Source organism: Ancylobacter sp. Lp-2, assembly GCF_020523795.1.
Classification (GTDB): domain Bacteria; phylum Pseudomonadota; class Alphaproteobacteria; order Rhizobiales; family Xanthobacteraceae; genus Ancylobacter.
Genome location: NZ_JAJALI010000004.1, coordinates 170349 through 225158 on the forward strand (window position 1 = coordinate 170349; position 54810 = coordinate 225158).

Consider the following 54810-nt stretch of genomic DNA (forward strand, 5'->3'; position numbering starts at 1 on the left):
ACACATGGAAGTCGCCGGTGGCGATGAACGAGAACGCACCGAACAGAGCGAGGTCGACGAAGCCCAGCGCCCAGTTCAGCAGGATGGTGAACAGCACCCACCACCAATATTCCGAACGCGGCGCCCGCCCCTCGAAGGTGGCGTATTTGCCCAGCACGCTGGAGATCGCCTGCGTGAAGCCCATGGAATCCTCCCTGCCCTCAGGTCTGTAGACGGACGGAAGACCCGTCGCATCGTCAAGTCCTTGATGGATCGCAATCCACCCGCCATCGCGAGGATCGAGTGCGGCGCGCCATCCCCCAGCACCTGCCGCTTCAGAATTGGCCAAGCGGATCCGGCCCGAAGCGGTTCGGCCCCTCGGTCCCCTTGAACATGAACCAGACGAGGACGACGAACGCACCGATGCCGGTGAAGATGAGCAATTGCCACCAGCCGGTGCGGTTCATGTCGTGGAACCGCCGCGCGCCCACGGCGAAGGACGGGATCAACAACGCCAGCTGGGCAAGGCTGTAGAGCGGCGACAACGCCTGCGTCTCGCCATGCTGGACGAAATAGACCCCATGGAACAGCACCAGGTCCAGAAGGCCGGCGATCCACGGCGCCAGCACGCCGAACAGCGTGAACCACCAGAGCTCCGAGCGCGGCGCGCGCCCATGAAAGGTCGCGTATTTGCCGAGCACGCTCGACACCGCCTGAAAGAAGGTCATTTTGCCAGCCCTTTGAAGAGCTCCCCTCCCCTCAAGGAAGGCGAGCTCGGCATGGCTGTCATACCCCGCCACCGTCACCGCTTCGGCGCGCGTCGGCCGCCCTTGCGATAGCCCTTCGTCATCGGATCTGGACGCTCCGGGCGGGTCCAGTCGCTGGCGCTCAGCGGCTCGGTGCGGTCGGTGCCCGGCCCCATATCGTCGAGCGAGGGCCGGACCACCCGCGAACTCGGCGGCGGATCGCCGGCATCGTAGCCCGCCTGCGCCTCGTCCGCCCGCGCCTGATGGCCGGACGAAACATGGCCGGGCGAGGAGCGCGAACCGCCCTTGCCGCCCGCCTTGCCGCCCCTGCCCTTCGTCTCCGGCAGATTGGCGGCGCGGCCATATTTGCGCTCGCCGCGATAGCCGCCGGTGCGGTCGTCGATGGCGTCCTGCCGCGCCAGCGGATCGTCGGAGATCGCCAGCTCGGTGGCCTGCAGCCGCTTGACCTCGTCGCGCAGCCGCGCCGCCTGCTCGAAATCGAGGTCGGCCGCCGCCGCGCGCATGCGCTTCTCCAGGTCGGCGATGACGGCGGCGAGGTTGTTGCCATAGGCGGCCGGCGCCTCGGCGAGACCACTGTCCACCGTGACGTGGTCGCGCTCATAGACACTGTTGAGGATGTCGCCGATCGCCTTCTTCACGCTTTCCGGCGTGATGCCGTGCTCGACATTCCACGCCACCTGCTTGGTGCGGCGGCGCTCGGTCTCCGCCATCGCCCGCTCCATCGAGCCGGTGATGTTGTCGGCATAGAGCACCACCCGCCCGTCGACGTTGCGCGCGGCGCGGCCGATGGTCTGGATCAGCGAGGTCTCCGAGCGCAGGAAGCCCTCCTTGTCGGCATCGAGAATGGCGACCAGCCCGCATTCCGGGATGTCGAGGCCCTCGCGCAGCAGGTTGATGCCGATCAGCACGTCGAAGGCGCCGAGGCGGAGGTCGCGCAGGATCTCGATGCGCTCGATGGTATCGATGTCCGAGTGCATGTAGCGCACCCGGATGCCGTTCTCGTGCAGATATTCGGTCAGGTCCTCCGCCATTCGCTTGGTGAGCGTCGTCACCAGCGTGCGGTAGCCCTTGGCGGACACCTGCCGCACCTCGCCCAGCAGGTCGTCGACCTGCGTGCGCGCCGGGCGCACCTCGACCGGCGGGTCGACGAGGCCGGTCGGGCGGATCACCTGCTCGACGAACACGCCGCCGGTGCGCTCCATCTCCCACGGGCCGGGGGTGGCGGACACATGCACGGTCTGCGGCCGCATCGCCTCCCATTCCTCGAAGCGCAGCGGCCTGTTGTCCATGCAGCTCGGCAGGCGGAAGCCATATTCCGCCAGCGTCGCCTTGCGGCGGAAGTCGCCGCGATACATGGCGCCGATTTGCGGAATCGTCACATGGCTCTCGTCGCAGAAGATCAGCGCGTTGTCGGGGACATATTCGAACAGCGTCGGCGGCGGCTCGCCGGGGCGGCGGCCGGTAAGCCAGCGGGAATAGTTCTCGATGCCGGCGCAGCTTCCCGTCGCCTCCATCATTTCGAGGTCGAAGGTGCAGCGCTGATCGAGCCGCTGCGCCTCGAGATAGCGGCCCATGGCGTTGAGCTCGTCGAGCCGCATCTTCAGCTCGGCCTTGATGCCCTGGATCGCCTGGATCAGCGTCGGACGCGGCGTCACGTAATGCGAATTCGCATAGACCTTCACGAATTTCAGGTCCTGCGACTTGTTGCCGGTGAGTGGGTCGAACTCCTGAATCGACTCCACCTCGTCGCCGAACAGCGACACCCGCCACGCGCGATCCTCGTAATGCGCCGGGAAGATCTCGATCACATCGCCGCGCACCCGGAAGGTGCCGCGCGCGAAGTCGCCCTGGATGCGCTTGTACTGCAGCGCCACGAGGTCGGCGAGGATGCCGCGCTGGTCGATGCGGTCGCCCACCTCGATCTTGAAGGTCATCGAGGCATAGGTCTCGACCGAGCCGATACCGTAGATGCAGGACACCGAGGCGACGATGATGACGTCGTCGCGCTCCAGCAGCGAGCGGGTGGCCGAGTGGCGCATGCGGTCGATCTGCTCGTTGATCGACGATTCCTTCTCGATGAAGGTGTCGGTGCGCGGCACATAAGCTTCCGGCTGGTAGTAGTCGTAATAGGAGACGAAATACTCCACCGCATTGTCGGGGAAGAAGCTCTTGAACTCGCCATAGAGCTGCGCCGCCAACGTCTTGTTCGGGGCGAGCACCAGCGCCGGGCGCTGCACGCGCTCGATAACGTTGGCCATGGTGAAGGTCTTGCCCGAGCCGGTGACGCCGAGCAGCACCTGGTCGCGCTCGCCCTGATTGGCGGCATCCACCAACTCGGCGATCGCCTGCGGCTGGTCGCCATTCGGCGTGTAGTCGGACTGGATGACGAATTTTACGCCACCTTCCGACTTCTCCGGCCGCGGCGGCCGGTGCGGCACCCACACCTGCCCGTCGACCTCCGGGCGGCCGGTCTCGATCAGCGCGGAGAGCGCCGCCACGGTGGCGGAGGCGCCCGAGGTCGGCGCCACGCCGAGCTTCTCGGCGAGGACGGGATCGAGCGTGGCGGGTTGCGCGGGTTCGAAGGCGCGTTGGGAGCGCTCACCGAATCCGCCGGGACGTGCAGCTTTGGCCATGGGCCGGAATATGGGGCCTCGCCCCCTCTGTGGAAAGGGCTACGGGCACCGCCGCTCAGAAGAACGGATAGGGACCGGGGAAGTGGCCGATCGGCACGTAATGCGTCACCAGCCCGCTCCCCGGCGTCCAGCGATGCAGCAGCATCGCCGGCGGCTCCACGAAGGAGGCCGGCTCGGCGTCGGGGCGCAGGCGCAGCGCGATGGCGGTGGTGGTGCTCGGCGCGGTGACCAGCATGGTTCCGCCGAAGCGCGCCTGCATGAAGCGGTGGATGTGCCCGCACAGCACCCGCTCGACCTGCGGATGACGCGAGAGGACCGCGGCGAGACGCTCCCCGCCCCGGCAATTATAGTCGTCGATATAGGGGATGCCGCTGAGAATGGGCGGCTGGTGCATCATCACCAGCGTTGGTCGGTCCGGCTCGGCCGCCAGCACGGAATCCAGCCAGCAACTGGCCTCATCGTCCACCTCACCGTAATGCTCGCCGGGCACGGTGACGTCCAGCCCGACGACCCGCACCGGCCCGAGATGCCCCACCGCGAAGTGCAGCGGCCCGGTCTTCGGCAGGTGCGGATGCCCGGCGAAGCAGGCGCGAAACGCCTCCCGCTCGTCGTGATTGCCGGGGATCGCCAGCAGCGGCACGCCGATGCCGGCCAACCTCTCGGCGGCCAGCTTATATTCGGCCGGCATGCCTTCATCGACGACATCGCCGGTAAGCAGCATCGCATCCGGACGTGGATCGAGCCGGGCAAGCGCGTCGAGCGCCGCGACGAACATGGCGTTTGAATCGACAAGCCCTTGATAGAGCTGGCCTTCCGGCCGCAGATGCGGATCGGACAGATGAGCGAGAAGCATGCTGTGGCCTCGATGGTGACGCGTGGCAGTCGAGCATCCCGTCAACGCGCCGGCAATGGGCATCGCCGCACGGCCGCCGCCCGCGGGTGCGGCAGAAGCCAAAAATGCACACAAAATGACCAAATATGTATTCACCATCTGAATGATCGTAAAATTGCACACTCGTTAAATTTCAATAGGTTACACAAATATAAGCCTAATTTTTAGCCATGGCACACTTAATGCATACATTTACGTATGCAACCGGCGACGGCTTCGATCCGTCTGGCGTCGCCGCGTCCCCGACATACCGAGAACGGAGAAGCCGATGCCTGTCCTCGCTGCCGAACCGACGCCGCTGCCATTCGATCCCGCCCGCGCGGCGCTGGTCATTATCGACATGCAGCGTGACTTTCTCGAACCCGGCGGCTTCGGCGAGACGCTGGGCAACGACGTTTCGCTCCTGCAAGCAGCTCTCGGACCTTGCAAAAATGCCCTCGCCGCCGCCCGCGCCGTCGGCATGCTGGTGATCCACACCCGCGAGGGGCATCGCCCCGACATGGCCGACGCTCCGCCCGCCAAGGTCGAGCGCGGCGAGCCGACCGCCCGCATTGGCTGCGCCGGCCCGATGGGCCGCATCCTGATCCGCGGCGAGGCCGGCCACGACATCATCGCCGAACTCTACCCCGCCGAGAGCGAGGTCGTGCTCGACAAGCCCGGCAAGGGCGCCTTCTACCAGACCGACCTCGAACTCATCCTGAAGAACCGCGGCATCGACACGCTGCTGGTCTGCGGCGTCACCACCGAGGTCTGCGTCCACACCACCATCCGCGAAGGCAACGACCGCGGCTATCGCTGCGTCGCGCTGGCGGATTGCTGCGCTTCCTACTTCCCCGAATTCCACCGCGTCGGCCTCGAGATGATCAAGGCCCAGGGCGGCATCTTCGGCTGGGTGTCGGACAGCACCGCCTTCATCGCCGCCCTCGGCGCCGACGCCGCCGGCAGCGCTGCCGCAGCCGCCTGACCCCAGTGCCTTCCGCCGGCCCGGCCGGCCCCAGCCTGCGCATGCGCCTCTCCGCCACGCCCCTTCGAGGAGCCCCGAGCATGTCTGCGACGTCGATGTCCCCGCTTTCGCCCATGCGCACCGGCATGCGGCCAACCCTTTGGACCAAGGGCGACTGGAACGCCCTGTTCGGCTTCGGCACCAACATCCTGGTCAACATGCTGGTGCTCACCGGCCTGTTGCAATTCGTGCTGAAGATGCCGTCCGAGATCGTGTTCGGCCGCATCCTGCCGGCGGTCGGGCTGATGATGTTCCTGTCCACCGCCTACTACGCCTATCTCGGCTACCAGCTCGCCAAGAAGACTGGCCGCGACGACGTCTGCGCCCTGCCCTCGGGCATCTCGGTGCCGCACATGTTCGTCGTCGTCTTCGTCATCATGCTGCCGATCGGCGCCGCCTCGGGCGACCCGGTGCAGGGCTGGGAGGCCGGCCTGGTCTGGGTGTTCTTCCAGAGCTTCATCCTGATGATTGGCGGCTTCGTCGCGCCCTATATCCGCAAGATCACCCCGCGGGCGGCACTGCTCGGCACGCTCGCCGGCGTCTCGGTGGCCTTCATCTCGATGCGCCCGGCCTTCGAGATCTTCACGACCCCGGTGATCGGGCTGACCTGCTTCGCGGTCATCATGGTCAGCTGGTTCGGCGGGGTGAAGTACCCGAAGGGCATCCCCGCCGGCCTCATCGCCATCGCCGTGGGCATGATCATCGCCTGGGGCTCGAACCTGTTCGGCCTCAACTATGGCGGCATGAGCGTCGCCAAGGTCGGCGACGCCTTCGCCAATTTCGGCTTCTCGATCCCGCTGCCCGCCTTCGACCACGTGTTCCACGGCTTCAACTATCTCGGCGTCATCCTCGTCACCGCCATCCCCTTCGGCATCTACGACCTCGTCGAGGCGATGGACAATGTGGAGAGCGCCGAGGCGGCGGGCGACCACTACCCCACCACCCGCGTGCTCACCGCCGACGGCGTGATCAGCCTGATCGGCTGCCTGATGGGCAACCCCTTCATCAACGCCGTCTATATCGGCCACCCCGGCTGGAAATCGATGGGCGGGCGCATCGGCTACTCCGCCGCCACCGGGCTGATGGTGATCGTGCTCTCCTGGTTCGGCATCATCGCGCTGCTGCTGGCGCTGATCCCGGTCGTCGCCATCTCGCCGATCCTGCTCTACATCGGCATGCTGATCGGCGCGCAGGCGTTCCAGACCACGCCCTCGCGCCATGCCCCGGCGGTGATCCTGGCGCTGACGCCGCATCTCGCCGCCTGGGCGAAGCTGCTCATCGACAACTCGCTCGGCATGGCCGGCACCTCGGCCCACGCCATCGGCATGGATAAGCTGGGCGCGGTCGGCGTGCTCTATCATGGCCTCGAGGTCATGGGTGGCGGCGCTATCCTGGTCGGACTGGTGCTCGGTGCCATCGCCGTCTTCGTCATCGACCGCAAGTTCACCCAGGCCGCCGCCTTCGCCCTTGCCGGCGCCGTGCTCACCTTCTTCGGCTTCATGCATGGCGAGACGGTCGGCATCGCCGTCACGCCCGGCGTATCGCTGGCCTATGTGGTGGTGGCGGGCTTCCTCTTGGTCTGCGCCCGCTATGCCGAGGTGGAGGCCCTGCCGCCGGCCGAGATCGAGGCCGAGCCGGCACCGGCCGAATAAGCGGGTTCCGTCCCGCACCGGCGGCGGGGGGCGGATAGCCGGCGGTCCTGGAGACGGAAAGCGTCGGGCGTGCGATTTCGGTCGCGCGCCCGACGTTTTTGCCTTGGCCGTCATGATTCATACCGTAAAGTCCTCGCTTGGGGGTATGTGGACGCCGATGCACCGGCGGAATGGCGGGCGCGTCCAGCAAGGAGGAACTAGCCGTGTCGATCTTGAAAAAGGGACTTGCCGGTACTCCGGTCAAAATCCTGCAGGAAAAGCTTGGCGTCCCCGCGGACGGCCAGTTCGGCTCGAAAACCGAGGAAGCGCTGAAGGCCTATCAGAAGGAGCACGGGCTGTCGGCCGACGGCATCGCCGGCCCCGATACCTTCGCGGCGCTCGGCCTTTACGAACTCATTCTTCTGAAGGTCGGCACCTCCGGCGAGACCGTCAAGAAACTGCAGACGGCCCTCAGCCTCGACGCGGACGGCAAGTTCGGCGCCGGCACCAAGAAGGCCGTCCAGGACTATCAGGCGAAGAACGGCCTCGAGGCGGACGGCTTTGCCGGCCCGGCGACGCTGGCCAAGCTCAGCCTGTTCGCCCAGATCACCCCGGACGTCGTCTCCAAGTCGCAGATCGCGCCGGGCAGCGCGCCGGTGGAGGCTTCCGCCGCCGGCGAGGCCCCGCCCAAGAGCATCTGGGCGACGATCAAGGGCTTCTTCAGCTAGGATCGAGAGCCGCGCGCCGATGGTGGCGCGCGGCTTCTTCCATCACGGATTGCCGATGTCCTTTCTTTTGCCTTTCGACCTCGCCGACCTCGGCACGCCGGAAGAGACCGCGCCGCTGCCCGAGCGCCTCGTCGCCGGTGACCCGCGCCACCGCACCTGGAACCTCGAGACCCTGCCCGACGGCGCACTGTTCGCCGGGGTGTGGGAATCGACGCCGGGTTCCTGGCGCGTCGACTATGAGGAGTGGGAATTCTGCTCGCTGCTCGAAGGCGTCTCGATTCTGCATGAGGACGGCAAGGAGCCGGTTCGCCTCTCCGCCGGCGACAGCTTCGTGCTGCGCCCCGGCTTCAAGGGCGTGTGGGAAGTGGTGGAGACAACGCGTAAGCTCTATGTGATCCGCCTCATCTGAGCGGTGGCGCGCTTCGCGCCGAAAAGGGAGGGTGCCCACATGTTGCATGCCCGCATCCCTGGTGCCTCCAAGCCTTGCGCTTCCAAGCCTTGTGCCTCCAAGCTCTCCGCTCGCGCCGTCCGGCACAGCGCCGCGACGCTTACCCTGCTCCTAGCCGCCGGCGGCAGCGCGGTGGCCGACTGCAAATGCCGCGCTGGCGGGCGCGACTACCAGCACGGCGCGCGCGTCTGCCTTTCCGGCTCCACCGGCCCGCGCACTGCCGTGTGCGGGATGGACCAGAACGTGGCGAGCTGGATCTTCCTCGACGAGCCCTGTGCCGTCTCCGCTCGCCCATCGGCCCTGCGCGTCGCCACCAATCTGCCGCCGCTGCGCTGAACGGTCGGGTCGCGGTATCTGCGACGTGGATTTTGCCCGATGTGTTGCATGCCCGTCCTTGACCGGTATCGGGACGGGATGCATCGTCGCGCCAACGCATTGGAGAGAATTGACATGGTCAAGGATCGTAGCCGGAAGGTGGGCGTCGTGGCGCGCCGCGCAATAGGGTTGCTGGCGGGAGCAGCCCTGTGCGTCGCCTCTGCCGGCGCCGGCCAGGCCGCCAGCTTCCTCGAGAAGAACTTCTGGCTTTCCGGCCCGAACTACAGCGGCCAGGTGCCGGCCTGCGACACGCCGGAGGCGCTGTCGCGCATCCAGAAGCATTTCGCGGAAACCCAGAGCACTTACTGGGACTCGAAGGCCACCATCGACGGCTTCGAGAAGATCCATGAGGTCGCCTTCCGTCCCTGGGGACCGGAATACCAGCCGCGCCGCTACTGCGCGGCGGAGGCCTTCGTCTCCGGCGCCCCGGCGACCGCCCAGCACGTCTATGCCGGTGGCCAGTATGTCGGCGGCAAGGTTGGCGCGGTGAAGGCCGTGCCGGCCGGCGCCACCCGCCACACGGTCTATTACTCGATCATCGAGGATGGCGGCTTCATCGGCTTCTCCTGGGGTGTCGAATGGTGCGTGCAGGGCTTCGACCGCTCCTGGACCTACGCGCCGAATTGCCGGATGGCGCTGCCGTGAGCCTTCGCGCGGCGGCGCGGCTTGCCCGTGCCGCCCTGACCTTCGTGGCGGCGGCTTCAGCCAGCCTCCTGCTGGCCGCCGCTCCCGCGTCGGCGCAGCAGGCCGCCACGCCCGGCCGGTTCGACCATTACGTGCTGTCGCTTTCCTGGTCGCCGACCTATTGTGAGAGCGCCGGCAACAAGGCCGACCCCGCCCAGTGCCGGACCGGCCGCCCCTTCGCCTTCGTGGTGCATGGCCTGTGGCCGCAGAACGCGTCCGGCTGGCCGGAGGACTGCCAGAAGCCGGCCCCCTTCGTGCCCGAACCGGTGGTACGCTCCATGCTCGACCTGATGCCGAGCCGCCGTCTGGTCATCCATGAATGGCGCAAGCACGGTACCTGTTCCGGCCTCGACGCCACCGCCTATTTCGACACGGTGCGCAAGGCCCGTGCCGCCGTCACCATCCCGACGGCCTACCGCCAGCTCGACAACTACACGATGGTATCCCCGAACGAGGTCGAGGCCGCCTTCCTCGCAGCCAATCCCGGACTCGATGCCGGCATGATCGCCGTCACCTGCGATTCCCGCCGGCTGCGCGAGGTGCGCGTCTGCCTCGACAAGTCGCTCGGCTTCACCTCCTGCGCCGAGGTCGACAAGCGCGCCTGCCGCACGCCGCGGGTGGTGATGCCGCCGATGCGCGGCGGCTGAACCGGACCGTCTCGATGAACTACCGCCACGCCTTCCACGCCGGCAATTTCGCCGATGTCGTCAAGCACGTCGTATTGGCGCGCATCCTCGCCTATCTCGGCCAGAAGGACGCCGCCTTCCGCGTGCTCGACACCCATGCCGGCGCCGGGTTCTACGACCTCGCCGGCAACGAGGCGCAGCGCACCGGCGAGTGGGAAAGCGGCGTCGGCGCGGTGCTGCGCGCGCGGTTCCGGCCCGAGGTGGAGGCGCTGCTCGCTCCCTGGCGGCAAATCATCGCCGACCTCAATCCCGGCCTCGACGCAGATCCGGCAGCGCTGCGCCACTATCCCGGCTCGCCGCTGGTCGCACTCGCGCTCTCCCGCCCGCAGGACCGGCTGCTGTTCTGCGAGACCGAGCCGGGCGTGCGTGCCGCGCTCGACGACGTGGTGCTCGACCATCGCGCGAAGGTGCTGCCGACCGATGGCTGGCAGGCCCTCGCCGCCTATCTGCCGCCGAAGGAGCGGCGCGGCCTGGTGCTCGTCGACCCTCCCTTCGAGGAAGCCGGCGAGTTCCATCGCCTCGCCACCACGCTTGCCGAGGCGCACAAACGCTGGGCAACCGGCATCTTTGCCCTGTGGTACCCGATCAAGGATGTGCGGGCGGTCGACGCCTTCCAGCGTGAGATCGCCCGCGCCGGCATTCCCAAGACCCTGCGCATCGAATTTGACACACGCGCCGTGCGTCAGGCCGGCGTGCTGTCCGGCTGCGGGCTGATTGTGGTCAACCCACCCTTCACCCTCGCCGATGAAATCCGCACCGTGCTCGCCGCCTTGGCGCCGGTGATGGCGAGCGACGGCGTCGGCCGCGCCCGTGTCGGCTGGCTGATTCCCGAACGCTGACCCACTCGGCCCGGCACTACCCGTCCTACCTCCCCCGTATCACGTCGCGGCATCGGTCTTGCTTTAGCATTTGCATGCGTAAGACCCGGCGGCAGGCGAGCGAGGCCGGCGGAGGCAAGGAGCAGGCGCGATGGCAACGACGGGTACCGTCAAATTCTTCAACACGGAAAAAGGCTACGGCTTCATCCGTCCGGACGATGGCGGGCGCGATGTGTTCGTGCATGTCTCGGCGGTCACCCGCTCGGGCCTGGGAGCGCTCGCCGAGGGCCAGCGCGTGAGCTTCGAGGTCGAGCCCGACAAGCGCGGCAAGGGCCCCAAGGCCATCGACCTGCAAGCTCTCGACTGATAGGTCTTCGCCGAAGCGGCGGCATGGCGCCGTCGCCGGATGCCGCGACGCTCGTCCGGCCCCGAATGGGCCGGCGAGGGTTGTCGCATGCCCCGAAGGCCCGAAGCCCGCGATGATCCTCCGCTCGTCCAAACCCTCCCCCTTCGGCCGTAAGGTCAAGATCGGCGCCGTCCTGTGCGGTGTCCATCTCGACATCGAGTGGGCCGACACCACCGATCCGACCGATTCCGTGCGCCGGCAGAACCCGCTCGGCAAGATTCCGGTGCTGCTTCCGGATGCCAATGCCGCTCCGATCTATGATTCGCCGGTCATCCTGGAATATCTCGACATGCAGGCCGGTGGCGGCGTCATCCTCCCGGCTTCCGGTCCCGGCCGCATCGCCGCGCTGGTCGGCCAGGCGCTGGCGGACGGCGTGATGGATGCGGCGCTGCTGCAGGTTTACGAGGTACGCTTCCGCGCCGAGGATCTGCGCAGCCCGGCCTGGATCGACAACCAGGCCGGCAAGGTAGCTCGCGCTCTCAAGGTACTGGAGGCCAGCCCGCCGGCCCGGGCGACGACCTCTTCCGGCACCGACGTCGCCGAGATCGCCACCGCCTGCGCGCTCGGCTATCTCGACCTGCGCTTCGACGGTTCCTGGCGAGCCGATCACCCCGCTTTGGTCGACTGGCTCGACGCCTTCGCCGCGCGTGTGCCCGCTTTCGAGGCAACCCGCGCCTGAGCCGAGCGCTGCCAGCACGGGCAGCACCCGAGGGCAGTTGCGTATGAAAAAGGCCCCGGAATCGCTTCCGGGGCCTCAATCACGCGTGACGAACGCCCGAAGGCGCCGGCCGAGATCAGAACTTGTAGTTCAGACCAACGCGGGCGATGTTCAGGTTGGTACCCGCGGTCGCGCCGAGGTTGTCGTAGTAGTCGTCGCCGAGGTCGACATAGAGATATTCGGCCTTGACGGTCCAGTTCGGCAGGAAGGCGTATTCCACGCCGGCACCGATGGTCCAGCCGGTCTGGGTCGAGCTCTCGCTCCAGTTCAGCAGCTGGTCGGTGACCTTGGTCTTGCCATAGGCGAAACCGCCGGTGACGTAGGGCAGCACGGTGTCGAAGGCATAGCCGACGCGGGCGCGCACGGTGCCGAAGTAGTCGAGCTTCGACTCGTAGCCGTAGGCGGTGTCCTTGATGCTGCCGCCCTGGAGGTCGGTCTCGATACCGATCACGACGTTGTTGCCGAGCTGGTAGTTGAAGCCGATCTGGCCGCCGCCGAACCAACCCGACGGATCGATGCCGAGGTTGTCGATGTCGCCGTTGCTGCTGCCCCAGGCGTAGCCGGTGTTGCCGCCGAGATAGAAGCCGGTCCACGAGAACACCGGAACGGGAGCGACGACCGGAGCCTTCGTCGGGTAGGGCTGCGCCATGTCGGCAGCGAAGGCCGGGGCCGCGACCAGGAGGGCGGCGAGGGCAACGCCCGAGGTTAGGATCTTCTTCATAATGTACTCTCCGAGCAAAACTGCTGAACACAAGGCAGTTGATGGTGAGATAGAAGCGCAGCTTGTCAGGTCGAGGGCCGGAATGCGGCGAAAACCGAAACAGCCTGGTATCTGCTTGCTGCGGCGATTGGGGTGAATGCCTCTCGAACCCCTGCGAATATTGAGTTTCGGGAGGCAGCGGCACGCCCAGCGCGCGGGCGGGCCCGGCTACATTTTCGCCACGATTGCGCAGCGATTGATCTGCGGCGTAGCAAAAATGCAACAAAAACGACCGTCGGGGACGGCGAACGCAAACGGCGGCCCCGGGATGGAGCCGCCGCGCGCAGGATTCGGATGCCGGAAGCCCGGCGCGCCGGATCAGAACTTGTAGTTCACGCCCAGGCGCACGATGTTGGCGGTGGTGCCGATATCGAGCGGCCCGGCGACGGTGGCGTAGGTCTCGGTGCCGAGGTCGACATAGAGATATTCGGCCTTCACGCTCCAGTTCGGCGAGAAGGCGTATTCGCCGCCCGCGCCGATCGTCCAGCCGGTGTTGGTCTGCTTGTTGGTGAGGCCGGCCAGCTCGTAGTCGCCACGTCCATAGGCGAAGCCGCCGGTGCCGTAGATCAGGAACTGGTCGACCGCGAAGCCGAGGCGGGCGCGCACCGTGCCGAAATAGTCGAGCGAGAAGGTCGGGCTCTCGATATTGGTGGCCTGGATGTCGGTCTCGATACCGACGACGATCGGGCTGCCGGCGAACTGCCAGTTATAGCCGGCCTGGATGCCGCCGAGGAAACCGTCGGTGTCGTCGGAGAAATCCGCCGAGCCCCAGCCATAGCCAGCATTGGCGCCGATATAGAAGCCGGTCCAGGTGAACACCGGCACCGGCGGGGCATAGGCCGCCGGCGCGCGATAGGCGAGGTCGGCGGCGGAGGCCGGCACGGCGATCGCCGCTGCGAGGGCCAGGCCCGCGAGAATAGCTTTCATCATCGTCTCCCAGTCGTCCGGGCACAGGGCACCCGGGTTCAATTCGATAGGGTCGACGGTCCCATAAGATTATGAGCAAATTCTTATGGCATTTCGTAACCTGATATTATCATTAACAATGCGTATACAAGTGATACCGATGTAACCGCGGCGGATATTCATGGATATGACGGCGTATTTCCATGCCCGCCGCGTCGATCATGGTTAACGATCCGTTGACGCCATGCCTTCCGAACGGTGACCAACGGTGTTCGTCGGGTTGGACACAGACCTCCCGCCGGTTCATGAAGAGACATGACCTCTCCCGCGCCGCTTTCATCTGCCGCCCCGCGACCGCTCGCCCTCGTTACCGGCGGCGCGGTCCGTATCGGCCGCGCCATTTCCCTCGCCCTGGCTACTGCTGGTTACGATCTCGTCGTCCATACCCGCCGCCCCGGACCGGAAGCCGACGCGGTCCAGGCCGAGATCGAGGCGCGCGGCGCCCGCGCCCATCTCGTCCACGCCGAACTCGCCGATGCCGAGGCGGTCGCCGGGCTGCTGCCGGCCTGCACCGGCCTAGGCACGATCCGGCTGCTTGTGAACAACGCCTCGGAATTCCACCCCGATGAGGTCGGCTCGCTAGCCCCGGCGCTGTGGGACCGGCATTTCGCCGTCAATCTGCGTGCCCCGGTGTTCCTCGCCGAGTCTCTCGCGGCGCAACTGCCGGCGCACATGACCGGCGCGGTGATCAACCTGATCGACCAGCGGGTCCTCAAGCCGACGCCTCACTATCTGTCCTACAGCCTCACCAAGCAGGGCTTGTGGGCGGCGACCCGCCTGCTGGCCCAGAGCCTTGCCCCGCAGGTGCGCGTCAACGCGGTCGCGCCAGGCCCCACCCTCGCCAATATCCGCCAGAGCGCCGACGACTTCGCCCGGCAGGGCGCGGCGGTGCCGCTCGGCCGCGGGCCGCGCCCGGAGGAGATCGCCGAGACGGTGCTGTTCCTGGCGCGGGCGGAGAGCGTCACCGGCCAGATGCTCACCGTCGATGGCGGCCAGCATCTCGGCTGGCAGACCCCGGATACCGAGGTGCCCGACTAGCGAGCAGCCCCGGACCGCCTAGCCTCGCCGGTCGCTGAGAGTGAACCAGCCGACGCTCGCCATCACCAGCACTGCGCCGGCGAATTCCAGCGGGCTCGCGGTTTCGCCGAGCACGAAGAAGGCGAGCACCATCGTCGCCACCGGGCTGACGGTGGAGATCATCGAATTGGCCTGCGCCGAGATGCGCTTCAGTGCCGCGTTCATCAGGAAGGTCGGCACCACCGTGGCGCCGATGGCGATCAGCACCGACAGCATCAGCACGCGCGGCGACACCATCAGCCCCGCCAGCGGGCGGACCAGCGCGAACTGGCCGATAGCCATCACCGAGGCGGAGATCATCGCCACGCAGGTGAACAAGGCCGAGCCGATGCTGTTCAGGAGCTTGCGGGCCAGCAGTTGGTAGAGCGCGAAGCTGACCGCCGCCATGCCGACGAACATCGCGCCCCGCGCCACGTCGGTGCCGACCGTCGCCAGCCCCTCCATGAAGATCAGCGCCAGGCCGCCATAGGCGATGAGGAAGGTCCACAGCGCCTTGAGCCGGATCGGCTGGCCGAACAGCAGCGCGCCGAACAGCACAACGAACAGCGGGTAGGTGAACAGGATCAGCCGCTCGAACGAGGCCGAAATATATTGCAGGCCGAGGAAGTCGACATAGCTGGAGAACCAGTAGCCGAGCGCGCCGACGCCCGCCGACTGCGCGAGGATCTTCAGGCTGGGCATCGCTTCGCCGCGCCGCTGCATGGCCTTCAGCGCAATGGCGCCGATCACCAGGTAGAACGGCAGCGAGAACGCCATGCGCAGCGCCAGCAGGGTCTCCGGGTCCACGCCCTCGCCATAGGCGAGCTTGATGATGATGCCCTTGGAGGCGAACAGAATGGCTCCCGCCGCGCCATAGGCATAGCCGGCGAGCGGAACGACGGGTTTCGCGGGGACTTCGGAGACGGAGGACATGATGGCTCCCCTTACTCCGATTGCGCGAACGGCACAGCCATGAAATTGCGCATGGCAGCCCCGCCACAGCCGCTTTCTTGCGCGGCGGGGTTCCGTCCCTCGCCTGTCCACCGGGAAGAGCGCGGGCGAGACGGCCCGACGCCAGCTTCCCGACATCGCCCCCTGTTCGCGGCGGGTGCGAATCCATACTTTAGGCATCCATGATCGCCCGTACTCCCCATGACACCGCCAAGGACGCGCCCGAGCCGGACATCGACGATGTCGAGATGGCGGAGGTCGAGGACGAGGCCCTGCTGCTGCTCGACGACGCCGACGAGGCCGCGCCCGGCGCCGGATCGCTCGCCTCCGGCCGCGCGGCGATCCTGCGGGCGGTGAAGCACGCGCCGACCAGCGCCGGCGTCTACCGCATGCTCGATGCGGAAGGCGCGGTGCTCTATGTCGGCAAGGCGAAGAGCATCCGGAAGCGCATCGTCGCCTATACCCGCCCGACCGGGCTGACCAACCGCATCTTCCGCATGGTCGCCGCCACCGCCGAGATGGAGTTCATCTCGACCGGCACCGAGACCGAGGCGCTGCTGCTCGAAGCGAACCTCATCAAGCAGTTGCGCCCGCGCTTCAATGTGCTGCTGCGCGACGACAAGTCGTTTCCCTATATCCTGATCACCCGCGACCACGTCTCACCGCAGATCACCAAGCATCGCGGCGCGCGCTCGAAGCCGGGCGACTATTACGGCCCCTTCGCCTCGGTCTGGGCGGTGAACCGCACCATCAACGCGCTGCAGAAGGCGTTCCTGGTCCGCTCCTGCACCGACAGCTATTACGAGGCGCGCACCCGCCCCTGCCTCTTGTTCCAGATCAAGCGCTGTTCCGGCCCCTGCACCGGCGAGGTCAGCCACGGCGACTATGCTGAATATGTCCGCGAGGCGCGCGATTTCCTGTCCGGCAAGAGCCGCACGGTGAAGGACCAGCTCGCCCACGAGATGCAGGCGGCCTCCGAGGCGCTGGAGTTCGAGCGCGCCGCCGCGCTGCGCGACCGCATCGCCGCGCTTTCGGCGGTGCAGGGCTCGCAGGGCATCAACCCGCGCTCGGTGGAAGAGGCCGACGTGTTCGCCATCCATCAGGAGGGCGGCGCCACCTGTGTGCAGGTGTTCTTCTTCCGCACCGGGCAGAACTGGGGCAACCACGCGCTCTATCCGCGCGCCGACCGCACGCTGGAGCCGGGCGAGGTGCTCGGCGCCTTCCTGGCGCAGTTCTACGAGGACAAGCCCTCGCCGCGCCTCATCCTGCTCAGCCATGCGGCGGAGGATAGCGACCTGCTCGCCGAGGCACTGTCCGAGCGCAGCGGCCACAAGGTGGAGATCGCGGTGCCGCAGCGCGGCGAGAAGCGCGAGCTGGTCGAGCACGCCATGCAGAATGCCCGCGAGGCGCTCGGCCGCAAGCTCGCCGAAAGCGCCAGCCAGCAGCGGCTGCTCGACGAGCTCGCCCGCGCCTTCGCCCTGCCGGCCTCGCCCCGCCGCATCGAGGTCTACGACAACAGCCACATCATGGGCTCGAACGCGGTCGGCGGCATGATCGTCGCCGGACCGGAAGGCTTCGCCAAGAGCCAGTACCGCAAGTTCAACATCAAGAACGTCGACCTCACGCCGGGCGACGACTACGGCATGATGCGCGAGGTGCTGAGCCGGCGGTTCTCCCGCCTGCTGCGCGAATCGCCACGGGCCGGCGACAAGGCGTCCGCTCCGCTCCCCGACATTTCCCTGCCTCTCCCCGAGGGGGAGAGGTCGACGGCGCAGCCGTCGGGTGAGGGGGACGCGACGCTCCCCATCGCCCGTGTGCTTCCTCCCTCCCCCCAACCCTCTCTCCTCCGGGAAGAGGGAGAAGAAGGGGTAGACGCCGAGCCCCTGAGCCAGACCCCGGAAGGCTGGCCAGACCTCGTGCTGATCGACGGCGGCGCCGGCCAGCTGGAGGCGGCGGCGGAGACGCTGGCCGAGCTCGGCGTCACCGACGTACCGCTCGTCGGCGTCGCCAAGGGGCCGGACCGCGATGCCGGCCGCGAAAGTTTCTTCATTCCCGGCCGCGAGCCGTTCCGGCTGGAGCCGCGCGATCCTGTGCTATATTTCGTGCAGCGCCTGCGCGACGAGGCCCACCGCTTCGCCATCGGCTCGCACCGCGCCCGGCGCTCGAAGGACATCGCCCAGGGCGGCCTGCAGGAGATTCCCGGCATCGGCCCGACCCGCAAACGCGCGCTGCTGCATCATTTCGGCACGCTGAAAGCCATCGAGCGCGCCTCGCTCGCCGATCTGGAAGCGGTGCCGGGAGTGAATGCCGCCACCGCGCGGGCGGTCTATGATTTCTTCCACGCCGGGCCGCACTGACGCGGCCGCAGCGAAGCCGTCACGGCCGGTCGTTACTTTGCCGTGAAGTGCCTGCAGTAGATTGACGTGCGCCCGAGGGGTGGTTACGTCCCTTGCGAGGAACCGGACACAGCCATGGTCGACGTCGCGCCCGCCCGGAATACGGTGACCGAACCTGCGCAGGCGGGAACGCGGCCACGCAGGCGTGCCCATACCTATGCACTGCCCAACCTACTCACCTATGCGCGCTGCGTCGCGGTGCCGTTGCTTGTCGGCTGCCTGTTCTGGGCCGACATCCTCGCCGGCGGCCTGTGGCTGCGCTGGGTCGCGCTCGGCGTCTATGTCACCGCCGCGATCACCGACTTTTTCGACGGCTACCTCGCCCGCATCTGGTCGCAGCAATCGGCGATCGGCCGCATGCTCGATCCCATCGCCGACAAGCTCTTGGTCGCCGCCTCGCTGCTGATGATGGCATCGGACGGCACGATTCGCGGCTGGTCGCTGTGGGCGGCGGCGGTGATCCTGTGCCGCGAAATCCTGGTGTCCGGCCTGCGCGAATTCCTCGCCGAGCTGCGGGTCAGCGTCCCCGTCACCCGGCTCGCCAAATGGAAGACGGCGACGCAATTGGTCGCGGTCGGCGTGTTGTTGGCGGGTCCGGCGGCGGATCAACTGCTTCCCGGCATCACGCTGGCGGGCATCGTGCTCTTGTGGATCTCGGCGCTGCTCACACTTTATACCGGGTGGGACTATTTCCGGGCCGGTGCCCGCCACCTGATCGAGGACGACGCGTGAAGATCCTCTATTTCGCCTGGGTGCGCGAACGCATCGGGCGCGAGGCCGAGGAGATCGAGGCCCCCGGCGGCGTGCGCACCGTCGCCGAGTTGGCTGCCTTCCTCGCCGCCCGCGGCGACGGTTATGCCGAAGCGTTCAAGGAACCGAAGGTGGTGCGCGCCGCCATCGACCGCCGCCACGCCCGGCCCGACGCGCCGATCGCCGGCGCCCGCGAGATCGCCTTCTTCCCGCCGATGACCGGGGGCTGAGGCCATGCCGGATGGGCATTCCCCGGGCGATCATCCTGCGGACGGGCGTTTCACCGTCCGTATCCAGAGCGAGGACTTCGACACCGCCGCCGAGATCGCCGCCCTGTCGGCCGGTCGCGCGGATGTCGGCGCGGTCGTCACCTTCTCCGGCCTGTGCCGCGCCGACGACACGGCGAGCGAGGGGCGCCTCGTCGCGCTGACCCTCGAACATTATCCCGGCATGGCGGAAGAGGAGATCGGCCGCCTCGTCGAGGAAGCCCGGGCGCGCTGGCCGCTCATCGGCGCCACGGTGATCCACCGCCATGGCCGGCTGGTGCCGGGCGAGAACATCGTGCTGGTGGTCACCGCCTCGCCGCATCGCGGCGCCGCCTTCGAGGCCGCCGCGTTCCTCATGGACTGGCTGAAGACCAACGCCCCGTTCTGGAAGCTGGAAGAGCGCGAGACGGTGAAGAACTGGGTCGCGGCCAAGGAGGCCGACGACGCCGCGGCGGAGCGGTGGCGCTGACGGCCGCACCGGAGCCGCTAATCCGTCTCGTCCGCCATCGCCATGGCGAGTCTGGCCAGCAAGCTGGCAAGTTGTTCGCGCTCCTCCCTGGTCAGCACGGTTAGCAGCCGCGCCTCCGCCGCCATGTCGGCACGGAAGGCCGCCTCCGCCCGCGCCCTGCCCTCGTCCGTCAGTTCCACGAGCAGGCTGCGCGCATCGCTCTCGCTCGGCCGCCGCACCACGAGGCCTGCCTTCTCCAGTCGCGCCAGCCGATCGGTCAGCCCGCCGGAGGAGATCATCAGCGACTGGAACAGTTCAGTCGGCCGGAGCCGATAGGGCGGACCGGCGCGCCGCAATGTCGACAGCACATCGAATTCGCCGGCGTCGAGCCCGTGAGCGGCGAATACCGCCTCAATCGGCGAGCGGACCTTCAGGGTAATCCAGCGCGCCCGGCCGAGCACCGCCATGCCCTGCGTATCCACATCCGGCAGCTCCCGCGCCCATTGCCGCCGCCGTGCCTCGACATGGTCGACAGCTTCCGAAGCCACTTGTCTTGACATCAAGATATCTCCATTTATCTTTATATCGAGATAAATCATCCACAGCGTCAATCAAGCGCTTTCGAGGACGGGCACCATGCGGGCCATTGGAATCGATCATGTCGTGCTGCGGGTCAGCGACCTCGACATCGCCACGCACTTTTATGGAACCGTGCTCGGCTGCCGGCTCGAACGGCGACAGAATGACATCGGCATGGTGCAGTTGCGGGCTGGCGGGGCGCTGCTCGACCTCGTCGCCATCGATGGCCCGCTCGGCCGGCGCGGCGGCCCCGCCCCCGCCCCCGCCGGGTGCAACATGGACCATCTATGCCTGCGCATCGCCGGCTTCGAACCGGAGCAGGCACGCTCGGAACTCGCCGCCCACGGGATAGCCGCTGATGCCGCCGCGATCCGCTACGGTGCCGCTGGCGACGGCCTGTCCATCTATCTGCGCGCCCCCGACGGCAACGGCGTCGAACTGCGCGGCTGAACCTGGATTCGGAGACATCTCCATGCCCGCCTCACTGATGATCCCGATCGGCTACACGCTCACCGGTCTGTTCGCCGCCTTCATGCTCCTCGCCTCGATCGCCCCCAAGCTGGTCGGCGCCAGCGTGGCAACCGACTCCATGACGGCTCTCGGCTGGCCGCCCGGGCACACGCTGGCGATCGGCCTCGCCGAACTCGGCTGCCTGGTGCTGTATCTCGTCCCGCGCACCACGCTCCTCGGCGCGGTGCTGATGACCGGCCTGCTCGGCGGGGCGATGGCGACACAGATCCGCGTCGGCAACCCGCTGTTCAGCCATGCGCTGTTCAGCGTCTATCTCGGATTGTTCATGTGGGGCGGGCTGTGGTTGCGCGCACCATGGCTGCGCGCCCTGTTCCCGCTCGTCGCGCCCGGCCGCTAAGCGCAAACGAAAATGCCGGCCCGAAGGCCGGCATTTCATTTATGTCCGAAGATCGGCGACGGTGTCGGCCGCTTACGCGGCCGCCTTCTTCTTCGGCTGCACCTCGGCGGTGTAGTCGTCGAACAGTGTCTTGGTCACCGGGCCGGGCTGGAAGTGGGTACCGGCGATCTCCGACACCGGCGTCACCTCGGCGGCGGTGCCGGTGATGAAGCACTCGTCGAAGCTCGACAGTTCCTCCGGCATGATCGCCCGCTCATTCACCTCGATGCCGCGGCGCTTGGCCAGCGCGATCACCGTCTGGCGGGTGATGCCGTTGAGGAACGCATCCGCCTCCGGCGTGTGGATCACGCCGTCCTTGACGAAGAAGACGTTGGCGCCCGTGCACTCGGCGACGCGGCCGCGCCAGTCGAGCATCAGCGCGTCGGCATAACCCTCGCGCTCGGCGGCGTGCTTGGAGATGGTGCAGATCATGTAGAGGCCGGCCGCCTTCGAGGTCGAGGGCGCGGTCAGCGGGTCGGGACGGCGATACTTCGCCATGCCGATACGAATGCCCTTCAGCCGCTCCGCCGGGTCGAAATAGCTCGGCCACTCCCACGCCGCGATGGCGAGGTGGATCTGGTTGTGCTGCGCCGAGACGCCCATCATGTCGGAGCCACGCCAGGCGACGGGGCGCAGATAGGCGTCGGCGAGGTTCTGCTTCACCAGGATCTCGCGACAGGCGGCGTTGATCTCCGCCTCACTGTAGGGAATCTCGAAGTCGAGCAGGCGCGCGCTCTCCTTCAGGCGGACGGTGTGCTCGTCCAGCTTGAAAATCTCGCCGCCATAGGCGCGCTCGCCCTCGAATACACAGCTGCCATAGTGCAGGCCGTGCGTCAGAACATGGACCTTGGCATCCGACCACGGCACGAAAGCGCCGTCATACCAGATCCAGCCACTGCGTTTGTCGAAGGGTTCGCTTGCCATGGTATTGTCTCCCGAACGGGGCCCGCCGCCCGCCATGATCCGGCGGCGTTGCCCATCTTGTCCTTAAAGCCTGTCCTACTCGGTCGCGTGCGTGTTTTCAGCGCATATTTTGCTTCGCAGGCCAAGTACATCTATCGTGAACGCCGTCGAGGGAACTGCCATCCGGCACCACCGACGCGCTGGCTGACGCAAAGTCGTTTCGAGGGCACCTCGAACGATCCTTTCGTCAAACAGGGCTTCTTGGTAACGATCATAACGAAAAAAGTCAACATGGCTGACATAAATGTCTCGCAACCGCCCCACGCCAATGCGGCGGATCCCGATCCCGCGGCAGCGGGTGCCGCTGTGCCACGCCCTCAGACCGACCTGATCGAGCTCTTGTTCTTCGCCTATCGCAATTTCGTCAGCGATCCGGACAAGGTGCTGCAGGGCTTCGGCTTCGGGCGGGCGCATCACCGGGTGCTGCATTTCGTCAACCGCCACCCCGGCATGCGGGTGACGGACCTGCTCGACATATTGCGCATCACCAAGCAGAGCCTCGGCCGCGTGCTGCGCGAGCTGGTCGACGGCGGCTTCGTCGACAGCCGCGCCGGCTCCTCCGACCGGCGCCAGCGGCTCCTCTACCTCACGCCCAAGGGCGCGACGCTGGCGCGCGATTTCGTCGCCATCCAGTCGCAGCGTATCGAGCGGGCGCTCGCCGCCTGCTCACCGGACGCGCGCGAGGACGTCCGCCGCTTTCTTGTCGCCATGATCGACCCCGAAGATCAGGCGGCGGCCGAGAAGCTGATCGCCCGTGCCGACCAGGCCGCCCTGTCCGGCGGGCTGCGGCCCGGCAAGGCGCCCGCCCGGCCCCGCTAGGAGACCCCGATGCTCGACGCCGCTAATCCTGCCCCCGTCGCCGCCCGTCCGCGCATGGCGACGCCGGCCGACGACGCCGTCCACCTGCTCATCGTCGACGACGACCGCCGCATCCGCGACCTGCTCTCGCGCTTCCTGTCCGAGCATGGCTACCGGGTGACGACGGCCGAATCGGCGGACGACGCCCGCGGCCGCCTCGCCGGCCTCACCTTCGACCTGCTCATCCTCGACGTGATGATGCCCGGTATGAACGGGCTCGACCTCGCCCGGCTGGTGCGCACCGAATCCGGCGTGCCGATCCTCATGCTCACCGCCCGTTCGGAGACCGAGGACCGCATCAAGGGGCTGGAGATCGGCGCCGACGACTACCTCGCCAAGCCGTTCGAGCCGCGCGAGCTGCTGCTGCGCATCAACAACATCCTGAAGCGCGCCTCGGTGCCGCCGGCGCAGGCCATCGAATCGCTGCGCTTCGGGCCGTTCGTGTTCCATCTGGAGCGCGGCGAGCTGAGCCGCGACGGCGAGCTCGTCCGCCTCACCGACCGCGAGCGCGACATGCTGCGCGTGCTCGGCGAGCGGCCCGGCGAGACGGTGCCGCGCCAGGCGCTGGTGGCGCCGGGCATCTCCGCCGGCGACCGCGCCGTCGACGTGCAGGTCAACCGCCTGCGCCGCAAGATCGAGCGCGACCCGGCCAATCCCGCCTATCTGCAAACGGTGCGCGGCCTCGGCTACCGGCTGGTCGTGGCGCCTTGAGCCTGCTCGACGGTCAGCGGCTCGGCGCCGCCCGGCACTTCCTGCGCGATCTCGGCGCGCGCCTGCGGGAGAACAACGCGCGCCTCGCCGCCGGCATCGGCCGGATCATGCCCGGCAGCGCCCATTCCGCCTGGGGCGCCCTGTGCGGCGCCAATGCCCGCATGCGCGAGAGCAACGCCCGCTTCGGCTCGTGGTTCAACCGCGTCATGCCGAAGGGCCTCTATGCCCGCTCGCTGATCATCATCGTCACACCCATGGTGATCCTGCAATCGGTCTTGGCCTTCGTGTTCATGGAACGCCACTACAACACCGTCACCCGGCGCCTCTCCGCCGCGGTGTCGCAGGACATCTCCGCCGTCGCCGACCTCGCCGTCGCCTTCCCCACCATGGAAGGCCGCGAGCGCGTGCGGCAGATCGCCCAGTCGACCATGGGTCTGTCGGTCGATTTCCTCCCCGACGAGCACCTGCCGCCACCCGGGCCGAAACCGTTCTTCTCGATCCTCGACTCCAACTTCACCGGCGAATTGAGCAAGCGGCTGCGACGGCCGTTCTGGACCGACACGGTCGGCAACTCCAACCTCATCGAGGTGCGTATCCAGTTCGACGACATGGTGATGCGCATCTTCGCCCGCCGCAGCCAGGCCTATCTGTCGAACTCGCACATCTTCCTGGTGTGGATGGTCGGCACCTCGCTGGTGCTGCTGGCCGTCGCCATCCTGTTCCTGCGCAACCAGATCAAGCCGATCGAGGCGCTGGCCGACGCCGCCATCGCCTTCGGCAAGGGACGCGACGTCACCGGCTTCCGGCCGCGCGGCGCCCGCGAGGTGCGTGGCGCGGCGCTGGCCTTCCTGGAGATGCGGCGGCGCATCGAGCGGCAGATCGAGCAGCGCACCACCATGCTGGCCGGCGTCAGCCACGACATGCGCACCATCCTCACCCGCTTCAAGCTGGAGCTCGCCTTCATGGATGAGCGGGAGACCGAGGCGCTGCGCAAGGATGTCGATGAGCTGCAGAGCATGCTCGAGGCCTATCTCGCCTTCGCGCGCGACGACATGGGCGAGCCGCCGGTGCTCACCGATATCGCCCGCCTCATCGAGGAAGCCCGCGTCAATGGCGAGCGCCACGGCGCTGCCGTCACCTGCTCCTTCACCGGCGATCCGATGGTGACGCTGCGGCCGGACGCCTTCCGCCGCTGCCTCGCCAATCTCGTCGCCAATGGCTGGCGCTATGCCGCCCGCATCGACATCAACGGCAGCCGTGCCGAGCGCTGGCTGATCGTCACGGTGGACGATGACGGGCCGGGCATTCCGCCGGAGCGGCGCGAGGAAGTGTTCCGGCCGTTCTTCCGGCTGGACGAGGCGCGCAACCAGGATGCCGGCGGCTCCGGCCTCGGCCTCACCATCGCCCGCGACGCGGCGCGCGCGCATGGCGGCGATGTCACGCTCGGCGACAGCCCGCTCGGCGGGCTGCGGGCCACCATCCGCATTCCCGTATGAAGCCTCTCAGCCGCGCTGCAAGGCAAGGCGGGCGCCGAGCCCGATCAGCAGCGTGCCACCGATCCGCCCCGCCCAGGCCCGCAGCCGGCCGGCCCGGCTCAGCCGCCGCGTGATCGCGCCCGCCAGTCCCACGCAGACGAGGTCGGCCGAGGTGAACATGAGGTTCACCGCCGTGCCGAGCAGCAGCAATTGCAGCCACAATGGAAAGGCGGCGGCTGCATCGGTGAACTGCGGCAGAAAGGCGAGGAAGAAGATCGCCGTCTTGGGATTGAGCACCTCGACGGTCACGCTCTGCAGGAAGGCCCGCCGCCCGGAGGCTTCCTGAACCGCCCCGCTAACGGCCTCGCGTTGGAACATCATCCGCAGGCCGAGCCAGACGAGATAGGCGGCACCGGCGAGCTTCACCGCCAGATAGAGCGGCGGCACCGCCTCGAACAGCACGGAAAGCCCGAGCGAGGCGGCGATCACATGCGCATAGCCGCCGAGATGGATGCCCAGCGCCGCCATCAGCCCGGCACGCCGGCCGCGCGCCAATGTCTGCGCCGAGGCGTAGAGCATGGCCGGGCCCGGCACATAGGCGTAGATCGCCGCGGCGGCGAGGAAGGCGAGCAGTACCTCCGCCGGGGGCATGCTGGCTTCAGAACAGCCGGGCGCCGTTCGGCACCTCGCGGTCGGGGGCGAACAGCACCACCGCGCCATTCTCGTCCGGGAAGCCGAGGGTCAGCACCTCCGACATGACCGGCCCGATCTGGCGCGGCGGGAAGTTCACCACCGCCGCCACCTGCCGGCCGATGAGATCCTCCGGCGCATAATGCACGGTGATCTGCGCGGTGGATTTCCTCACCCCGACATGCGGGCCGAAGTCAATGATCAGCTTCAGCGCCGGCTTGCGCGCCTCGGGAAAGGCCTCGGCCTGGATGATGGTGCCGACCCGGACGTCGACCTTCAGGAAGTCGCCGATGTCGATGGTCGCGGCGGGTGCAAGGCTCATGACGTCCTCCCTCGGGATCGATCGTGGCGGCGGCGGGTTCAGCCCGCCAGCTCGCGCGAGCGGCGGGCGGCGGCAGCGACCGCCTCGGTCAGCAGCGGGCCAAACCCCTTCGCCTCGTCCATCAGCACCGCCAGCGCCGCCGCCGTGGTGCCGTTCGGCGAGGTGACGTTCTTGCGCAGCTGCGCCGGCTCGATGCCGGTACGGGCGATCAACTCGCCGGCACCGGCGACGGTAGCGCGCGCCAGCCGGTCGGCCATGTCGGCCGACAGCCCGGCCCGGACGCCCGCCTCCGCCAGCGCTTCGGCGAGCAGGAACACATAGGCCGGTCCGGAGCCCGATACCGCGGTGGCGACGTCGATCAGATCCTCGCGGCCCACCCATTCGCAGCCGCCGGTTGCCTTCAACAGCGCGTCGGCAATCTGCATCTGCTCGGGCGAGACGGAGGCGTTCGGCACCGCCACCGTCACGCCGCGGCCGATCGCCGCCGGCGTGTTGGGGATCGAACGCACCACCGCCGTGCCCGGCGCGAAATGGCTTTCGAGGAAGGCCAGCGTGCGCCCCGCCATCACCGAGACCACCAGCGTGTCCGGCCCGGCGAGCGGCGCCACCTTGGCGAGCACGTCCGGGGCCACCTGCGGCTTCACGGCGATCAGCATCACCGCCGGCACGCCGCCATTGAGCGGGTTGAGGGCCACGCCGCGCGCTTCCAGCATGGCGGCCACTTCCGGCGGCGGGCCGGGATCGAGCACCGCGATGCGCGCCGGCTCCAGCCCGAGGCTAATCCAGCCTTCGAGCATGGCGCCGCCCATCTTGCCGGCGCCCACGAGCAGGACCCGGCCGGGAATATCGGAAAGAACAGCCATCGCTTCGCCTCGCACCTCTGCACCGCCCAAGCGGTATTGCGCGACGGTTTAGCGGATTCGCGCGCCGGATGCTGCCCCGCCGTCGCCGTCATTCCCGCCGGCGGCGGGATGCCTCCGTGCCCTTATGCCTCGCCGATGGTCTCGAACAGCGTGGCGTCCATCGCCTCGCGCGCCGACTTGCCGGCCCACACCACGAACTGGAAAGCCGGGAAATAGCGCTCGACCGCCTCCACCGCCACTTCCATCAGCACTTCGCACTGGCGGTCGGTCGCCTCGGCACCGGCGAGCAGCAGCGCGTGACGGAACATGATCACGCCCTCCTTTGACCACAGGTCGAAATGGCCGACCCACATCTGCTCGTTGATCAGCGAGAGCAGGCGCAGCACCTCGTTCTTGCGCTTCTCCGGGACCTTGAGGTCGAAGGCGCAGGCAATGTGCAGCGCCTCCACCTCGTCCATCCACTGGAACGAGACGTGGCAATCGGTCCACCGTCCTTCGACCGAGATGGTGATCTCGTCCTCGGCGGAACGCTCGAACGACCACTCGTTGAGCGCAGCCATCCGTTCGACCAGATCGAGCGGATTGGCCCGGGTGTCGGCTTCGAAATCGGTATAGGTCATGCTCGACCTCGCGAGGCTGGGACGCGGGAGGGGGTCGAACGCACGCAACGCGAACATCAGGCGGCAGCTCTTTCGATTCACGAACGAATCGCTGCAATCCGACTATATCGCGCTGAATCCGTACCTCGCTACGACCGTTCGTGGGTGACCGCCTCTCGACGGCCAATAGCTAGAAGGTGTCAGGGATTCGCCGGGCGCCGCAAGCATGGTGGCGCGGCGTCCACAGCGCCCTCACTCGGGGGTTTCGAGCTTGGCGAGCCGGGCTTCCAGCGCGGCGATGCGCGCCTCGAGCGTTTCGTTCTCCTCGCGGGCGGCGGCGGCCAGATCCTTCACCGTGTCGAATTCCTCGCGCGTCACCACGTCGAGCTCGCGCAGAATGCGCTCGGCCTGGGCGCGCATCACCGTTTCCGCCTCGCGCCGCACGCCGGTGGCGACGCCGGCAGCGTCGTTCATCAGCTTCGCGAAGTCATCGAATATGCGGCTGGTGGTCTGGGTCATGTCACTTCTCTCCCGGCTTGACGCCTCTGGATGAACAATGGGGCGCAAGTCCCCGCATCGCAAGGGCGCGGCCATGGTCGCACCCGTGTTCCACACATCGGGAGGCCATGGATCGGATTTCACCGGCGGCATTCACGGATCGCCCCCCGTCTCCCGGGCCCGGCGCCACGGTCCGGGACGCCGTATCTCCGGCCTTGATCCTGTCACGCGAGGGGGGCAAGACCGTGACGGTGCCGGAGCCGCGCGAGTCGTGTCGCGGCCGGTCGCGCCGCCACTGGTCCCGCAGCCCGGACACCTCATGCTGATCGCGACGCCACCGCTTCTCGCCCTTCCCTTCCCGGCCATCGATCCGGTGCTGGTCCAGCTCGGTCCTTTCGCGGTCCGCTGGTATGCGCTGGCTTATGTCGCCGGCCTGCTCCTCGGCTGGTGGTTGGCCAAGAAGCTCTGCGCCACGCCGGCGCTGTGGGGCGGCAAGGCGGCGATCGCGCCGGAGGAGTTCGACGACGCCGTGGTGTGGGTGGCGTTCGGCGTCATCCTCGGCGGGCGCATCGGCTATGTGCTGTTCTACAACCTGCCCTATTACGCGTCCCACCCCATGGAGGCGCTCACCGTCTGGCACGGCGGCATGTCGTTCCATGGCGGCTTCCTCGGCTCCATCCTCGCCATGGCGCTGTTCTGCCGCCGCCGTGGCCTGCCCTTGATGTCGATGCTGGACATCGCCGCCGCCGTGGTGCCGATCGGCCTGTTCCTCGGCCGCCTCGCCAATTTCATCAATGGCGAGCTGTGGGGCCGCGTCACCGACGTGCCCTGGGCCATGGTGTTCCCGACCGGCGGCCCGGAGCCGCGCCATCCCAGCCAGCTCTACGAGGCAGCGCTGGAAGGCATTGTCATCTTCGTCGTGCTGCAGATCGCCATCCACGCTTATAAGGCGCTGGCCCGGCCGGGCATCGTCGGCGGCCTGTTCGTCATGCTCTACGGCATCTCGCGCATCATCGTGGAATTCGTCCGCGAGCCCGATGCCCAGCTCGGCTATCTCGCCGGCAATTGGCTGACCATGGGCATGCTGCTGTCGCTGCCCATGGTGCTGTTCGGCGCCTGGCTCGCCTGGCACTCGGCGCGGCGCCCGCCGCTGAACCAGCGCGCCCGCGCATGAGCGAGGCGCCGACCCCGCTCGTCCCGGCGCTCGCCGCCCGCATCGCCGCCGACGGCCCGCTGACCGTCGCCGACTACATGGCCGAATGTCTGTTCCATCCGCGCCACGGCTACTACACCACCCGCGAGCCCTTCGGCAGCACCGGCGACTTCGTCACCGCGCCGGAGATCAGCCAGATGTTCGGCGAGCTGATCGGTCTGTGGGCCGCCGACACCTGGATGCGCCTCGGCGCACCCGCCTCCTTCGTGCTCGCCGAGCTCGGCCCCGGCCGCGGCACGCTGATGGCCGATGCCCTGCGCGCCACCCGCATCGTCCCCGGCTTCCTCGACGCCGCCCGCCTCGTGCTGGTCGAGGCCTCGCCCCGCCTGCGCGAGATCCAGAAAGCGACGCTCGCCGGCCACGCGATCGAATGGGCCGACCGCGTCGAGGACCTGCCGGCCGGCACGCTGATCCTCCTCGCCAACGAGTTCGTCGACGCGCTGCCGATCCGCCAGTTCGTCCGCACGCCGGAGGGGATCGCCGAGCGTATGGTCGGGCTGGATGCCGAGGGCGCCCTCGCCTTCGGCCTGCGCCCCGGCGCCCGCCTCGACGCCGCCGACGAGCGCCGGCTGCTCGCCGCCCCGTCCGGCGCGCTGCTAGAGGTCTGCCCGCTCGGCCAGAGCGTCGCCGCCCATCTCGGCGCCCGCCTCGCCCGCGACGGCGGCGCGGCGCTCATCGTCGACTACGGACACGCCGGCGCGCGTGAGCCAGCCGGCGGCTTTGGCGACACGCTGCAGGCCCTACGTGCCCACGCCTATGACCCGCCGCTCGCCCATCCCGGCGAGGCCGACCTCACCGCCCATGTCGATTTCGCGGCCCTGGCCAGCGCCGCGCGGCGCCAGGACGCCCGCGCCTTCGGCCCAGTCGGCCAGGGACTGCTGCTGGAACGCCTCGGCCTTCATGCCCGCGCCGAGCGGCTGAAGCGCAATGCCGCGCCGGAAGCCGCCGCCGCCGTCGATGCCGCCGCGCGCCGCCTCGCCGGCACCGGCGAGAACGAGATGGGCACCCTCTTCAAGGCGCTCGCGCTGGTGCATCCTGCGCTCGGCGCCCCGGCGGGATTCGCGCCGGAAGACGAATTCGGAGGTTCCGCATGAAGGTCGAATCCCCCGCGCTCAAGGCGCTGCCCGGCATCCGCCACGCCTTCTTCACCCGCGAAGGCGGCGTGTCGGAGGGCATTTATGCCGGCCTCAATGGCGGCACCGGCTCGAATGACGTGCCGGAGAGCGTCGTCGAGAACCGCGCCCGCATGGCCGGGGCGCTCGGCGTGCCGCCGACGCACCTGCTCACCTGCTGGCAGATCCATTCGCCGGATTGCCTCGTCGCCCGCGTGCCGTGGCAGGAGCGCCCCAAGGCCGACGCCGTGGCAACCGATACGCCCGGCATCGCCGTCGGTGTCGCCATCGCCGATTGCGGCCCGGTGCTGTTCGCGGATGCCGAGGCCGGCGTCGTCGGCGCCGCCCATGCCGGCTGGAAGGGCGCGGTCGGCGGCGTGCTCGATTCGACCCTCGCCCGCATGGAGGAGCTCGGCGCCCGGCGCGAGCGCGTCGTCGCCGCCATCGGCCCGCTGATCCGCCAGCCGAGCTATGAGGTCGGCCCGGAATTCGTCGCCAACCTCACCGCCCTCGACGCCGGCAACGACCGCTTCCTCGCGCCGTCCGAGCGGGCCGGGCACGCCATGTTCGATCTGCCCGGCTACATCGCCGCCCGGCTCACCCGCCTCGGCGTCGGCACCGTCGACGATCTCGGCCTCGACACCTATTCCGACGCCGACCGCTTCTATTCCTACCGTCGCGCCACCCATCGCGGCGAGCCCGATTACGGCCGGCTGATCGCCGCCATCACCCTGGTGCCCTAAGCCATGAGCCTGCATTTCACCGCCCTGGAATTCGCGCGCCGCAAGAACCGCCTGCTGGCGGAAATGGCCGAGCGCCAGCTCGACGGCCTGCTGATGTTCCAGCAGGAATCGATGTACTGGCTCACCGGTTACGACACGTTCGGCTTCTGCTTCTTCCAGTCGCTGTGGCTCGGCATCGACGGCCGGATCGCCCTGCTCACCCGTTCGGCGGATCTGCGGCAGGCGCAGCACACCTCGCTGGTCGAGGACATCCGCGTCTGGCGCGATTCCGCCCATTCGACCCCGCAGCAGCAATTGCGCGACATGGTCGCCGACCTCGCGGGACCCGCCCCCCGCATCGGCGTCGAATATGACAGCTACGGCCTCACTGCCGCCAATGGCCGCAAGCTGGACGCCGCCTTCGACGGCTTCGCCACCCTCGACGACGCCTCCGGCCTCGTCGACTATCTGCGCGCGGTGAAGTCGGAAGAGGAGATCTTCTACGTCCGCAAGGCCGGCCAGCTGGCGCTCGACGCCCGGCAGGCCGCCATCGACCTCATCGCCCCCGGCGTCGACGAAGGCGAGGTCCTCGCCGCCATGCAGGGCGCCGTCTTCAAGGGTGGCGGCGACTATCCCGGCAACGAGTTCATCATCGGCTCCGCCCGCGACGCCCTGCTCTGCCGCTACAAGTCCGGCCGCCGCCACCTCGACGCCCGCGACCAGATCACCCTCGAATGGGCCGGCGCCTACCGCCGCTACCACGCGGCGATGATGGAGACCGTGCTGGTCGGCGAGCCCTATGACCGTCACATCGACCTGTTCAACGCCGCGAAACTGGCGCTGGAGGCCTGCGCCCGCCACATCGTCCCCGGCCGCACCGCCGGCGAGGTGTTCACCGCTCATGCCGAGGTGATGGACGGCCACGGCCTCGCCGAGCACCGGCTGGCCGCCTGCGGCTATTCGCTGGGCGCCAAGTTCACCCCCTCCTGGATGGACCCGCCGATGTTCTACGAGGCCAATCCCTGGGTGCTGGAGCCGGGCATGGTGATGTTCGCCCACATGATCCTGATGGACAGCGCCAGCGAAACCGCCATGTGCCTCGGCCGGACCTATCTCGTCACCGTTAACGGTAACGAGCCGTTAACGGGTGCCCCACTGGACCTCATCGTTAATAGCCGTTAACGATTTACCCCGGATGTGCCGGCGACGGCGCGGACGCGCCGGTCTGATTCGGCACGGACACGCGCAGCGACCGGCTCTCAAGGGGACGGCGCTTGATGATCGAACAGCTCGGCCGGCGACTTCGCCAGTTCGCACCGGCAGCGGCGGCCACCGTCATCGCCCTCGGCCTGGCGGCCTGCCAGACCGGCGGCGCCAACAAGCCGGTCGCGAGCGCCACCGGTAGCGCCATCGGCCCGGACGGCGCTGCCGTGCAGACCTCAGCCGCCCCGTCTTCCTCTTCCCGCGCGGTTGCCTCGCGCTCTGCTGCCCCCCGCGCCCTCGCCTTCGAATCCATCGACGGCCCGCCGGAGCCGGTGTTCGACAAGCTGGTCTCCAGCCTGTCCGCCGAAGCCGGCGCCCAGCGCATCCCGGTCGCCTCGCGCGACAGCAACGCCCCCTATCGCGTGCGCGGCTATCTCCTCGCCGTGGTCGAGAACGGCAAGGGCAGCGTCGACTGGGCCTGGGACGTCTACGACCAGGACCGCGAGCGGGTGCTGCGCGTCTCCGGCGTCGAGCAGACCGGCTCCGGCGGCGACGTCTGGGCCAATGTCGATCAGGCCATGCTGGATCGCATCGCCTCGCAGAGCCTCGCCGAGATCAACACCCGCCTCGCGCAGAACCCGACGGCGCCGCGCAAGCCGGCAAGCGCGCCGGCCGAGGCCGCCGAGCCGGCGGCGGCGGATCCCTACGAGCCGGTCCGCACCGATGACGGCCCGCCGATCGCCGATGCCGGCGGCGAGGCCCCGGCCCCCGAGCCGTCCTCGACCCTCGCCCTCACCGCGAGCCACTGATTGCCGGTGCGGCAGCGCGTCCGCCCACGGGGTGCCGACCGCGTCGCCGAGCTGCCCTTTTGGTGCATGCCTTGCTCAAATCCTGTGCCGGTGAGGCTTTACAGGGCAGGCCGGCCCGCCTATCAGAGCCTCGCGACGGTCGTGCGACGGCCGCGAAGTGATCTTACGCGGTGAATTTACGGCTTGGAGCGCGTGCCGGAATGTCCAGCAATAACGGGTCGATCAAACTGGTCGCGGGCAACAGCAACCGCCCCCTCGCCGAAGCGATCGGCGCCTATCTCTCCACCCCGCTCAGCAGGGCGGTGGTCCGGCGCTTCGCCGATATGGAGATCTTCGTCGAGATCCAGGAGAATGTGCGCGGCAAGGACGTGTTCGTCCTGCAGTCGACCTCGTTCCCGACCAACGACCATCTGATGGAGCTGCTCATCATCATCGATGCGCTGCGCCGTTCCTCCGCCCGCCGCATCACCGCCGTGCTGCCCTATTTCGGCTATGCGCGGCAGGATCGCCGCTCCTCCGGCCGCACGCCGATCTCCGCCAAGCTGGTCGCCAACCTGATCACTCATGCCGGTGCCGACCGCGTGCTCACCGTCGACCTGCATGCCGGCCAGATCCAGGGCTTCTTCGACATCCCGACCGACAACCTCTTCGCCGCGCCGGTGATGGTGCAGGACGTGAAGTCGCGCTTCGACCTCAACGACATCACCGTGGTGTCGCCGGACGTCGGCGGCGTGGTGCGCGCCCGCGCGCTGGCCAAGCGTATCGACGCCCAGCTCGCCATCGTCGACAAGCGCCGCGAGCGGCCGGGCGAGAGCGAGGTGATGAACGTCATCGGCGACGTGAAGGGCAAGCGCTGCATCCTCGTCGACGACATCATCGATTCCGGCGGTACGCTGGTGAATGCCGCCGATGCGCTCCTGGAGCGCGGCGCCACCGAGGTGCACGCCTATATCAGCCATGGCGTGCTCTCTGGCGGCGCGGTGGCGCGCGTCACCGCCTCCAACCTCAAGGAGCTGGTGATCACCGATTCCATCCAGCCGACCGAGGCGGTCCGGGTGGCGCGCAACATCCGCGTCATCTCCATCGCCAGCCTGCTGGCCGAGGCGATCGGGCGCACCGCGCATGAGGAAAGCGTCTCCAGCCTGTTCAACTGAGGCGCTTTTTTTCGGGCCTTCCAACCCTCGCTTACCGCGGCGCATGCGTTTGTGTGCGCTGCGCCATGCTCCCTCCACTTTTCGGCCGCATGCATCGATCTCGTCGAATCGAACGGGACGACCCGATGCTACGCGCCCTTTTGCGCGGCCATAGGCCGACTCGCCTGCCCTTCCGTGCCGGCGCCGCTATCCTTGCCGGGCTGATGCCCGCCGCCGCCCTCGCCCAGTCCATGGGCGGTCCGCTGCCTTATGAGCCGACCGACCCCTGGGCCGGCGTCACCGTCATCGTCACGCCCGCGCCGGAACCCGACGCCGCCGACGCACCGGCGGTTCCGCCGCCGCGCCCGGCCGACATACCCGAGCCGGCCGCGCCAGCGATCGCCGATGCGCCTGCCGGCCACTGGCCGCCCTCGCTCTACGAATCCATCGAGCTCGGCCTCGGCGGCGAGCCGCAGCCCGCGCCCGAGAAGCCGGCGCCGAACCAGCTTCTGCCGGCGCGCAAATCGGTGACCGCTCCGGCCACCGCCAAACTGCCGACCAGCGTGCAGTTCGTCGATCGCGGGCCGGTCAGCATCGGCGTGTCCACCAGCATGTCGGCGAGCGCGCCGGTCTCCTCGCTCACCAACCGGCAGACCGGCAGCGGCAATGGCGAGGTGAAGGGCCGGGTCGGCTATTCCATGGACAATCTGTCGGTCTACGGCACCAGCCAACTCGGCGCCTCCGCCTCCACCGGCAACCCGTCGGTGTATGACGGCTACACGGTCGGCAGCACCTACAGCGTGCCGCTGGACAGCCTCGGTCTCGGCAATGGCGACAAGCTCGGCGCCACGGTGGAGATGGACAGTTCCTCCACCGTCAACACCGGCGTCGAATTGCGCGCGCCGATGGGCAGCTATGAGCGCTTCATCTCGGTGCAGCGCTCCGCGCCGGTGGATTCGAATGCCAGCGGCGTGGTGAAGGCCGGCGTGCTCGGCAAGTTCTGAGGCCCCGGCCCGCCGCCCGCCCCGCCGCGTCGACCGCCTCATGCGACGCGCGGCCTTGCCGCAGAAGGCTTTTGCTGCTATTGACCCGCTCGCCGTAGCCATTCCGCACCCCTGGAGGCGCGCTGCGGCACCACCAGACCCAGCCTGAAGGGACCGGGCCGCGCGAGCGGCCCTCTCCTTTTGCAAACCAAGGAATTCAAGCCATGACCGCCATCAAGGAACTGAAGGCGCAGGCCCGCACGAAGAGCGGCAAGGGGGCCGCCCGTGCCGAGCGTCGCGCCGGTCGCGTGCCCGCCGTGATCTATGGCGACGGGAAGGCCCCCGTCGGCATCACCCTCGATTACACCGAGATCACCCGCACCATCTATGCGGGCCACTTCCTCACCACGCTGTTCAGCGTCGAGGTGGATGGCGAGAAGCACCGCGTGATCCCGCGCGACTACCAGCTGGACGTGGTCAAGGACCAGCCGCTGCATGTCGACTTCCTGCGCGTCGCCATCGGCGCCACCCTCACCGTCGACGTGCCCGTGCACTTCCTCAACGTCGACACCGCCCCGGCCTTCAAGCAGGGCGCGACGCTGAACATCGTCAGCCACTCCGTGGAGCTGAACGTGCCGGCCGACGCCATCCCCGAGGCGATCGAGGTCGACGTGTCCAGCTACGCCCTGGGCGCGTCCATCCACCTGTCGTCGGTGCAGCTGCCGGCGGGCGTCACCTGGGCCGGCCATGGCGACGACACGCTGGCCACCGTCGTGGCCCCGTCGGGCCTCAAGGAAGCCGAGGCCGACGAAGCTGCGGCGGCTGCGGCTGCGGCGGCTCCCAAGGCCTGATCGGCCGGGACAGCCCCTTGCATCGTCGCGTGATGAAAGCGCGATAGGCAGATCTGGAGCCGGAAGCCCGCTTCCGGCTCCTTTGCGTTTCAGGACGCGCGCGCAGCTTGATCGTCAGCGATACGAGGCCAGGAATGTTCCTCTTCGCCGGGCTCGGAAATCCCGGGCCGAAATATGCCGGCAACCGGCACAATATCGGCTTCATGGTGGTGGACGCCATCGCCCGCCGCCATCGCTTCTCGCCGTGGCGCCGCCGCTTCCAGGGCGCGGCCTGCGAGGGCGAGATCGCCGGGCAGAAGGTGCTCGCCTTGCTGCCCGAGACCTATATGAACGAGAGCGGCCGCGCGGTCGCCGAGGCGCAGCGCTTCTACAAGATCGAGCTGAAGGACATCTTCGTCTTCCACGACGAGCTCGACCTGCCGCCCGCCAAGGTGCGCGCCAAGTTCGGCGGCGGCAATGCCGGGCATAACGGCCTGCGCTCCATCACCGCCCATAGCGGCAATGATTACGGCCGGGTGCGGCTTGGCATCGGCCATCCCGGCGACAAGAACCTCGTCATGCCCTTCGTACTCGGCGACTTCGCCAAATCGGAGCGCTCCTGGGTGGAGGCGGTGGCCGATGGCTGCGCCGATTGCGCCGAGCTGCTGCTCGCCCACCGGCTCGACGAGTTCCAGAGCCGGCTGCATCTGTTCCTCGAGGCGCAGGGCTTCGGCGCGGTCAAGCCGCCGGGCGCCGCGGCGGCGAAATAGCCGCCGGAGCGGCTGCCGGGCTTGCGCTGGCGCCCCGCCTTGCCTAACCACGTCGGCAACCAGACCAGATCCCTAAAGAGCAGAGCACCATGGGCTTCAAATGCGGCATCGTCGGCCTGCCGAACGTCGGCAAGTCGACCCTCTTCAACGCGCTGACGCAGACGGCGGCGGCGCAGGCGGCGAACTACCCGTTCTGCACCATCGAGCCGAATGTCGGCGACGTCGCGGTGCCGGACCCGCGGCTGGAGACGCTAGCCGCCATCGCCGGCTCGGCGCAGATCATCCCGACGCGGCTGACCTTCGTCGACATCGCCGGCCTGGTGCGCGGCGCCTCCAAGGGCGAGGGTCTCGGCAACCAGTTCCTCGCCAATATCCGCGAATGCGACGCCATCGCCCATGTGGTGCGCTGCTTCGAGGATTCCGACGTCACCCATGTCGAGGGCAAGCTCGCGCCCATCTCCGACATCGAGACCATCGAGACCGAGCTGATGCTGGCCGATCTCGAAAGCCTGGAGAAGCGCGCCGGCGCGCTGGAGAAGAAGGCCAAGGGCGGCGACAAGGATGCCAAGGAACAGCTTGAGCTGATGAACCGCGCCCTCGTGCTGCTGCGCGACGGCAAGCCGGCCCGCCTGGTCGACGTCAAGCCGGAGGAGGAGAAGGCCTTCCGCATGCTCGGCCTGCTGTCGTCCAAGCCAGTGCTTTACGTCTGCAATGTCGAGGAGGCCTCGGCCAAGGCCGGCAATGCGCTGTCGGCGGAAGTCTTCGGCCGCGCCGCCGAGGAAGGCGCCAAGGCGGTGGTGGTCTCGGCCAAGATCGAGAGCGAGATCGCCGTGCTGCCCGCCGAGGAGCAGAAGGACTATCTCGAGGCCATCGACCTCGACGAGCCCGGCCTCAACCGCATCATCCGCACCGGCTATGAATTGCTGAAGCTGGTCACCTATTTCACCGTCGGCCCCAAGGAAGCCCGCGCCTGGACCATCACCGCCGGCACCAAGGCGCCGGCGGCGGCGGGCGTCATCCACTCGGATTTCGAGAAGGGCTTCATCCGCGCCGAGACCATCGCCTATGACGACTACGTCAAGGGCAAGGGCGAGGCCGGTGCCCGCGACGCCGGCCGGCTGCGGCTGGAAGGCAAGGAATATGTCGTCGCCGATGGCGACGTGCTGCATTTCCGCTTCGCCAACTGAGGCCACGGCTCCTCCGACATCGGCGCGGCGAAGGCCTGGTCCTCCGCCGCGCCCCGCAGGCTTCCGGCCTTCCCCCGGCGCCCTCCGACGAGGCGCGCATCCGCCGTGACGGCACGACGGGGAGCGCCACGGCAATGCCTGGGCCGCGCCCCGCAGCACACCGACCGGCCGGCGAGCCGGCCACGTCGAGACCGTGCCGCCCCCTGCCGCCCCAGCCTCTGCCACTCGCCCCTGCCGGCTCCCGCCCCCTCTGCAGCGGGCGCTCTCCCATCGCCGCGAGGACCGGACCGGTGCGCGGAGCGGCGCCGGCCGCGATGTGACGTCGCGTTCCATGGCTCATTTCGATGGACCGGCTTGACCTCGGCGCGCCCGTCGCCTGTCATAAAGGCGAGAGTCGCGTAACGGAGCGGAGCGTCGATGCTCTTCTGGGAAGACTTCCACGAGGGACACGTCGCGGTCAGCGGGCGCTATGTGGTCGGCCGCGAGGAAATCGTCGCCTTCGCGCTGAAATACGATCCCAATCCGCTGCATCTCGACGATGCCGCCGCCGGGGCAAGCGCGGTCGGCGGGCTTTGCGCCTCGGGCTGGCACATCTGCGCCATCGCCATGCGGCTGCTGGTGGACGGCCTGTTGGCGAATGCCGATTGCCTCGGCTCGCCGGGCATAGACGAGGCGCGCTTCCTGGCGCCGGTCCGTCCCGGCATGGTGCTGAAGCTGCGCCGCCACGTTCTGGAGACCCGTTCCTCGAAGAGCCGGCCGGACATGGGCATCGTCAAGCTCAAGCTGGAGCTGCTCGACGCCGAGGGTCGGCCGGTCTTCGAGCTCGTTGGCCCGATCATGTTCGGCCGGCGCAATCCCGGCTTCCGGCCGGCGTGAGGGAGGCGCGCATGGACTTCTTCGAGGACATTCTCGTCGGCACCTCCACGCCGCTCGGCTCGCACAGCTTCTTCGCCGAGGAGATCATCTCCTTTGCCCGCACCTTCGATCCGCAGCCCTTCCATCTCGATGCGGTGGTAGGGGCGCGCATGCATTTTGGCGGCCTCGCCGCCTCCGGCTGGCACACCGCCGCCATCGCCGCCCGGCTGCGCGCCCAGGCGATCGCCCGCCATCACGCCGAGCTGCGCGGCCAGGGCAAGCGGGTGCCGCGCATCGGCCCCTCCCCCGGCTTCAAGAACATGAAATGGCTGCGCCCGGTGCTCGCCGGCGACACCGTCACCTTCGTGAGCGAGATCACCTCCAAGAAGCCGAGCGCCAGCCGTCCGGAATGGGGGCTGGTCTTCACCCATGAGACCGGCACCGACCAGCATGGCCGCGAGGTCTTCGCGCTCGACGACTGCGTCTTCGTCGAGCGCATCGAGGCATAGGCCTCCGGCCAACAGTCGAGCCACGCGTCGGGTCGGGCGCCGGTCCGCTCATGCGGCCGGAGGACGTCGCCCCGGGCGGAGACCTCGCGCCCCAACAGACGAGACACGGCCGCGCCACCATCTGCGGCCGCCCGCCCGAAACGCAGAAGGGCCCCGCGAGGGGGCCCTTCGATAGGCAGAGGTCGCTTCAGGCGCCGACGCTCAGTGGTCGTGAACGGCCTTCCACACCTTCTTCTTGGTGAAGTAGAGCAGCCCGGCGAAGATGATCAGGAAGATCATCACCTGGAAGCCGATGCGCTTGCGCGCCTCGAGATGCGGCTCGGCGACCCACATCATGAAGGCGGTGACGTCGCGCGAATACTGATCGACCGTCTGCGGCGTGCCATCGGTATAGGTCACCTGGTCGGCCGAGATCGGCTGCGGCATCTTGATGGCATGGCCGGGGAAATAGGCGTTGTAATGCGCCCCTTCCGGCACGGTGACGCCTTCCGGCGGATCGACATAGCCGTTCAGCAGCGCGTGGATGTAGTCCGGCCCCTGCTCCTGATACTGGGTGAAGATGTCGATCAGGAAGCCGGGGAAGCCCACCTCATAGGTGCGCGCCTTGGCCAGCGTCGAGAAGTCCGGCGGGTAGGCGCCGCCATTGGAGGCGCGCGCCGCCTGCTCGTTCGGGAACGGCGAGGGCCAGTGGTCGGACAGCCGGCCGGGGCGGTCGAACATGTCGCCGGCGTCGTTCGGCCCGTCCTGGATCTGGTAGCCCTCGGCCACCACCTTGGCCTGCTCTTCGCTGAACTGCGGCCCGCCCGGCTGGGCGAGGTTGCGGAAGGCGAGCAGATGCGCCGAATGGCAGGAGGAGCAGACTTCCTTGAACACCTGGAAGCCGCGCTGCAGCTGGGCGCGGTCATACTTGCCGAACGGGCCGGCGAAGCTCCAGCTTTCGCGATGCGGCTTGGTGCCGCCATGCTCCTGGGCGCTCGCCGGGGCGAGACCACCCGCGAGCACCAGGACACCGGCGAGCGCGGCGCCGATCAGGCCGCGCCGCAACGGGAGGGAGGAGAGCGAGGACATCAGCTTGTTCATCGTTCGTCTCCCGCTCAGCCCTTGGTCTGCGGCGCCTGGGCGCCGACGGAGGCAGGCGCGCTGCCCTTCTTGCCCAGCACCGCCTCGGTGATCGAGGCCGGCACCGCCTTCGGCTTCTCGAATAGGCCGAGCAGCGGCAGGATGATCAGGAAGTGCGCGAAGTACCAGAAGGTGAGGATGCGGCCGGCGACGATGTAGCCGCCCTCGGCCGGCTTGGAGCCGAGCCAGCCGAGCCCGATGCACACCGCCACCCAGATCCAGAAGAACTGCTTGAACAGCGGGCGGTAGACGCCCGAGCGCACCTTCGAGGTGTCCAGCCACGGCACGAAGAACAGCACGATGATGGCGCTGAACATGGTCAGCACGCCGCCGAGCTTCGAGGGGATGGCGCGCAGCATCGCGTAGAACGGCAGGTAGTACCATTCGGGCACGATATGCGCCGGCGTCACCAGCGGGTTGGCCGGGATGTAGTTGTCGGCGTGGCCGAGATAGTTCGGGATGTAGAACAGGAACCAGGCGAAGAAGATCAGGAACACCACCATGCCCAGCGAATCCTTGATGGTCGCATAGGGCGTGAAGGCCACGGTGTCCTTCGGGGTCTTCGGATCGACGCCGGTCGGGTTGTTCTGGCCGACCACGTGCAGCGCCCAGATGTGCAGCACCACGACGCCGGCGATCATGAAGGGCAGCAGATAGTGCAGCGAGAAGAAGCGGTTGAGCGTCGGGTTGTCGACCGCGAAGCCGCCCCACAGCCATTCGACGATGGTCGGGCCGACCACCGGGAAGGCAGAGAACAGGTTGGTGATGACGGTGGCGCCCCAGAAGCTCATCTGGCCCCACGGCAGCACGTAGCCCATGAAGGCGGTGGCCATCATCAGCAGGTAGATGATGCAGCCGAGGATCCACAGCACCTCGCGCGGCGCCTTGTAGGACCCGTAATACAGGCCGCGGAACATGTGGATGTACACCGCGATGAAGAACATCGAGGCGCCATTGGAATGGATGTAGCGGATCAGCCAGCCATAGGACACGTCGCGCATGATGTGCTCGACCGAGTCGAAGGCGAGCGTCACATGCGGGGTGTAGTGCATCACCAGCACGACGCCCGAGACGATCTGGCAGGCCAGCATCAGCGACAGGATGCCGCCGAAGGTCCACCAGTAGTTCAGGTTGCGCGGGGTGGGATAGGCGACGAAGGAGGAATGGATCAGGCCGACCAGGGGGAGCCGGCTCTCGAACCACTTCAGCGCCGGGTTCTTCGGCTCGAACGTTGCGTGTCCGCTCATCTGTCTCTTTCCCGGATGCTCGGCTCAGCCGATGGAGATCTTCGTGTCGGACACGAAATGATACGGCGGAATGGCGAGGTTCTCGGGCGCCGGGCCGCGGCGCACCCGGCCGGCGCTGTCATATTCCGAGCCGTGGCACGGGCAGAACCAGCCGTCATACTCGCCCATATGGCCGATGGGGACGCAGCCGAGATGGGTGCAGATGCCGATGACGACCAGCCACTTCTCCTGGTCCTTGGCGGCGCGGTTGGCGTCGGTGGCCGGCGCGTCGGCCGGCAGGTTGGCGTTTCGGGCCACCGGGTCGAGCAGTTGGCCGAGCTGCACCGCCCTGGCTTCCTCGATGTCCTTGGCCGTGCGGTTCCACACGAAGACCGGCTTGCCGCGCCACTTCACGGTGACGATCTGGCCTTCCTGTATCTGGCCGAGATCGACCTCGGTGGAGGACATCGCCAGTACCGAGGCGTCCGGCTGCAATTGCGAGATGAAGGGCCACACCATGGCGGCGGCCCCGACCGCGCCCATGGCGCCGGTCGCGATATAGAGGAAGTCGCGGCGCGTGGTTTCCGCCGTCCCGGTTGATGCCACGAGTGTTTCCTTTCCCCTCACGCCCATCGAACGATGCACGGCCTATCGCAGCGGCTGACCGCCAGCGCATTACCGCCGACGCCTTCGCCACCAGGCGATTGCCGCCGCAATCCCAGGCTGCCGACACCCGCTGCCGTCGTCATCGGCCGCGACGTCACCACCCCGACGTGACGCAACGCCGATGCCGCCGCCCGCGCGGTCGGCTTACCTTCGACTGCCTCTAATTGCACCCTACCGGCGCCTTGTCCAGATGACGGCAGTGCGGCAGTCCGCCCCGCCCCCCGGACGAAAAGGCCGCGCGGATGCCATGATGCCGCCACAATCCCGCCGTTACCGGCGACGCTTGGTCAGGATCCTCCCGCGAACGCCCCCGAACCATCGCCATGCCGATCCGCCTCGCCCTCTACCAGCCTGACATCGCCCAGAATGCCGGCACGCTCGCCCGGCTGTGCGCCTGTCTCGGCCTTGAGTTGCACATCGTCGAGCCGGCCGGCTTCCCGGTGGGCGATGCTGGCTTCCGCCGCGCCGGCATGGACTATCTCGACCGTGCGGCGATCCGCCGCCATGCCAGCTTCGCCGCTTTCGAGGGCTGGCGGGCGGAACAGGGCGCGCGCCTCGTCCTCGCCAGCACCCGCGCGGCGCAGCCCTATGTCGATTTCCGATTCGCTGCGGGGGATGTGCTGCTGCTTGGCCGCGAGAGCGTCGGCGTGCCGGAGACGGTGCACGAGGCGGCCGATGCGCGCCTGCTCGTCCCGCTGGCGGCGGGGGCGCGCTCGCTCAATGTCGCGGTGGCCGGCGCGATGATCGCCGGCGAGGCGCTGCGCCAGCTCGGGGCGTTCCCCACGCCCGGCGCGGCGGGGTGAGCCTCACTCCGCCGCGATATCCTCTTCCCGGTCGATGAACCCGCCGGACTGGCGCAGCCACAGCCGCGCATAAAGCCCGCCGCGAGCGATCAGTTCGGCATGGGTGCCGGTCTCGACGATGCGGCCATGGTCCATCACCACCAGCCGGTCCATCCGGGCGATGGTGGAGAGTCGGTGGGCGATGGCGATCACCGTCTTGCCCTGCATCAGCTCGTCGAGATTGGCCTGGATCGCCGCCTCGATCTCCGAATCGAGCGCCGAGGTGGCCTCGTCCAGCACCAGGATCGGCGCGTCCTTCAGCAGCACCCGCGCAATGGCGATGCGCTGGCGCTGGCCGCCGGACAGCTTGACGCCGCGCTCGCCGACCTGCGCGTCGAGGCCCCGGCGTCCCTGCGGGTCGGCCAGCCCATCGATGAACTCCGCCGCATGCGCCCGCCGCGCCGCCTGCCAGATCGCCGGCTCGTCGGCGTCCGGCCGCCCGTAGCGGATATTGTCGCGCACCGAGCGGTGCATCAGCGAGGTGTCCTGCGTCACCACACCGACATGGCCGCGCAGGCTCTCCTGCGTCACGCCGGCAATGTCCTGCCCGTCGATCAGGATGCGCCCGCCTTCGAGGTCGTAGAAGCGCAGCAACAGGTTCATCAGCGTCGACTTGCCGGCCCCCGATGGGCCGACGAGGCCGATGCGCTCGCCCGGCTTCACCGCGAGGTCGAGCCCCTCGATTACTCCCGAGCCCTTGCCGTAGTGGAAGCTGACATTGTCGAAGCGGATTTCTCCGCGCGGCACGTCGAGCGCCGGTGCCGCCGGCCGGTCGACCACCGTGTGCGGCCGGGCGATGGTGAGGATCGCCTCCTGCACCGTGCCGACATTCTCGAACACGCCGGTCACCACCCACATGATCCAGCCGGACATGTTGGTGATGCGGATGGCGAGGCCGGTGGACAGCGCGATGGCGCCGAGATTGATTGCCCCGGTCGACCACAGCCAGACGCCGAGCGCGCCGATGGCGCCGAGCATCAGCGAGTTCAGCCAGCTGACGCTCATCGCCATGCGGGTGATCTGCCGCTGCTGGCGCAGGAAGGCCTCGTTATGCGCGCCGGTCGCCTCGCGGACATAGGCGTCCTCGCGGTCGGCATGGGCGAACAGCTTCACCGTCATGATGTTGGTGTAGCTGTCGACGATCCGCCCGGTCAGCGCGGAGTTGGTCTCCGACATCGCCTTGGAGAGCGCTCGCACCCGCGGGATGAAATAGGAAAGCGCGAGGATGTAGAGCGCGATCCAGGCGACGATCGGCACCGCGAGGCGCCAGTCGGCCTCGGCGAACAGGATCACGGCGCTGATGGCGTAGACCGAGACGTACCACAGCGCGTCGATCACCTCGACCACCGAGCCGCGCAGCGCCGGCCCGGCCTGCAGCACCCGCGTGGCGATACGCCCGGCGAAGTCGCTCTGGAAATAGGCGAGGCTCTGGCGCACCACCCAGCGATAGGACTGCCAGCGGATCAGGCTGGAGAAATTGGCGTTGATCGACTGCCGCACCAGGAAATCGTGCAGCGCCTGCGTCGCCGGCCGGGCGATCACCACCACGAAGGCCATCCACAGGAGCAGCCCGCCATGGTCGGCGAAGATCCCGCCCGGCGAGGAGGACTGCAGGAGGTCGACGATCTGCCCGACATAGCGGAACAGCGACACCTCGACGATGGCGACGAGAAACGCGGCGCCGAGCGCGGCGATGAAGATCGGCCCGCTCTGCCGCACGAAATGCCAGTAGAACACCCACAGCCCCTCCGGAGGGCGGGCGAGCGGCATCGGACGGAACGGGTCGAGACGGTTCTCGAACCAGGTGAGCAGGCGCGACAGCATGGGTAGCCTTTTCCGCTTTTGTTGCGGCGGTAGTATGTCGGAACGGGGCGCGCGAACGGACAGTGAACAGACACGAGTCGCGCCGCGCGCGCCAGCCCCGATCGCGCATTGCTTGTCGCGATGGGGTCGGCGGCGCTAGAAGCGTCGGCGCAGAGAGGAAGCCCGTCATGTCCGCCTCGACCATCGCCGATGCCGCCCGCAGCGCCCCCGGCACACCGCTCGATCCGGCCCGCATCGAGCCGATGAAGGCCGCCGCCCGCGCCTGGTTCGAGGAGCTCCGCGACCGCATCTGCGCCGCCTTCGAGGCGCTGGAGGACGAGGCGCCCGCCGCGCTCTATCCCGGCGCGCCCGGCCGCTTCGAGCGCACCCCCTGGGACCGCGCCGACCATTCCGGCGCCGCCGGCGGCGGCGGGGTGATGGCGATGATGCGCGGCCGGCTGTTCGAGAAGGTCGGCGTGCACTGTTCCACCGTGCATGGCGAGTTCGCCCCGGAGTTCCGCAAGCAGATCCCCGGCGCCGAGGCCGATCCGCGCTTCCACGCCACCGGCATCTCGCTGATTGCCCATCTGGCGAACCCGCACGTGCCGGCGGTGCATATGAACACCCGCTTCGTGGTCACCTCGCGGGCGTGGTTCGGCGGCGGCGCCGACCTCACCCCGCTGCTGGAGCACCGCCGCGCGCAGGAGGATCCCGACGCCCTCGCCTTCCACGCGGCGATGCGGGCGGCCTGCGACGCCCATGCGGTCGCCGACCACGACCGGCTGAAGGCGTGGTGCGACGAGTATTTCTGGCTGCCGCACCGGCAGGAGCCGCGCGGCATCGGCGGCATCTTCTACGATTGGCTGGACTCAGGCGACCGCGACGCCGACTTCGCCTTCACCCGCGACGTCGGCCTCGCCTTCCTCGACGTCTATCCGCGCCTCGTGCGTGCCAACCTCGCCACCCCCTGGACCGAGGCCGAGCGCGAGGAGCAGCTCGTCCGCCGCGGCCGCTATGTCGAGTTCAACCTGCTGCATGATCGCGGCACGGTGTTCGGGCTGAAGACCGGCGGCAATGTCGCCTCCATCCTCTCCTCGATGCCGCCGGTGGTGAAGTGGCCGTGAGCCTCCTCGCGGCCCGCCCCGGGACGAGGCGCCTCCGCTAGGACGCCGCCGACTCCACCTGCGGCGCGGGTGCGGGCGCGGGTGGCGACAGCACGCGCAGCGCGGCGAGATTGATGAAGGGAAAATCCTTCTTGAGGTCGACGGAAGCCTGCGCCAGCGCGACGTTCACCGGCGGCGGCCCCCGGCGGGTCGGGCTGTCATTGTCGATATGCCGCGTCCGCAGCCACAGCGGCCGGCCGGTGGCGATCAGCTGCACCGGATATTTCTTGTACACGACCATGTGGTTGCCGAGGTCGTAGGCCGAGAGATAGCGATCCGGGCCGGACACCACGCCCAGTCCCTGGGCGACGTGCTTGATGCTGCATTCCTGCACCTGGATCACCTCGTCCGGTGCCGGCGCGATGGTCCGACCCTCCGGGGCGGAGATCACGGTGAGATCCGGCAGTTGGTCCAGTTGCGGCGCGATGGCGTCGAAATAGCCCGGCGACAGGGCGTCGTCGTCGTCGAGCCGATAGGAATAGAGCCGCCCGCCCTCGGCCAGCCGGGCGCAGGCATTGCGCGACTTCAGCCGGAAGCTGTGCCCTTCGCCGATGACCGCGAGACGGATATTGGGATGCGGCGCGAGCAGCTTCTTCAGCGATTTGACCGCGAAAGACGGCAGGTCGTGATTGATCAGGATCGCGGCGTAGGACCGCTCGCGCCGGGTCAGCGCCACATAGGTCGGCAACGCATAGCGCGAGAACATCCGCAGCCTCTGCTGCAGGCGGCCCGTATCGAAGACGGTCTCTTTGGCCTGTTCCAGCGACAGGTCACGCGTGGATCGGAACCACGTCAATGAATCGCGGGTCACGACGCTGAAACGCGTAACCCCGACGAACGTAACCGACATTCTGTTGCGACCACCCCTTTGACCGGACGGAAGCTAGGCTCCGGCTCCCGGAGGGTCAAGCGCCGGCTTCGCCTAGCGGATCTCGAAGCTCAGCACCCGGCCGCCGCCCTCGCGCGGGCCGTCGAACAGCAGCACCGCGCGCAGCGCCCCGCCCTCGTGCTTCAGCGGCAGCAGCGCCTCGGGCTTGGCCTCGCCGCCGAAGGACGGCAGGTTCGCCACCAGCGCCGCGCCGCCGCCCGGCAGGGTGCGGTACACCGCATAGTCGCCATAGGACACGCGGGGCGGGTCGAGTTGCGGCCCGGCGAGGAACAGGAGCCCCGAGCCGAAGGCGACGAGGTCGCGTATGCCGCGCGGCGTACCCGAGGTGTCCTTGCCGAGGTCGTAGGTGATCAGCTCCGCCTTGCCCGGCTGGCCGTCGAACAGCGATGCCAGCGGCACCGACACCGTCGCCGCCCGGCCCTCCACCGCCGGCGCCCGGAGGCCGGCGATCAGCCGCCCCTCGTGCACCGCGACGCCCTCGATGTTCAGCCCGTGCTCGAGCAGCTTGCCGTCGAAGGCGCCGGCCAGCTGCGGCACCGAGCGCAGGAAGGCCGGCAGGTCGGTGGAGACCTCCACCGACGGGCGCGGCCCCCTGATGTCGCCATTGCGGTTCACCGAGCCCGGCACGAAGCGGATGCGGAACACCCGCCTCGTTGCCTTGGCACGGGCGTTCGCCGCCGCCGGGTCGCTCTCGCGGCGCGGCCGGGCATGCGAGCCGACGACGTAGAAGGCGCCGTCGGCATAGGCGACCCCCTCGGCGTCGAGCGACAGCGGCTCGCCGGCATAGCGCTCGGAGATCAGCGGGATGAAGGCGCCGGCCTCGCCGCCATGCGGCCGGGCCATCACGATCTGCACGCCCTGCGCCTCGTCGTCGGCGATCAGGCACAGGCGCGAAGGCGCATTGCCGTCCTCGCAGGCGATGCCGCTGACGTCGCGCGAGGTCTTGAAGTCGAGCTTCTTGCCGCCGCCGCCGGGTTCGAGCTTGCCGAACAGGCGGCCCTCTATTTCCCATTCCGCCTCATCGGCGGCGGAAATTCCCACATTGGCGGCAAGCAGCGGCACTGCCAGCAGACCCAACCGCAAGACCCGCACCCATGCGGCGACCATGGCATCACCAGAAACGACGGCAAGGGTGTCATTCAACCACCCTTCCCGCTCCGCGACCAGAGGCGCGCGGGCTCAGGCCGGCGGCATCTCGCTCATGTGAAACACCTCCCATGTGTGGCCGTCGGGATCCTCGAAGCCATGCGAGTACATGAACCCCATGTCCTGCGGCTCGCGCGGCACCGCGCCGCCGGCGGCCCGCGCCTTGGCCACCAGCGCGTCCACCGCCTCCCGGTCGTCCACCGCAAGCGCCACCAGCACCTCGGTCGTCTTCGAGGTGTCGGCGATCTCCTTGTGGATGAAGCTCTTGAAGAACGGCTCCACCAGCAGCATGGCGAAGAAATTCTCGCCGATGATCATGCAGGTGGCGTCGTCATTGGTGAATTGCAGGTTGAAGCTGAAGCCGAGCGCGGTGAAGAAATCCACCGAGCGCTTCAGGTCCTTCACCGGCAAATTGACGAAGATCTGCCGGGCGACGTGCAGCCCCTCATTGGCCATGGCGTTCCCTCCCCTAAGGTCCGGGCGCACTATGGCATGCCCGCCGGCTCAGCGGTCGTCGGCGAGTACCGTCGCGACGAGCGGGTCGAGCGCGTCGCGCTGCGGGAAGCCGGCCTCGATCCAGGCCTCCTCGGCCCGCTTCATCGCCGCGCCAAGCGCCGGCCCGGGCGTCAGCCCGCGTGCGAGAAAGTCCGCCGCCTTCAAGGGAAAGCGCGGGATCGGCCAGTCCCGCGCGATGTCGATGAGCGCCCGCCAGCCGGCATCGTCGACGGCGGCTCCCGAACGGGCGAAGGCGATCAGCGCCCGGTCGGTGAAGCGCTCGCGCCCCATGCGGTAGAGAAACGCCTTCTGCCCCTTCTCGCACATGCCCGGCGTCGGCGCCGGGCCGGCCAGCGCCACCAGCCGGGCGGCCTCGGCGCGCGACAGCCGCAGCGTCTCGGCGAGCGCCACCGCGTCCGCCTCCTCGCGCACGCCGAGCGCGCCGAGCCGACGCACCGCGTCCGGCGCCAGCCCCAGCGCCGCCTCCAGCGCGGCCAGCCGCGCGAAGGTGGCGACGTCCCCCGGCTCGCCCAGCACCGGCGCCAGCAGCCCGGCGGCGTCCATCTCCGCCAGGGTTTCGGCCGCGCGAGAGGCCGTCAGCAGTTTCAGGAGCTCCGCCCGCACCCGCTCGCGCGAGAGGCGGGCGAGGCCGTCCCTGCCGCGCACCGCCGCCGCCAGCGCCTCGGGATCGACCGGGCCGTGGCCGTAGCCGGCATGGAAGCGGAACAGCCTGAGGATGCGCAGATAATCCTCGGCGATGCGCCGGTCGGCGTCGCCGATGAAGCGCACCCGCCCGGCGCGGGCATCGGCCTCGCCGCCGGTGAAGTCGATCAGCTCGCCGTCGCGCGTCAGGTAGAGCGCGTTCATGGTGAAGTCACGCCGCGCGGCATCGGCCCGCCAGTCGCGGCCGAACGCCACCTGCGCCCGCCGGCCGTCGGTCTCCACGTCCTGGCGCAGCGTCGTCACCTCGTAGGGGAGGCCCTCGGCGATCACCGTCACCGTGCCGTGCTCGATGCCGGTCGGGATCGCCTTGAAGCCGGCGGCCTTCGCCCGGCGCGTCACCTCGTCCGGCGTCGCGGTGGTGGCGATGTCGACATCGCCGCGCGCGCCGCGTCCCACCAGCCAGTCGCGCACCGCGCCGCCGACGATGCGCGCCTCCTCGCCCTCGCCGTCGAGCACGTCGAGCAGACGGGCGAGGCCGGGGCGGGCGTCGATCAGCTCATGCGTCGCCCGCGTCATTCGATGTGGCCCGGCGTCAGCTTGCCGCCTTCCCAGTTCGGCGGCACGTAGCGCCCGGTGGTCGGCCCGCGTGTGCCGGCCTCGAACAGGAGCAGGCTCGCCGCCACCAGCGCCACCCCGGCGAACAGGCAGCCCGCCAGCGCCCGCGTCGACCACCCCGACAGCGCCGCGTCCACCCGCCGGCCGAAGCGCAGATAGAGCGCGAACAGCACGAAGGGCGTGATGAAGAGGAGGATATTGGTGAGCGCGATCCGCAGCATCAGCCATACACCCGTTCATAGAGGCTGCGCAGGATGCCGGCGGTGATGCCCCAGATGCGCCGCTTGTCATAGGTCATGGCGTGGAAGGTGCGCATCATTCCCAGCCATTCGCGGCTTTCCCGGTGGTGGTTGTCCGGGCTCATCAGGAAGTCCAGCGGCACCTCGAAGGCCTCGTCGACCTCGCCGGGATTGAGTGTCAGGCCGAAATCCGGCTGCACCAGCCCCACCACCGGCACGATGCGGTAGCCGGTCCGGGCGAGATAGGGGTCGAGATAGCCGAGCGGCGCCACCAGCTTGCGGTCGAGCCCGACCTCTTCCTCCGCCTCGCGCAGCGCAGCGTGCAGCGGGTCGGGGTCGGTCGGGTCGATCTTGCCGCCGGGAAAGGCGATCTGCCCGGCATGGCTCGGCAGATGCGAGGAGCGCAGCGTGAGCAGCACCGTCGGGTCGGGCCGCGCCACCACCGGGATCAGCACCGCCGCGCCGCGCACCTTCGCCACCAGGTCGCGGAATTCCGGCGTCAGCTCGTGGTCGCCCCGCAGCGGCACGCCGTCGAGATCCGGCTCCGGCAGCAGCCGGGCGCGGGCGCGGGCGACGAAGTCCTCCAGCCGGGGCGGAAGGGCGGAAAGGGCGGGCAGCGGCACGGCGGCGCTCATGATCGGTCTTCCATTTCCTCGGCGGACAGGCCCTCGACCGGCGCGATCGGAAAGAATGCACCGGACGAGGCGACGCCGAACATCGGCTGCCCCTCGACCGCGCGTTCCTCGCCCCGCTCGACGAGTTCGAGGAACACCGGTCGGGTCAGCCGCGCCCACAGGCCGCGCCGCACATATATATAGGGCCGCACCGATCCGTCCGCTTGCTGGTCGAAGCGCAGCGGATGCGCGTCGTCGCACATCACCCAGTCGTCGAGATTGCTGCGGAAGGCAAGCCGCGCCGGCCGATCCTGCTTGGCGTCCTCGGCCCGCATCTCCACCGCGAGGAACGGCGCGTCCTCCACGGTGATGCCGAGCTTCTCCACCGGCGTCACCAGCACGTGGCGGGTCCCCTCCCGCCGCATCACCGAGGCGAACAGCTTCACCAGCGCCGGCCGGCCGATCGGACGCCCCTCATGGTGCCAGCCGCCCTCGCGGTCGATGCGGATGTCGATGTCGCCGCAGTCGGACGGGTTCCAGCGCTCCAGCGGCGGCCCGCCCTCGCCCTTCGCTGTGGCGATCGACCTCATGAAATCGTCAAGTCGCCCGGAAGTGTCTGAAGCCATGATTCTTTCTCTGTCACACAGGCTTAATCGCGCAGTCGTGATCCCCCGCCCGATAGTCGACGCGATCTGAAGATAGCGTAAGCTTGACCGTCAGGAAGCCCGAACGCCGTCCCGGCGGTAGCGGAATATGTGCGTTGCAATAAGACATTTCGCAGCGCAACATAACCGGCAAACCATCGGCGGGGACCGGGCTGAGCGAAGCCTGCCGCGCCGGGCGTCCGGCGTAAACTGGCCCGGGGACTGGTGTGGCCCCGGGCTTGCAAAGTGCCGATGAAGCCGCGGGGTACCGATCACGGACCCCGTGGCGCAGCAAGGTTGAAGGAGCACGACATGACGTCCGCGACCGGCGAGAACTTCGAATCCCTCGACGCCATGATCGTTCGCTCGGCGGAGGCGACGGCGGCCAATGTCCGCGCCGCCAAGGCCGGCATCGGCCAGGTCATCTTCGGTCAGGAGGCGGTGGTGGAGCGCACGCTCATCACCATCCTGTCCGGCGGCCACGGCCTGCTGGTCGGCGTGCCCGGCCTCGCCAAGACCAAGCTGGTCGAGACGCTCGGCACCGTGCTCGGGCTCGACGCCCGTCGCGTGCAGTTCACCCCGGATCTGATGCCCTCCGACATTCTCGGCGCCGAGGTGCTGGAGGAAGGCGCCGGCGGCCGGCGCTCCTTCCGCTTCATCCCCGGCCCGGTCTTCGCCCAGTTGCTGATGGCCGACGAGATCAACCGCGCCTCGCCGCGCACCCAGTCCGCGCTGCTGCAGTCGATGCAGGAAGGCCACGTCACCGTCGCCGGCGCGCGACATGATCTGCCCAAGCCGTTCCATGTGCTGGCGACGCAGAATCCGCTGGAGCAGGAAGGCACCTACCCGCTCCCCGAGGCCCAGCTCGATCGCTTCCTGATGGAGATCGACGTCGACTATCCCGACCGCGAGGCCGAGCGGAGGATCCTGTTCGACACCACCAGCGCCGAGGAAACCAAGCCGAAGGCGGTGATGACCGCCGACGAGCTCACCGCCGCCCAGCGCCTCGTGCGCCGGCTCCCCGTCGGCGAATCGGTGGTGGAGGCGATCCTCACCCTGGTGCGTTCCGCCCGTCCCGGCCCGGATGCCGGCGCCTTCTCCAAGTTCATCGCCTGGGGACCTGGGCCCCGCGCGTCGCAGTCGCTGATGCTGGCGGTGCGTGCCCGCGCGCTGCTGGACGGGCGCTACGCCCCCTCGGTCGACGACGTGGTGGCGCTGGCCGAGCCCGTGCTCAAGCACCGCATGGCGCTCACCTTCGCCGCCCGCGCCGATGGCGAGACGGTGCCCGGCCTCGTCGCCAAGCTGGCGGCGAAGATCGGCTGAAGGCGCGGTGCGGAAACGGGCGTGGCGTGGCATGGGACGGTTTGATGGAAATTGATGCGGACAATGCCGTCAGGAGCGCGGCGCAGGACGCCGCCGGCCTCGTTGCCGCCATGCCGCGTCTCGTGCTGGAAGCGCGCCGCATCGCCGCCAGCGTCTATCACGGCCTGCACGGCCGCCGCCGCGCCGGTTCGGGCGAGAACTTCTGGCAGTATCGCCGCTTCGTCGATGGCGAGCCCTCCGCCCGCGTCGACTGGCGCCGCTCGGCCCGCGACGACCATCTCTATGTCCGCGAGCGCGAATGGGAGGCCGCCCACACGGTGTGGATCTGGCCGGACCTGTCCGCCTCCATGGTGTTCGCCTCACCGCTGGTCTGGGAGACCAAGCGCGACCGCGCCCTCGTGGTCGCCTTCGCGCTCGCCGAATTGCTGGTGAAGGGCGGCGAGCGGGTCGGCATTCCCGGCGTCATGCGTCCCTCCGCCTCGCGCCGCATCGTCGAGAAGATGGCGGAATCGTTCGTCCACGCCTCCAGCCTGCCGCAGAGCCTGCCGCCGGCTTTCTCCCCCTCGCCGCTCGCCGAGGTGGTGCTGCTCGGCGATCTCTGGAGCCCGACGCCGGAGGTGGTGGCGAGCCTCGCCGGCCTCGCCGCCTCCGGCGCCCACGGCCATGTGGTGCAGGTCTGCGATCCCGCCGAGGAGACCTTCCCGTTCTCCGGCCGCATCGAGTTCCGCGAGCCGGAAAGCGGCACGCTGCTCACCATCGGCCGCGCCGAAACGGTGCGCGAGGACTATGTCGAGCGGGTCGCCCGCCACCGCGCCATCATCCGCCGCGAGGCCGAGCGCCGCATGTGGAGCTTCCTCGTCCACCGCACCGACCGGCCGGCCACCGAATTGCTGCTCGCTTTGCATGCCCGCATGACCGGCGGCGCCGACGCGCTTGCCGCCCTGCCGGCCGGCGCCCCGGAATATGAGGATGCCGCCGACGAGCGCGGCGCCCATGCCGGCGAGACGCATGACGAAACGGCGGGAGGACACAGCCGATGAACCTGCTCGGCCTTCCCCTCGCCTTCACCACCCCGCTGCTGCTCGCCGCGCTCGCCGCGCTGCCGCTGCTGTGGTTCCTCTTGCGCCTGGTGCCGCCGCGCCCGCGCCGCATCGCCTTCGCGCCGACCCGGCTGCTGCTCGACATCCCGCCCAAGGAGGAGACCCCGGCGCGCACGCCGTGGTGGCTCACCGTGCTGCGGCTGCTGCTCGCCGCCCTCGTCATCTTCGCCGCCGCCGGGCCGATCTGGAATCCGCCGGTCGCCGGCCCGTCCTCTTCCGGCCCGGTGGTGCTGCTGATCGATTCCGGCTGGACCGCCGCCTCCACCTGGGAGGCGCGGCGCGTCTCCGCCGAGGGCATCGTCGCCGACGCCGACCTTGCCGGCCGCGGCATCGTGCTGATCCCCACCGGCGAGCCCCCGCTCGACCCGCGCCTGATGACCCCGAGCGAGGCGCGCGAACGGCTGCGCACGCTGGAGCCGCAGCCCTTCTTGCCCGACCGCGCGACCGCGCTCGCCAGCCTGCGCAAGGCGCTGGACGCGACGCCGGAAGCCGGCATCGTCTATCTCTCCGACGGCGTGCGCCTGGATGGGAGCAACGCGGACAGCGACGGCTTCGCCGCCGAACTGGCCTCGATCGCCGGCCAGCATCCGCTCGCCACCCTGGCTGACGGCGTCGAGGAGCCGCTGGCGCTCGCGGCCGCCGACAACGCCGCCGGCGCCCTCACCGTGAAGGTGCTGCGCGCCGACCGCCAGACGCTGCCCCGCGCGGGCACCGTGCGGGCGCTGGACATGCGCAGCCTCACCCTCGGCGAGGCGCCGTTCAATTTCGAGCCGGGCGTCCGCGAGACCGAGGCGCGCTTCGACATGCCGGTCGAGATCCGCAACGAGGTCGCGCGCCTCGACATCGCCGGGGTGGAATCCGCCGGCGCGGTGCAGTTGCTCGACAAGCGCTGGCGGCGGCGCACCGTCGGCCTGGTCTCCGGCGTCACCGCCGACCAGCGCCAGCCGCTGCTGTCGCCGTCCTACTACCTCACCCGCGCCCTCGGCCCGTTCGCCGATATCCGCACCGCCGACGGCGCCGCCACCCCGGAAGCCATCGAGCGCTTCATCGATCAGAAGCTGCCGGTGATCGTGCTGTCCGATGTCGGCACCATCCCGCCGGAGGTGCATCA

General features: G+C 68.8%; 62 protein-coding genes (2 of these 62 running past the window's edge). 37 read left to right on the forward strand and 25 right to left on the reverse strand.

Annotated elements, in window-relative coordinates:
- The 4 genes from LGR54_RS12175 to LGR54_RS12190 all read right to left on the reverse strand — a co-directional run.
- Positions 1-184: the 5' portion of a DUF805 domain-containing protein gene (locus LGR54_RS12175; RefSeq protein ID WP_230362233.1), read on the reverse strand. Its footprint begins 209 nt before the window's first position; 184 of the gene's 393 nt are visible here — the first part of the coding sequence; it begins with the start codon at positions 182-184; its stop codon lies beyond the left edge, outside the window.
- 130 nt (positions 185-314) lie between these two features.
- Positions 315-707 (reverse strand): DUF805 domain-containing protein, encoded by a 393-nt coding sequence (locus LGR54_RS12180; RefSeq protein WP_230362234.1) that lies wholly within the window; start codon positions 705-707, stop codon positions 315-317.
- Positions 708-781: 74 nt separating this feature from the next.
- Entirely contained in the window at positions 782-3379 is a 2598-nt protein-coding gene (uvrB, locus tag LGR54_RS12185) for an excinuclease ABC subunit UvrB (protein ID WP_230362235.1), read from the reverse strand.
- A 55-nt stretch (positions 3380-3434) separates the two neighbouring features.
- On the reverse strand, positions 3435-4232 hold the full coding sequence (locus LGR54_RS12190) for a phosphodiesterase (RefSeq protein ID WP_230362236.1): 798 nt from the start codon (positions 4230-4232) through the stop codon (positions 3435-3437).
- A gap of 307 nt (positions 4233-4539) precedes the next feature.
- On the opposite strand from LGR54_RS12190, the gene LGR54_RS12195 reads away from it, so the two are divergent.
- The 10 genes from LGR54_RS12195 (at position 4540) to LGR54_RS12240 (ending at position 11729) form a co-directional block, all read left to right on the forward strand.
- Entirely contained in the window at positions 4540-5235 is a 696-nt protein-coding gene (locus LGR54_RS12195; RefSeq protein ID WP_230362237.1) for a cysteine hydrolase family protein, read from the forward strand.
- 80 nt (positions 5236-5315) lie between these two features.
- The gene (locus tag LGR54_RS12200) at positions 5316-6926 is read left to right on the forward strand and encodes a regulator (RefSeq protein ID WP_230362238.1); all 1611 of its coding nucleotides are present in this window, start codon (positions 5316-5318) and stop codon (positions 6924-6926) included.
- 203 nt (positions 6927-7129) lie between these two features.
- Positions 7130-7633, forward strand: coding sequence for a peptidoglycan-binding protein (locus LGR54_RS12205; RefSeq protein WP_230362239.1), 504 nt, complete (start codon positions 7130-7132; stop codon positions 7631-7633).
- A 55-nt stretch (positions 7634-7688) separates the two neighbouring features.
- Positions 7689-8042, forward strand: a complete 354-nt coding sequence (locus LGR54_RS12210) for a cupin domain-containing protein (RefSeq protein ID WP_230362240.1) — start codon at positions 7689-7691, stop codon at positions 8040-8042.
- 39 nt (positions 8043-8081) lie between these two features.
- A complete protein-coding gene (locus LGR54_RS12215) occupies positions 8082-8417 on the forward strand; it encodes a hypothetical protein (protein ID WP_230362241.1) in 336 nt (111 codons plus the stop codon).
- Positions 8418-8531: 114 nt separating this feature from the next.
- Positions 8532-9101: a hypothetical protein gene (locus tag LGR54_RS12220; RefSeq protein WP_230362242.1), complete on the forward strand. Its 570-nt coding sequence runs from the start codon at positions 8532-8534 to the stop codon at positions 9099-9101.
- Entirely contained in the window at positions 9098-9787 is a 690-nt protein-coding gene (locus LGR54_RS12225; protein ID WP_230362243.1) for a ribonuclease T2, read from the forward strand. Before LGR54_RS12220 ends, LGR54_RS12225 begins: the two co-directional genes overlap by 4 nt.
- Before the next feature lie 14 nt (positions 9788-9801).
- On the forward strand, positions 9802-10665 hold the full coding sequence (locus LGR54_RS12230; protein ID WP_230362244.1) for a 23S rRNA (adenine(2030)-N(6))-methyltransferase RlmJ: 864 nt from the start codon (positions 9802-9804) through the stop codon (positions 10663-10665).
- Between the two features lie 130 nt (positions 10666-10795).
- On the forward strand, positions 10796-11011 hold the full coding sequence (locus LGR54_RS12235) for a cold-shock protein (protein WP_230362245.1): 216 nt from the start codon (positions 10796-10798) through the stop codon (positions 11009-11011).
- Between the two features lie 112 nt (positions 11012-11123).
- Positions 11124-11729 carry a glutathione S-transferase family protein gene (locus LGR54_RS12240; RefSeq protein ID WP_230362246.1) on the forward strand — a complete coding sequence of 202 codons (606 nt, stop codon included), beginning with the start codon at positions 11124-11126 and terminating at the stop codon, positions 11727-11729.
- Positions 11730-11844: 115 nt separating this feature from the next.
- Here LGR54_RS12240 and LGR54_RS12245 read toward each other — a convergent pair whose 3' ends face one another.
- A complete protein-coding gene (locus LGR54_RS12245) occupies positions 11845-12489 on the reverse strand; it encodes an outer membrane protein (protein WP_230362247.1) in 645 nt (214 codons plus the stop codon).
- Positions 12490-12846: 357 nt separating this feature from the next.
- Complete coding sequence (locus tag LGR54_RS12250) at positions 12847-13455, reverse strand: outer membrane protein (protein WP_370638192.1); 609 nt, start codon at positions 13453-13455, stop codon at positions 12847-12849.
- A gap of 294 nt (positions 13456-13749) precedes the next feature.
- Between LGR54_RS12250 and LGR54_RS12255 the strand changes: the two genes are divergently transcribed.
- Positions 13750-14532, forward strand: a complete 783-nt coding sequence (locus tag LGR54_RS12255) for an SDR family oxidoreductase (RefSeq protein WP_230362249.1) — start codon at positions 13750-13752, stop codon at positions 14530-14532.
- 18 nt (positions 14533-14550) lie between these two features.
- On the opposite strand, the gene LGR54_RS12260 is transcribed toward LGR54_RS12255, so the two are convergent.
- Entirely contained in the window at positions 14551-15483 is a 933-nt protein-coding gene (locus tag LGR54_RS12260) for a DMT family transporter (RefSeq protein WP_230362250.1), read from the reverse strand.
- A 200-nt stretch (positions 15484-15683) separates the two neighbouring features.
- On the opposite strand from LGR54_RS12260, the gene uvrC reads away from it, so the two are divergent.
- From uvrC to LGR54_RS12280, 4 genes are all read left to right on the forward strand, one after another.
- On the forward strand, positions 15684-17858 hold the full coding sequence (gene uvrC, locus LGR54_RS12265; protein ID WP_230362251.1) for an excinuclease ABC subunit UvrC: 2175 nt from the start codon (positions 15684-15686) through the stop codon (positions 17856-17858).
- A 114-nt stretch (positions 17859-17972) separates the two neighbouring features.
- Positions 17973-18629, forward strand: a complete 657-nt coding sequence (gene pgsA / locus LGR54_RS12270) for a CDP-diacylglycerol--glycerol-3-phosphate 3-phosphatidyltransferase (protein WP_230362252.1) — start codon at positions 17973-17975, stop codon at positions 18627-18629.
- A complete protein-coding gene (moaD, locus tag LGR54_RS12275; protein WP_230362253.1) occupies positions 18626-18877 on the forward strand; it encodes a molybdopterin converting factor subunit 1 in 252 nt (83 codons plus the stop codon). Before pgsA ends, moaD begins: the two co-directional genes overlap by 4 nt.
- Positions 18878-18881: 4 nt before the next feature.
- Positions 18882-19382 carry a molybdenum cofactor biosynthesis protein MoaE gene (locus LGR54_RS12280; RefSeq protein WP_230362254.1) on the forward strand — a complete coding sequence of 167 codons (501 nt, stop codon included), beginning with the start codon at positions 18882-18884 and terminating at the stop codon, positions 19380-19382.
- A 17-nt stretch (positions 19383-19399) separates the two neighbouring features.
- Here LGR54_RS12280 and LGR54_RS12285 read toward each other — a convergent pair whose 3' ends face one another.
- Positions 19400-19921, reverse strand: coding sequence for a MarR family winged helix-turn-helix transcriptional regulator (locus tag LGR54_RS12285; protein ID WP_230362255.1), 522 nt, complete (start codon positions 19919-19921; stop codon positions 19400-19402).
- 76 nt (positions 19922-19997) lie between these two features.
- Between LGR54_RS12285 and LGR54_RS12290 the strand changes: the two genes are divergently transcribed.
- Together LGR54_RS12290 and LGR54_RS12295 are read left to right on the forward strand one after the other, a co-directional pair.
- Positions 19998-20390: a VOC family protein gene (locus tag LGR54_RS12290; RefSeq protein WP_230362256.1), complete on the forward strand. Its 393-nt coding sequence runs from the start codon at positions 19998-20000 to the stop codon at positions 20388-20390.
- 22 nt (positions 20391-20412) lie between these two features.
- On the forward strand, positions 20413-20808 hold the full coding sequence (locus tag LGR54_RS12295) for a DoxX family protein (RefSeq protein WP_230362257.1): 396 nt from the start codon (positions 20413-20415) through the stop codon (positions 20806-20808).
- A 72-nt stretch (positions 20809-20880) separates the two neighbouring features.
- Here the strand turns inward: LGR54_RS12295 and LGR54_RS12300 are convergent, their stop codons facing one another.
- Positions 20881-21771 carry a branched-chain amino acid aminotransferase gene (locus tag LGR54_RS12300; protein ID WP_230362258.1) on the reverse strand — a complete coding sequence of 297 codons (891 nt, stop codon included), beginning with the start codon at positions 21769-21771 and terminating at the stop codon, positions 20881-20883.
- Between the two features lie 270 nt (positions 21772-22041).
- Between LGR54_RS12300 and LGR54_RS12305 the strand changes: the two genes are divergently transcribed.
- The 3 genes from LGR54_RS12305 (at position 22042) to LGR54_RS12315 (ending at position 24875) form a co-directional block, all read left to right on the forward strand.
- Complete coding sequence (locus LGR54_RS12305) at positions 22042-22629, forward strand: MarR family winged helix-turn-helix transcriptional regulator (protein ID WP_230362259.1); 588 nt, start codon at positions 22042-22044, stop codon at positions 22627-22629.
- 9 nt (positions 22630-22638) lie between these two features.
- Positions 22639-23379 carry a response regulator gene (locus LGR54_RS12310; RefSeq protein ID WP_230362260.1) on the forward strand — a complete coding sequence of 247 codons (741 nt, stop codon included), beginning with the start codon at positions 22639-22641 and terminating at the stop codon, positions 23377-23379.
- 107 nt (positions 23380-23486) lie between these two features.
- Positions 23487-24875 (forward strand): ATP-binding protein, encoded by a 1389-nt coding sequence (locus tag LGR54_RS12315; protein WP_370638200.1) that lies wholly within the window; start codon positions 23487-23489, stop codon positions 24873-24875.
- A gap of 6 nt (positions 24876-24881) precedes the next feature.
- On the opposite strand, the gene LGR54_RS12320 is transcribed toward LGR54_RS12315, so the two are convergent.
- From LGR54_RS12320 to LGR54_RS12340, 5 genes are all read right to left on the reverse strand, one after another.
- Positions 24882-25505, reverse strand: a complete 624-nt coding sequence (locus tag LGR54_RS12320) for a LysE family translocator (protein WP_230362261.1) — start codon at positions 25503-25505, stop codon at positions 24882-24884.
- 7 nt (positions 25506-25512) lie between these two features.
- Positions 25513-25866 (reverse strand): tRNA-binding protein, encoded by a 354-nt coding sequence (locus LGR54_RS12325; RefSeq protein ID WP_230362262.1) that lies wholly within the window; start codon positions 25864-25866, stop codon positions 25513-25515.
- A 38-nt stretch (positions 25867-25904) separates the two neighbouring features.
- Positions 25905-26729 carry a pyrroline-5-carboxylate reductase gene (proC, locus tag LGR54_RS12330; protein ID WP_230362263.1) on the reverse strand — a complete coding sequence of 275 codons (825 nt, stop codon included), beginning with the start codon at positions 26727-26729 and terminating at the stop codon, positions 25905-25907.
- Between the two features lie 122 nt (positions 26730-26851).
- Positions 26852-27349 carry a YbjN domain-containing protein gene (locus tag LGR54_RS12335; RefSeq protein ID WP_214010685.1) on the reverse strand — a complete coding sequence of 166 codons (498 nt, stop codon included), beginning with the start codon at positions 27347-27349 and terminating at the stop codon, positions 26852-26854.
- A 231-nt stretch (positions 27350-27580) separates the two neighbouring features.
- A complete protein-coding gene (locus LGR54_RS12340) occupies positions 27581-27847 on the reverse strand; it encodes an accessory factor UbiK family protein (RefSeq protein WP_230362264.1) in 267 nt (88 codons plus the stop codon).
- A gap of 301 nt (positions 27848-28148) precedes the next feature.
- On the opposite strand from LGR54_RS12340, the gene lgt reads away from it, so the two are divergent.
- The 12 genes from lgt to LGR54_RS12400 all read left to right on the forward strand — a co-directional run bounded on the left by lgt (position 28149) and on the right by LGR54_RS12400 (position 39152).
- Positions 28149-29000, forward strand: coding sequence for a prolipoprotein diacylglyceryl transferase (gene lgt, locus LGR54_RS12345; protein ID WP_230362497.1), 852 nt, complete (start codon positions 28149-28151; stop codon positions 28998-29000).
- Complete coding sequence (locus LGR54_RS12350; RefSeq protein ID WP_230362265.1) at positions 28997-30133, forward strand: class I SAM-dependent methyltransferase; 1137 nt, start codon at positions 28997-28999, stop codon at positions 30131-30133. The genes lgt and LGR54_RS12350 overlap by 4 nt, the downstream gene beginning before the upstream one ends.
- A complete protein-coding gene (gene pgeF, locus LGR54_RS12355; RefSeq protein ID WP_230362266.1) occupies positions 30130-30894 on the forward strand; it encodes a peptidoglycan editing factor PgeF in 765 nt (254 codons plus the stop codon). The genes LGR54_RS12350 and pgeF overlap by 4 nt, the downstream gene beginning before the upstream one ends.
- Positions 30895-30897: 3 nt before the next feature.
- Complete coding sequence (locus LGR54_RS12360; protein WP_230362267.1) at positions 30898-32055, forward strand: Xaa-Pro peptidase family protein; 1158 nt, start codon at positions 30898-30900, stop codon at positions 32053-32055.
- A gap of 95 nt (positions 32056-32150) precedes the next feature.
- Entirely contained in the window at positions 32151-32885 is a 735-nt protein-coding gene (locus tag LGR54_RS12365) for a hypothetical protein (protein ID WP_230362268.1), read from the forward strand.
- Positions 32886-33085: 200 nt separating this feature from the next.
- A complete protein-coding gene (locus LGR54_RS12370) occupies positions 33086-34039 on the forward strand; it encodes a ribose-phosphate pyrophosphokinase (RefSeq protein WP_214010692.1) in 954 nt (317 codons plus the stop codon).
- A 125-nt stretch (positions 34040-34164) separates the two neighbouring features.
- Positions 34165-35022: a hypothetical protein gene (locus LGR54_RS12375; RefSeq protein WP_230362269.1), complete on the forward strand. Its 858-nt coding sequence runs from the start codon at positions 34165-34167 to the stop codon at positions 35020-35022.
- A 203-nt stretch (positions 35023-35225) separates the two neighbouring features.
- The gene (locus LGR54_RS12380) at positions 35226-35852 is read left to right on the forward strand and encodes a 50S ribosomal protein L25/general stress protein Ctc (RefSeq protein ID WP_230362270.1); all 627 of its coding nucleotides are present in this window, start codon (positions 35226-35228) and stop codon (positions 35850-35852) included.
- Between the two features lie 134 nt (positions 35853-35986).
- Positions 35987-36601, forward strand: coding sequence for an aminoacyl-tRNA hydrolase (gene pth / locus LGR54_RS12385; protein WP_230362271.1), 615 nt, complete (start codon positions 35987-35989; stop codon positions 36599-36601).
- An 89-nt stretch (positions 36602-36690) separates the two neighbouring features.
- Positions 36691-37788 (forward strand): redox-regulated ATPase YchF, encoded by a 1098-nt coding sequence (ychF, locus tag LGR54_RS12390; RefSeq protein ID WP_230362272.1) that lies wholly within the window; start codon positions 36691-36693, stop codon positions 37786-37788.
- 417 nt (positions 37789-38205) lie between these two features.
- A complete protein-coding gene (locus LGR54_RS12395) occupies positions 38206-38664 on the forward strand; it encodes a MaoC/PaaZ C-terminal domain-containing protein (RefSeq protein ID WP_230362273.1) in 459 nt (152 codons plus the stop codon).
- An 11-nt stretch (positions 38665-38675) separates the two neighbouring features.
- A complete protein-coding gene (locus tag LGR54_RS12400; protein ID WP_230362274.1) occupies positions 38676-39152 on the forward strand; it encodes a MaoC/PaaZ C-terminal domain-containing protein in 477 nt (158 codons plus the stop codon).
- Positions 39153-39353: 201 nt separating this feature from the next.
- On the opposite strand, the gene LGR54_RS26020 is transcribed toward LGR54_RS12400, so the two are convergent.
- The 3 genes from LGR54_RS26020 to petA are packed head-to-tail and all read right to left on the reverse strand — an operon-like array spanning position 39354 to position 42103.
- A complete protein-coding gene (locus LGR54_RS26020; RefSeq protein ID WP_230362275.1) occupies positions 39354-40232 on the reverse strand; it encodes a cytochrome c1 in 879 nt (292 codons plus the stop codon).
- A 14-nt stretch (positions 40233-40246) separates the two neighbouring features.
- Positions 40247-41518, reverse strand: a complete 1272-nt coding sequence (locus tag LGR54_RS26025; RefSeq protein ID WP_230362276.1) for a cytochrome b/b6 — start codon at positions 41516-41518, stop codon at positions 40247-40249.
- Positions 41519-41542: 24 nt separating this feature from the next.
- Positions 41543-42103: a ubiquinol-cytochrome c reductase iron-sulfur subunit gene (petA, locus tag LGR54_RS12415; RefSeq protein ID WP_230362277.1), complete on the reverse strand. Its 561-nt coding sequence runs from the start codon at positions 42101-42103 to the stop codon at positions 41543-41545.
- A 383-nt stretch (positions 42104-42486) separates the two neighbouring features.
- On the opposite strand from petA, the gene LGR54_RS12420 reads away from it, so the two are divergent.
- The gene (locus LGR54_RS12420) at positions 42487-42966 is read left to right on the forward strand and encodes a tRNA (cytidine(34)-2'-O)-methyltransferase (protein WP_230362278.1); all 480 of its coding nucleotides are present in this window, start codon (positions 42487-42489) and stop codon (positions 42964-42966) included.
- Positions 42967-42969: 3 nt separating this feature from the next.
- Here LGR54_RS12420 and LGR54_RS12425 read toward each other — a convergent pair whose 3' ends face one another.
- The gene (locus tag LGR54_RS12425) at positions 42970-44829 is read right to left on the reverse strand and encodes an ABC transporter ATP-binding protein (protein ID WP_304512002.1); all 1860 of its coding nucleotides are present in this window, start codon (positions 44827-44829) and stop codon (positions 42970-42972) included.
- 242 nt (positions 44830-45071) lie between these two features.
- On the opposite strand from LGR54_RS12425, the gene hemF reads away from it, so the two are divergent.
- Positions 45072-45932: an oxygen-dependent coproporphyrinogen oxidase gene (gene hemF / locus LGR54_RS12430; protein WP_370638201.1), complete on the forward strand. Its 861-nt coding sequence runs from the start codon at positions 45072-45074 to the stop codon at positions 45930-45932.
- Positions 45933-45969: 37 nt separating this feature from the next.
- Here the strand turns inward: hemF and LGR54_RS12435 are convergent, their stop codons facing one another.
- From LGR54_RS12435 to LGR54_RS12465, 7 genes are all read right to left on the reverse strand, one after another.
- On the reverse strand, positions 45970-46821 hold the full coding sequence (locus LGR54_RS12435) for a glycosyltransferase (RefSeq protein WP_230362280.1): 852 nt from the start codon (positions 46819-46821) through the stop codon (positions 45970-45972).
- A 72-nt stretch (positions 46822-46893) separates the two neighbouring features.
- Positions 46894-47967 carry a DUF3616 domain-containing protein gene (locus tag LGR54_RS12440; RefSeq protein ID WP_230362281.1) on the reverse strand — a complete coding sequence of 358 codons (1074 nt, stop codon included), beginning with the start codon at positions 47965-47967 and terminating at the stop codon, positions 46894-46896.
- 72 nt (positions 47968-48039) lie between these two features.
- Positions 48040-48462 carry a VOC family protein gene (locus LGR54_RS12445; protein WP_230362282.1) on the reverse strand — a complete coding sequence of 141 codons (423 nt, stop codon included), beginning with the start codon at positions 48460-48462 and terminating at the stop codon, positions 48040-48042.
- Positions 48463-48510: 48 nt separating this feature from the next.
- Complete coding sequence (locus LGR54_RS12450) at positions 48511-49740, reverse strand: CCA tRNA nucleotidyltransferase (RefSeq protein ID WP_230362283.1); 1230 nt, start codon at positions 49738-49740, stop codon at positions 48511-48513.
- Complete coding sequence (locus LGR54_RS12455) at positions 49737-50000, reverse strand: DUF6111 family protein (protein ID WP_230362284.1); 264 nt, start codon at positions 49998-50000, stop codon at positions 49737-49739. The genes LGR54_RS12450 and LGR54_RS12455 overlap by 4 nt, the downstream gene beginning before the upstream one ends.
- Entirely contained in the window at positions 50000-50653 is a 654-nt protein-coding gene (locus LGR54_RS12460) for a CoA pyrophosphatase (protein WP_230362285.1), read from the reverse strand. Before LGR54_RS12460 ends, LGR54_RS12455 begins: the two co-directional genes overlap by 1 nt.
- Entirely contained in the window at positions 50650-51258 is a 609-nt protein-coding gene (locus LGR54_RS12465; RefSeq protein WP_370638193.1) for a DUF1285 domain-containing protein, read from the reverse strand. Before LGR54_RS12465 ends, LGR54_RS12460 begins: the two co-directional genes overlap by 4 nt.
- A gap of 330 nt (positions 51259-51588) precedes the next feature.
- On the opposite strand from LGR54_RS12465, the gene LGR54_RS12470 reads away from it, so the two are divergent.
- The 3 genes in view from LGR54_RS12470 to LGR54_RS12480 are tightly spaced (at most 44 nt apart) and all read left to right on the forward strand, a layout consistent with a single transcriptional unit that may run on beyond the window.
- A complete protein-coding gene (locus LGR54_RS12470) occupies positions 51589-52599 on the forward strand; it encodes a MoxR family ATPase (protein ID WP_230362287.1) in 1011 nt (336 codons plus the stop codon).
- Between the two features lie 44 nt (positions 52600-52643).
- On the forward strand, positions 52644-53639 hold the full coding sequence (locus tag LGR54_RS12475) for a DUF58 domain-containing protein (protein ID WP_230362288.1): 996 nt from the start codon (positions 52644-52646) through the stop codon (positions 53637-53639).
- 2 nt (positions 53640-53641) lie between these two features.
- Positions 53642-54810: the beginning of a DUF4159 domain-containing protein gene (locus LGR54_RS12480; protein WP_230362499.1), read on the forward strand. It continues 1789 nt past the right edge of the window; the window shows 1169 of its 2958 coding nt (coding positions 1-1169); the start codon lies at positions 53642-53644; its stop codon lies beyond the right edge, outside the window.

Coding starts and splice junctions, on each gene's coding strand:
- uvrC (WP_230362251.1), top strand. CDS start 15,684: ATGATCGCCCGTACTCCCCATGACACCGCCAAGGACGCGCCCGAGCCG.
- LGR54_RS12445 (WP_230362282.1), bottom strand. CDS start 48,462: ATGGCCAATGAGGGGCTGCACGTCGCCCGGCAGATCTTCGTCAATTTG.
- LGR54_RS12235 (WP_230362245.1), top strand. CDS start 10,796: ATGGCAACGACGGGTACCGTCAAATTCTTCAACACGGAAAAAGGCTAC.
- LGR54_RS12210 (WP_230362240.1), top strand. CDS start 7,689: ATGTCCTTTCTTTTGCCTTTCGACCTCGCCGACCTCGGCACGCCGGAA.
- LGR54_RS12245 (WP_230362247.1), bottom strand. CDS start 12,489: ATGAAGAAGATCCTAACCTCGGGCGTTGCCCTCGCCGCCCTCCTGGTC.
- pgeF (WP_230362266.1), top strand. CDS start 30,130: ATGAAGGTCGAATCCCCCGCGCTCAAGGCGCTGCCCGGCATCCGCCAC.
- LGR54_RS12305 (WP_230362259.1), top strand. CDS start 22,042: ATGGCTGACATAAATGTCTCGCAACCGCCCCACGCCAATGCGGCGGAT.
- LGR54_RS12310 (WP_230362260.1), top strand. CDS start 22,639: ATGCTCGACGCCGCTAATCCTGCCCCCGTCGCCGCCCGTCCGCGCATG.
- LGR54_RS12260 (WP_230362250.1), bottom strand. CDS start 15,483: ATGTCCTCCGTCTCCGAAGTCCCCGCGAAACCCGTCGTTCCGCTCGCC.
- LGR54_RS12335 (WP_214010685.1), bottom strand. CDS start 27,349: ATGACCTATACCGATTTCGAAGCCGACACCCGGGCCAATCCGCTCGAT.
- LGR54_RS12425 (WP_304512002.1), bottom strand. CDS start 44,829: ATGCTGTCGCGCCTGCTCACCTGGTTCGAGAACCGTCTCGACCCGTTC.
- LGR54_RS12380 (WP_230362270.1), top strand. CDS start 35,226: ATGACCGCCATCAAGGAACTGAAGGCGCAGGCCCGCACGAAGAGCGGC.
- LGR54_RS12395 (WP_230362273.1), top strand. CDS start 38,206: ATGCTCTTCTGGGAAGACTTCCACGAGGGACACGTCGCGGTCAGCGGG.
- LGR54_RS12435 (WP_230362280.1), bottom strand. CDS start 46,821: ATGTCGGTTACGTTCGTCGGGGTTACGCGTTTCAGCGTCGTGACCCGC.
- LGR54_RS12350 (WP_230362265.1), top strand. CDS start 28,997: ATGAGCGAGGCGCCGACCCCGCTCGTCCCGGCGCTCGCCGCCCGCATC.
- LGR54_RS12195 (WP_230362237.1), top strand. CDS start 4,540: ATGCCTGTCCTCGCTGCCGAACCGACGCCGCTGCCATTCGATCCCGCC.
- LGR54_RS26025 (WP_230362276.1), bottom strand. CDS start 41,518: ATGAGCGGACACGCAACGTTCGAGCCGAAGAACCCGGCGCTGAAGTGG.
- ychF (WP_230362272.1), top strand. CDS start 36,691: ATGGGCTTCAAATGCGGCATCGTCGGCCTGCCGAACGTCGGCAAGTCG.
- pgsA (WP_230362252.1), top strand. CDS start 17,973: ATGGTCGACGTCGCGCCCGCCCGGAATACGGTGACCGAACCTGCGCAG.
- LGR54_RS12290 (WP_230362256.1), top strand. CDS start 19,998: ATGCGGGCCATTGGAATCGATCATGTCGTGCTGCGGGTCAGCGACCTC.
- LGR54_RS12460 (WP_230362285.1), bottom strand. CDS start 50,653: ATGAGCGCCGCCGTGCCGCTGCCCGCCCTTTCCGCCCTTCCGCCCCGG.
- LGR54_RS12300 (WP_230362258.1), bottom strand. CDS start 21,771: ATGGCAAGCGAACCCTTCGACAAACGCAGTGGCTGGATCTGGTATGAC.
- LGR54_RS12255 (WP_230362249.1), top strand. CDS start 13,750: ATGACCTCTCCCGCGCCGCTTTCATCTGCCGCCCCGCGACCGCTCGCC.
- LGR54_RS12315 (WP_370638200.1), top strand. CDS start 23,487: ATGCCCGGCAGCGCCCATTCCGCCTGGGGCGCCCTGTGCGGCGCCAAT.
- LGR54_RS12340 (WP_230362264.1), bottom strand. CDS start 27,847: ATGACCCAGACCACCAGCCGCATATTCGATGACTTCGCGAAGCTGATG.
- LGR54_RS12360 (WP_230362267.1), top strand. CDS start 30,898: ATGAGCCTGCATTTCACCGCCCTGGAATTCGCGCGCCGCAAGAACCGC.
- LGR54_RS12440 (WP_230362281.1), bottom strand. CDS start 47,967: ATGGTCGCCGCATGGGTGCGGGTCTTGCGGTTGGGTCTGCTGGCAGTG.
- pth (WP_230362271.1), top strand. CDS start 35,987: ATGTTCCTCTTCGCCGGGCTCGGAAATCCCGGGCCGAAATATGCCGGC.
- LGR54_RS12320 (WP_230362261.1), bottom strand. CDS start 25,505: ATGCCCCCGGCGGAGGTACTGCTCGCCTTCCTCGCCGCCGCGGCGATC.
- LGR54_RS12475 (WP_230362288.1), top strand. CDS start 52,644: ATGGAAATTGATGCGGACAATGCCGTCAGGAGCGCGGCGCAGGACGCC.
- proC (WP_230362263.1), bottom strand. CDS start 26,729: ATGGCTGTTCTTTCCGATATTCCCGGCCGGGTCCTGCTCGTGGGCGCC.
- LGR54_RS12295 (WP_230362257.1), top strand. CDS start 20,413: ATGCCCGCCTCACTGATGATCCCGATCGGCTACACGCTCACCGGTCTG.
- LGR54_RS12375 (WP_230362269.1), top strand. CDS start 34,165: ATGCTACGCGCCCTTTTGCGCGGCCATAGGCCGACTCGCCTGCCCTTC.
- LGR54_RS12470 (WP_230362287.1), top strand. CDS start 51,589: ATGACGTCCGCGACCGGCGAGAACTTCGAATCCCTCGACGCCATGATC.
- LGR54_RS12180 (WP_230362234.1), bottom strand. CDS start 707: ATGACCTTCTTTCAGGCGGTGTCGAGCGTGCTCGGCAAATACGCGACC.
- LGR54_RS12325 (WP_230362262.1), bottom strand. CDS start 25,866: ATGAGCCTTGCACCCGCCGCGACCATCGACATCGGCGACTTCCTGAAG.
- LGR54_RS12220 (WP_230362242.1), top strand. CDS start 8,532: ATGGTCAAGGATCGTAGCCGGAAGGTGGGCGTCGTGGCGCGCCGCGCA.
- LGR54_RS12420 (WP_230362278.1), top strand. CDS start 42,487: ATGCCGATCCGCCTCGCCCTCTACCAGCCTGACATCGCCCAGAATGCC.
- LGR54_RS26020 (WP_230362275.1), bottom strand. CDS start 40,232: ATGAACAAGCTGATGTCCTCGCTCTCCTCCCTCCCGTTGCGGCGCGGC.
- uvrB (WP_230362235.1), bottom strand. CDS start 3,379: ATGGCCAAAGCTGCACGTCCCGGCGGATTCGGTGAGCGCTCCCAACGC.
- LGR54_RS12285 (WP_230362255.1), bottom strand. CDS start 19,921: ATGTCAAGACAAGTGGCTTCGGAAGCTGTCGACCATGTCGAGGCACGG.
- LGR54_RS12280 (WP_230362254.1), top strand. CDS start 18,882: ATGCCGGATGGGCATTCCCCGGGCGATCATCCTGCGGACGGGCGTTTC.
- LGR54_RS12365 (WP_230362268.1), top strand. CDS start 32,151: ATGATCGAACAGCTCGGCCGGCGACTTCGCCAGTTCGCACCGGCAGCG.
- LGR54_RS12450 (WP_230362283.1), bottom strand. CDS start 49,740: ATGACGCGGGCGACGCATGAGCTGATCGACGCCCGCCCCGGCCTCGCC.
- LGR54_RS12400 (WP_230362274.1), top strand. CDS start 38,676: ATGGACTTCTTCGAGGACATTCTCGTCGGCACCTCCACGCCGCTCGGC.
- LGR54_RS12240 (WP_230362246.1), top strand. CDS start 11,124: ATGATCCTCCGCTCGTCCAAACCCTCCCCCTTCGGCCGTAAGGTCAAG.
- LGR54_RS12230 (WP_230362244.1), top strand. CDS start 9,802: ATGAACTACCGCCACGCCTTCCACGCCGGCAATTTCGCCGATGTCGTC.
- LGR54_RS12455 (WP_230362284.1), bottom strand. CDS start 50,000: ATGCTGCGGATCGCGCTCACCAATATCCTCCTCTTCATCACGCCCTTC.
- LGR54_RS12200 (WP_230362238.1), top strand. CDS start 5,316: ATGTCTGCGACGTCGATGTCCCCGCTTTCGCCCATGCGCACCGGCATG.
- LGR54_RS12250 (WP_370638192.1), bottom strand. CDS start 13,455: ATGAAAGCTATTCTCGCGGGCCTGGCCCTCGCAGCGGCGATCGCCGTG.
- LGR54_RS12215 (WP_230362241.1), top strand. CDS start 8,082: ATGTTGCATGCCCGCATCCCTGGTGCCTCCAAGCCTTGCGCTTCCAAG.
- LGR54_RS12370 (WP_214010692.1), top strand. CDS start 33,086: ATGTCCAGCAATAACGGGTCGATCAAACTGGTCGCGGGCAACAGCAAC.
- LGR54_RS12190 (WP_230362236.1), bottom strand. CDS start 4,232: ATGCTTCTCGCTCATCTGTCCGATCCGCATCTGCGGCCGGAAGGCCAG.
- LGR54_RS12465 (WP_370638193.1), bottom strand. CDS start 51,258: ATGGCTTCAGACACTTCCGGGCGACTTGACGATTTCATGAGGTCGATC.
- hemF (WP_370638201.1), top strand. CDS start 45,072: ATGAAGGCCGCCGCCCGCGCCTGGTTCGAGGAGCTCCGCGACCGCATC.